This window comes from Allobosea sp. P1_B10 (genome assembly GCF_056406735.1).
The window spans coordinates 1-57,671 of sequence record NZ_JBFTZP010000005.1; the positions used below are offsets into that span (position 1 = coordinate 1).

Here is a 57,671-nt window from a genome sequence, read left to right on the forward strand (position 1 = left end):
CTTCACATATGATAGACAGCGCGCGGCGTTGGAGCGAAAGCTCCAGCGCCGCGTTGCCGTTCAAAGCCCGGCACAAAACCGGCGCCATATCGCGGGGTGGAGCAGCCCGGTAGCTCGTCAGGCTCATAACCTGAAGGTCGTCAGTTCAAATCTGGCCCCCGCAACCAAATCACAAAACACACACTCAAAACCCCCGCCCGGCGAAAGCCCGCGGGGGTTTTGTGCTAAAGGCGCCGTTATCGTCGATGGCCAGCCGCCAGAGTTCTCGCGAAAATCAGTCGCGTTTTCCTCCGTACACGCGGCTCCAAACATATGCCGTCGCAGCACGAGGCGTGCACGCTCGCCAAAGGCGACAATTGTTCGCCGGCGCGCCTGGCGTGGAGGCTGCGGCCTGAACTGAAGCGGACCGCGAGACAGCTATCCCGTTCAGCGTGAGCAAGCGCGCAGGTTCAACTGTACCCGGTTGAGCGGCAACAGGCCGGGGTGCCCCGTCGGCGTCATGTCCGCATGGCTCCCCGAGATCTCCTTCCAGGCATGCTCGCGCCCGGTGGATGGGCGCCGCCTGTAGCTATACTTATCGATGTGAGCGCATTGGCGCGCTCCTCGAAATCCGAAGCGTCGAATTCAGAATTCGCTGGACGATATCAGAGTATCGATCTGTGAATACGGTTGCCTAATCATGGTTGATACGCTTTATTCCGTTACGGCACGTAAGGCATGGAGCGGATCGGTGGCTGAGACCCCATTGACGGATGTGATCCGCTATCTTCGGACCAGCGGTGATAGCGAGGGATTTCAACCCGATCTCAACGCCTACAGGTTCGTCACATTCGACGCCGGGCCCATGAGCCCATCCGAGAAGGCGTTCGCGGAGCTCGCTTTCCTGATGTGGGGGGAGCTCATCGACCAGCCGATCGGCTTCACCTCGGCCGATAGCGCCAATATCACCCTGAACTTCGACACGTCGCTCCCGGAGGGCATCTCCGGCAGGATGCAGATGCGGCCCTGGACCGGCGATCTCCGAGCCGTCCTGGTCAACAGGAACACGTATGCGAGGACGGAGGCCACCGATCTGTTCGACGAGGGCCGCTTTGTCGTCTTCCTCCACGAGATCGGGCACGCTCTCGGGCTTACTCATCCGGGCGCCTATAACGGTGAGGTTGGAGACCCAGACGCGGTCAGCGTCTATCCCGAGGATACGCGCCAGTATTCGCTAATGTCATATCGTGCAGACGTGGAGGGGCTCAGGCAGGGCGATGGCGGGCCGTCGACGCCGCTTCTTCACGATATTGCGGCGATCCAATCGATCTACGGCAAGAATCAGGTCACGCGCCGCGGCGATACGACATACGGCTTCAATTCCAACAATGAGCACTATGTCCGCGGTCTTGTTCTCGATCCCTATGATTTTGCCGAACAGCCGGATGGTTTTTCCTTCGCGATCTATGACACCGGCGGCATCGACACGATCGATGCCAGCCAGTTCCGTGCGAGTACGGCAATCTTCGAGCAGGGCGGACGGTTCCCCCACCAGGTCATCGACCTGCGCGAAGGGCACTTCTCGAGCATCGGCATCAGGTCGGCGGACACGATCCCGATGCTGCTCACGAACAATGTCTCCATCGCCTATGGCGTAACGATCGAGAACGCGATCGGTGGCGGCGGAAACGACACCATCACCGGAAACGACGCCAAGAACCGCCTGGTCGGCAACGATGGCGAAGACTCGCTCTATGGTGGCCGTGGTGACGACGAATTGATCGGCGGGAATGACGACGACAATCTGCGTGGACAGGAGGGCGATGACATTCTCGACGGTGGGGATGGCAGCGACCTGATGATCGGGGGCGGCGGCAACGACATCTTCATCAGCGGGCGAGGCGAGCGCGACATCCTGATGGGGGGCGACGGCTTCGATACCGCGCGCTACCTGGACCCCAATGGGATCAACTACAGGCCAAGCCTGCAGAGCTTCTTCGGCAATTCAACCGGCGACGTCTTCATATCCATCGAGGCGTTCGACCTGACGGATGGGAGGGACACGTTCGAAGGCCGTGAGGAGCGGGATGTCATCTACGGCAATGGCGGCAACGACACCCTGTGGGGTTTTGGCGACGACGACCTGATCGAAGGCGGTTCGGGCGACGACACCATCGATGGCGGTGCGGGTGACGACAATCTCGGTGGAGGCAGCGGCAACGACACTCTGCTGGGTGGATCCGGCAACGACCAGTTGGTGGGCGGTTTCGGCGCGGACCTCATGGAAGGCGGCCAGGGCGGCGACTCGTACTGGGTCGACGATATCGGCGATATCGTTCGGGAGCCGGTCATCACATTCGGTAACTTCGAGCGTGACAGCGTCCTGGCGAGCATCGACTACACACTTCCATCAGGCATCGAGGATCTGGCACTGGCGGGCTTCGGATCGCTGCGTGCGACTGGAAATGCCCTCGGCAACGTATTGACCGGCAATCCGGCGGACAACGTCCTCGACGGTGGCGCCGGTGCCGACACGATGCGGGGCATGCGTGGCAACGACGTCTACATCGTCGACAATGTGGGAGATGTCGTCGACGAGAGCTTTGCTGGCGGTTTTGCGGATGTCGATACCGTTCAGTCCTCGCTCAGTTTCAGCCTCGCCAGCGCCACGGCTGTGCTGGGGGCTGTCGAGAACCTGACACTCACTGGCAGCGCTGCGATCACGGGTACCGGCAATGCACTCGACAACGTACTGACCGGCAACAGCGCCGCGAACACCCTGACCGGCGGGGATGGCGACGACACTCTCATCGGTGGCGGCGGCAATGACAGCCTCAATGGCGGCGCCGACAATGACACCTACGACTACCGGCTCGGAAAGCTGCTTTCAGCCAATCTGGGCAGCGACACGATCACGGATTCAGCGGGTTCGGATCAGTTGCGACTCGATTCGATGTCGCAAGTGCTTGGAGGCAGGCGCAGCGGCGATGACCTGATCCTGACGCTTCAGCAAGCCACGGTCACGATCAAGGGACACTTTAGCAAGGGACAGATCGAAACGCTTCGTGCGGATATCAAGCAGGTCGTGCTTGCGAACGGCCTGATTGGCGGCAACGCATCGGGGATCATTTCGGGCAGTGACGAATCCGAGACGATGGACGGACGCGGTGGCGATGACTTTCTCTATGGAGCCGCGGGGAACGACGTCCTGCTCGGCTCGGAAGGCAACGACCTTCTGCAGGGGGACCACGGCAATGACCTGCTGGCTGGCGGCAGCGGCACGGATACCGCCCGGTTCACGGGGCAGCGCGCCGACTACGACATCACCGTCTCCAACGGGCCGGTGTCGATCAAGGACAGGGTGGCCGACCGTGACGGCAGCGATCACCTGAGCGAAGTCGAGCGGCTCGCTTTCGAGGATGGGACGCTGGCCTTCGACTTCATGGGCGCCACAGGGCAAATCTACGCGCTCTACAAGGCGCTGCTCGGCCGGGATCCCGACGATTCCGGCCTTGGCTATTTCCTGCGTTATCTCGAGCGTGGCGGAACAACCGAGGCAGTCGCGAACGCCATGATCAATGCGAGCGAGATGGCCAAGACCTCGACCTCGAACGCCGAGTTCGTCACGAGGCTGTACCAGACCTGGCTGCACCGCGACCCTGAAAAGGAAGGGTTCGACCATTGGACCGGCCGCCTGGAGAACGCGCAGGGAGAGCGTGGGTCGACGGTGGCTGACTTCCTGGCGTCCCCATTCGTGCTGCAGCAAGCAACGCTGTTCGCGCCGGGCGACGGAATCTGGCTTGTCTGAGCCGTCCGGATCCCAACGGCTGTCTACGGACAGTGTTGGGGAACCGCCTGATGTCGCCGAACAAGCCCGCCTGGCCGCGACGCGCTAGGCCCTGAACTTGACTGCTCTCGCTTCAATCGCTCGATGTCGAGGTGCGGAACTTCATAGGGACAGGCTGAAGAAGGGCCCACTTGGAACCGGAGCTTCCTTTACGCAGCGAGGGGGATCGAAGCGCGCAGATCTCCGGGCCGTTGAAGACGTTGGGCTGCCGAAAACTGCTGAAAGAAAGAGTTGGTGCCCCTGGCCGGAATCGAACCAGCACTCCTTGCGGAACTCGATTTTGAGTCGAGCGCGTCTACCAATTCCGCCACAGGGGCCCCTTGCGGGCGGCCGGACTATAGCGAACCGCGATCCCGGGTCAATCGGGCAGCCGCAATGTTTCGGCGTTGAGCGCAACGTAACGCGAAAGCCGCTGCCGCCGGGAAAAATGCGAAGCCGTTCGCTCCCGCATGGACGGGCGAGGCGCGGCCGATTACAGCACCTGACATGATCAAGCGCCTCTATGAATGGACGATGTCCCTCGCCGCCCGGCCGCGGGCCGAACGCTGGCTCGCCATCGTCGCCTTCGTGGAGAGTTCGTTCTTCCTGATCCCGGCCGATGTGCTGTTCGTGCCGATGGCGCTGGCCCGGCCCGCGCGGGCCTATCGCTTCGCGCTGGTGGCGACCGTGTTCTCGACCCTTGGCGGCATCGCCGGCTATGCCATCGGCTACTATGCCTTCGAGGCACTGGCGCGTCCGGTGCTGGCCTTCTACGGCAAACTCGGTGCTTTCGAGACTTTGCGCGCCTGCGCCGGTCCCGATACGACGCTCATCCTGCTCACGACATCGGGCCTGGCCCATCTGCCGCCGATCAAGGTGGTCACGATCCTGGCCGGCGCCGTCCATATCGGGCTTGGCTTCTTCATCCTCTCCTGCGTGCTGGCGCGGGGCGCGCGCTTCTTTGCGCTCGCCTTCCTGCTGCGCCGCTATGGCGAGACGATCCGCCATTTCATCGAGCGTCGCCTGAAAGTGATCGCGGTCGTCGCGGCCGCTGCACTGATTCTGCTTTATTTCGGCCTCAAGCTGGTAGCAGGTTCCGGACAGATCCTGTCCTGCTGAGCGCTGAGCCATGACATCCTCGACACTCGATCCGGGCCCGCTTTCCGGCCGCACGGTGACATCGACCCGTCTGATCCTATGGATCGGGCTGGGCTGCCTCGCCTTGATCGCCGGAGCCTGGTTCTTCGAGCTGGTGTGGGGGCTGAGGCCGTGCAAGCTCTGCCTGGAGCAGCGCCTGCCGCATTATGCAGCCATCGGCCTTGCCGCGGCGGGGCTGGTCCTGGCGCGCTCGGTGCGGCTGCGATGGCTTGTCCTGCTGGGGCTGGCTGCGCTCATGGCCTGGAGCACCGGCCTCGGGATCTATCATTCTGGTGTCGAATGGGGCTGGTTTGCCGGGCCCAGCGACTGCGGTGGCCGTGCTGCGCCGGTGGCGGCGGGCGTGCAGGACTTCATGAAGCAGCTGGAGACGACGCGGGTCGTCTCGTGCACGGAGGCCGCCTGGCGCCTGCTGGGCCTGTCGCTCGCCGGCTGGAACGCGATCGCATCGCTCGGGCTGCTGATGCTCGCGCTGTTCGGGTTGACGCGCCGGGCTTGAGCCCGACGCCGTCGGAGCGTCGCACAAAGCCATCTGACTTGCGCAGTACGGCTTTCAGAACCTGACGAAGCCCTCGCGAAATGTCCACGTAACGGGATCGAGAGGGTGGACCGGACGGATCGCGCTGAAAGGCAGGTCCTGCGGCCTGAAGGCTGTCATGCCGGCGGTGTCGACCGTCACAGGCGTCGCCGATTTCGCGAAGGACAGCTTGTAGTGATTGGCGGAGCGCGCCACCACGGCCTTCTGCGATGAGACCGGCAGGCCCACAGCCTCGTAGAAGGCGGGGTCATGGACATTGGGAACGAGCGACGTGACCACGACACTCAGGGCCCCTGAGGCCAGTACGGCGTAGTCGCCGAAATCGGCCTCTACGCCAGCCATGTAGGGGCCCTCATTCACGAAGCGCGCGCGCCCGAGCCGCCTCACACGCCATTTTGCCTGCAGTGGCTGGAGCACTGTGTTGACGCTTGCGCCAATGGCGAGGTCCAGTTCGCTGCCGAGGCCTGCGGCTTGCGCGGCGGCCACGGCCTGGGGATCGTAGACTGCGGTCGCGACTGCAAGATCTGGGAAGCGCTCCAGCGCCACCCGCGCGATCTCGACGGAATCGCCGGGGCCGGCACCGAGCACACGGTCCCCCTGATCGCCGAGGACATAGGGGCGTTCGGCATTGCGGGCCGCCTCCAGCGTCTCGGCGACGCCCGGAAGGACCTCCGTAAAGCGATCGCGGGCGTCCCAGAGGGCCTCGGCCAGCGCCTGCGAGGCAGCCTCGCCGATGCCGCTGCCATCGTCATAGGCAAGAACCGCCTGCCCGGCACGGGGACCGTCGATGAAGGGGTGGATGTTGAAGATCGAGAGGTCGATGAGCCCAGGCCTGGCGCGCCATTCATCGGCCCGGGAGCAGAGCGTCCGCATAGGCTCGGCGGAAGTCTCGTCGCTGCCGCGCAGCAGGAAGGGGATGAAGGTGACCATGCCGCGAGGGGCAGGGCTGCCCTCCAGAAGCTTGTCCAGCAACGCCATCGCGCGCTCGCCGGTCTCGACCATGTCGGCATGGGGCTGGGTCCGGTAACCCGTGATGATCGTGGCGTTGCGGGCCATCCGCTCGGTGAAATAGGCGTGCAGGTCGAGCGCGACGCTGATCGGCATGGCGGGGCCGACGGCCTCCCTCAACCGCTCGAGCAGCTCCCCTTCGGTGTCGACGCAACGCTGAGCGATCGTCGCGCCGTGCAACTCCAGGCAGATGCCGCCGAAGCCGCCCTCGCGTGCCTTCGCCACGAATTCCGCGAGGATCTCCTCGAACAGCTCCTGTGCCACCGGTCCGCCGGGGCGCGCCCTTGCGCCGATGATCGGCAGGCATTCGTAGCCGAGCCTGTCGGCGGCCCTGACGATGCCGCTGAAGGCCGTCTGCGACTGACGGGCCTGGTCGAGAAGGTCCTGACCGCGCAGGAGTGAGAACTCTTCGCGATCGGTGATCATCGGGTTGAAGGAGTGGCCCTCGTGCCAGAGCTGGCCGACGAGAATGCGACGGTTGGATGTCATGGGCCCTCGATCTCGTTTGCGTGTCTCGCCCTGGAGGGTGTCGTACCCGGGGCCGAAGCCTTATCCTGCCGCCGCGATGTCCAGCGGCCGTACCGGCGTCCGGTGCCCGCTCTCCTCATGCTTGCTCCAGTAGGCCTGCTTCAGGCGCAGCGTCATCGGGCCCGGCCGGTCGTTGCCGAGGATGCGATGCCCGATCCGCGCCGCCGGTATGACCCCGCCCGCCGTCGATGCCAGGAAGACCTCGTCGGCCTCGTCGAGCGTCGCGCGGTGGATCGGTGCCACGGTCGCATCGATGCCGAGTTCGGCGCACAACTCCAGAACGGTCTGCCGCGTGATCCCGTGCAGGCTGCCGCGGTCGGGCGTGACGACCCGGCCATCCCTGACGACGAAGACGTTGAAGCCGGGGCCCTCGGTCAGGAAGCCCTCGGAATCACACAGCACCGCTGTGTCGAAGCCGGCGTCATGTGCTTCGAGCAGTCCCGAGGTCAGGTCGTTCCATTGGTAGTTTTTCACGGTCGGATCCACGGAGGCGTCAGGCACGCGCGGGTTCGAGGCGAGCCAGACATGCGCGCCGCGCTCCTGCACATCCCGGGGCACGATATCGACCCAGGGCACCGCGTAGGCGATGAGGTGGTTCTCGCAGTCGACCGGACGGCGGGAGCCCGCGATCTTCGGCTTTCCCCGCGAGGCGACCATCGCGACATAGGAATCCGCGAGGCCGGCCAGCGCAACGCAGCGGTGAAGGATGGATTCGATCGCGGCCCGGTCCTCCGGTGGCCTGATGCGACGCTTCGCCATCGAGGCCTCGAAGCGGTCGAGATGATCCCCGAGGCGAAAGAAGCTGCCATCGAAGACATGGACGACGTCGTACACGACATCCGAGCGCGTAAAACCCCAATCCGTGACTGGCAGCGTCGCCTGCGCGATCGGGACGAATTGGCCCCTCACATAAGCCGCACCGTCTGCATAGCTCGAGTTGCTCATCGCTGACCTCCGGAACAGGCCCTGCTCGGCGCAGGCCTATGACCGATCGATGGCAGGATAGGCGATCGATCCTCGCCTGGGCCATGCCGATCTTGCCGGCAGGGCATTCCGTCTACGCCCTAGGACCGTCCTCGCGAGCTTGCGACACATGGGGCGAGCCGAAGATCGTCGTGATCGGGCGAGGAGAGATCTGATGACGCAAGCATCGACCGTCGTGGCCATCGGCGAACCCGATACGGCTCTTGCAGTGCCCGCGCTTCAGGTGCTGTGGCCGCGATATTCGGCCGAGGAGATGTGCCGCTTCATCGATGGCACGCTTCGGCCCAACGGCTACCACCTCGTCGGCATCATTCCCCCTGGAAGCTCGCAGGCGGCGGCCGTCCTGGGTTATCGCCTGCAGCATTCGCTCTGGCTCGGGAGGTCGCTTTACATCGTGGATGTCGCGACCTTGCCTGAGTGGCGCGGCAAGGGGTTCGCCGACCAGCTTGCGGTGTGGAGCGAGGCCGAGGCGCTGAAGCTCGGCTGCGATGCCATCCACCTCGATTCAGGTGTCGGCGTCGAGCGCAGCGCGGCGCACCGTCTCTACATGCGGCATCACTACCGGATCGCGTGCCACCACTTCGCCAAGCAGCTCCGCTGAGGCGCTGGATCAGCCCGTCTTGCGCGTGAACTGAAACAGGCTGAAGCCGTAGGCCAGTGTCAGGACAAGGCCGCAGGCAAAGGCGTGGTCGGCGAACAGCCCGACGAGAAAGGTGCAGATCACTCCACTCGCCATCTGGCTGAAGCCGTATATGCCGGCGGCCGAGCCCGATTGCCTGCCGGCCTGGCCGAGCGCCCTAGCCATCGCCGTTGGGCTCAGTCCACCGGAACAGAACAGAACGATGCAGCTCATGGCGATGACGGCTGCCGGCGTCAGCAGGCCCGCCAGCGCGCCCGTCATGAAGACGAGCCCGGTCAGCGCCGCAACGCTGGCGAAGAAAACCAGAGACTTTCGAGCGTCTACCCGCCCCGCCAGCCGCCGTGCTGTGAGGGATCCGAATGCGGCCGCGACGAGCGTGGCGCTGACCCAGTATCCGACGACGCGGACATCCAGCCCCATATCCGTGTGCAGGATGAACGGCGCCGAGACGAAATAGGCGTAGCTGCCTGTCGAGCCGAACGAGCCGCCGAGTGTCGGTGTGAGAAACCGGCGGTTGCGGATCAGCGATGCAAAGTCGCCGGCAGCGGACCTGAGGCTCAGATTGCCGCTCGGACGGGACGTCTCGGGCAGGCCCTTGAGCGACAACAGGATTGCGACCGCCGCCATCCCCGCAAGCGCCGCGAAGATCGCCCGCCAGCCGAACCATTCCGAGATATTCGCACCGATCACAGGGGCGGCGCCTGGCCCGACCAGCATGATCAGGTTGAGAAGGGCGAGGCTCCGCGCCGCGCTCGCGCCGCGGGCGGTATCGGCCACGATCGCCCGCGTCAGCGCCAATCCGCCTGCGCCGCCCAGCGCCTGGATCAGCCGCGCGCCGATCAGCAACTGGATGTCGGGGGCGAAATGCGCCGCGACCGAGCCGACCAGGTAGATGGTGAGTGCGCCCAGGACTGTGGGGCGCCGCCCGATGGCGTCGGAAATCGGACCATAGATCAACTGCCCGATCGCCAGACCGAGAATGTAGACGGTGATGGTCAGCTGGATGGTCTGGCTGTCGGTGTGGAGGGCCGCCGCCGCTTGCGGAAGCGCTGGAACGAAGATGTGCATTGCCAGCGTGCCGCTGAAGGCAATCAGCACCAGCAGGCCCAAGGGCACATGCCTGGGCGGATCGACATCCGGGATTGCGGCTGGGTCGGACATAGTGCGTTGAAGGGTCGTCTCGGAGCGGGTCACGTTGCGGGTCGCCAGGCGAGGTGCTGCCGGTTGGAGACAGCACGCGGCGGATGAAGCCGGCTCAATCAGGAACCGGGAATCCGTTCAGCGATCTTCTTCAGGACGGCGCGTGCCGCAGCCAGCTCGGCTTCGGTGACCTCTGCCAGGAACTGGCGCTCGATCGCGATGCCCTTCTCGATGATGATGCGGGCCCATTTTTGGCCCTCCTCGGTGATCGAGATGCATTTCGTCCGCTTGTCCTCAGGGTCCTTGACCCAGTTGACCAGGCCGCGCTTGCGCAGGAGATCGAGCACACGCACCAGCGAGGAGGGATCCAGGCCGATCCTGGCTGCGAGGTCCTTCTGCCGCATCGGAGCCTTGTGCTCGAACAGCGCGATGATCGGCGTGCGGGTCGCGTCGGTGAAGCCGACAGCCTTGAACTCCTCGTCGACATAGCGTCGCCACTGCCGGAAGACGCTGCCGATCAGATGCCCGAAGCGCTCGGCGGGTGCCGCAGTTTCAGAGCCGTCCCGCGGCCGATCCGGCAAGATACATGACATGCAAAGTATCTAGCCACGGTCCCCAGGGATTGCAACGTTCTGCTGCGGGCGGCAGGTGCCCGAAACGAAAACGGCCCCGCATCACTGCGGGGCCGCCTTCCATCGGGAGCTGACTGAGAGCTCGACCGCAGGATGCCGCAAGTCTGACCAGGCAGGCCAGCGCGAGCAGCCCGATTGCCTTAGGCCATTGCGACCGCCGCGGCCAGTGCGGCGAGCAGGAGAGGTAGTCCGGCGCCCGAGCGCATGCGCGATTGCGCAGATATTCCTCAGAATAGTGGTCGCTCAGCCGCGACAGTAATCCAAACGCCCCGATGCCAGCGGTTGATGCCGCATCGCAATAAGCGTCTAATTAATGAGTGCCAAATGGCATGTAATTCTGGAGGTGCTTGAATTTACATATGTATTATATTCATATTTAAAATAGTTGGGTAAGTATCCTGATTTTGGTTTTTCTTGAGTGTCTCAAATTCGAATTCTCGTCCCAGATGATTGCCGACCTCGCATTGGTTGTGTGCCTTCAGTGGAAACAATGTGCCTATGTTCATCGATGCGCGCAGCCTCCCCAACGCAACCAACCTGGATGCCGATCTTTGCATCATCGGGGCCGGCGCCGCAGGTATAACCCTCGCGCTCCAGTTCATCGACCGGTCGACGAAGGTGGTCGTCCTCGAGGCCGGTGGCCTGAAGTCGGACGCGGTCACGCAGTCGCTCTATGCAGGGGAGGTGATCGGCCTGCCTTGCGTGCGGCCGGACCTGAGCCGAAGCCGTTTTTTCGGGGGCAGCACGAATTGCTGGGGTGGCTGGTGCAGGCCGCTCGATGAAATCGACATGCTGGAGAGGCCGTGGATTCCCAACAGCGGCTGGCCGATCACCCGCGAGGACCTCCAGCCCTATTACGAGAAGTCCCATTACCTCCTGAAACTCGGCGCTTTCAACTACGATCAATCGAGTTGGGTCGACGAACTCGCTTCAAGCCAGGTGACGTTCTTCCCCCTCACCGACAGTTCTATCGACAACACGGTCTGCCTGCTGAGCCCGCCGGCGCGCTTCGGGGTGCTCTATCGGGAGCGGCTCAAGAATGCCGCGAATATCCGCGTGATCCTGAACGCGAACGTCACCGAGCTTCACACGGACGAGGCCGCCTCGACCGTGACGAGCATCGACGTCGCCACGCTGTCGGGCAACCGCTTATCGATTTCGCCGCGCGCGACGGTGCTGTGCTCCGGCGGGATCGAGAACGCACGCCTGCTGCTGGCGTCGAACCGGGTGCAAAAGGCCGGGCTCGGCAATGGTCGTGACGTGGTCGGGCGCTATTTCATGGACCATCCGAGCACGCGCATGGGCGTCGCGCGCCTGCGCGACCAGAGGCACCACCGTCGCCTCTACGACAATTCCCTCGCGCTCACGCGCCGCCGCGTGAACCTGCCGCATATCCGGGTTGCCGCGCACCTTGCGCCGACGGAGGGCACGCAACGGCAATTGTCGCTTGCGAATTCGCGCACCTACCTGATGGCGCGATACTTCCATTCGGTCTCGCAGTCCTACCAGCGCCTGAAGGCGATCCGCCAGAGCATCCGGAACGGAGCGCGGTTCGGGCTCCAGATGAAGGAGGTCGTGGGACAGACGCTTGCTGCCCTGCCGGGCCTGCTGCTGGCCGCCCCGCAACTGGCCGTGGCGCTTCTGGACAACCGCTTCAATCCCGACTTCGTCACGCGCGACTTCCAGATCGAGACGATCATCGAGCCGATACCGAACCCCGACAGCCGGATCATGCTGTCAGACAGGCGCGACGAACTGGGTGTGCGCAAGGTTCGTGTCGACTGGCGGCTGACCGAGCAGGACAAGCGGAATTTCGAGGACACGCACGACCTGGTGGTGTCGGAACTCGAGAAACGCGGCGCGGTTCTGGTTGCCGACAAGGAGGCCCATGTCGCCGCCCGCTGGCCGGAGACCGTCGAGGGGTGCTGGCATCACATGGGCACGACCCGGATGCATCTCGACCCCGGCAAGGGCGTCGTCGATGCCCAATGCAAGGTCCATGGCGTCGACAATCTGTTCATCGCGGGAAGCTCGGTGTTTCCCACCGGCGGGAGCGATACGCCCACGATCACCATCGTCGCCCTGGCGCTGAGGCTGGCCGAGAGGCTGCAGGCAGAGCTCAGGTAGACTGCGCCCGGTGCCGCCCATGGATCAGCGGGCGGGAAAACCTCACGGCTCCAGCTCGGAGTCCCAGTAGAGATAGTCCAGCCAGCTCTCGTGCAGATAGTTCGGCGGGAACAGCTTTCCGTTGCGGTGGAGGTCGTTGACCGTCGGAGCGTAGGGCTTTTGCGCCGGGATCATGTCGACCGCAGCCGGCATCTTGTCGCCCTTGCGCAAATTGCAGGGCGAGCAGGCGGCGACGACGTTTTCCCAGGTCGTGAGGCCGCCCTTCGAGCGCGGGATGACATGGTCGAAGGTGAGGTCGTCGCGGGCGGTGCAGTACTGGCAGGCAAAGCGGTCGCGCAGGAAGACGTTGAACCGGGTGAAGGCCGGGGTCCGCGACGGCTTGATATAGGTCTTGAGCGAGACGACGGAGGGCAGCTTCATGTCGAAGCTCGGGCTGCGCACGACGGTGTCGTATTCCGATACGATGTTCACGCGGTCCATGAAGACCGCTTTGATCGTGTCCTGCCAGCTCCAGAGCGAAAGAGGATAATAGCTCAGCGGCCGGAAATCGGCATTGAGCACCAAGGCCGGACAACCGTCCGGCGACGCCATCGGATGCATTACATGCGCCGTCACGCCATCGCACCTCCGCTGATCGGAGCGGGACGAATCCCGCTACCCGATCAATGTAAGCGCGAGACGACAGGAATGTGAAGGGGACGCGGCATCATGGCAGCCGAAAGAGAGACGGCCAGCCAGGGGCCGACCATCTCTCGCAGAATGCGATGTCTGGGATTGCCCGGCAGGAGCCGGGCGCGACGTGCGATCAGCGCGTCGGGACGGGCTTTTCGCCGCGATAATCGTAGAAGCCGCGCTTGGTCTTGCGACCGAGCCAGCCGGCCTCGACATATTTCACAAGCAGCGGGCAAGGGCGGTATTTCGAATCCGCCAGGCCGTCATGGAGCACCTGCATCACCGAAAGGCAGGTATCGAGGCCGATGAAGTCCGCGAGCTGGAGCGGGCCCATCGGGTGATTGGCGCCGAGCTTCATCGCCGTGTCGATCGCGTCGACCGAGCCGACGCCCTCATAGAGCGTGTAGACGGCCTCGTTGATCATCGGCAGCAGGATGCGGTTGACGATGAAGGCGGGGAAATCCTCGGAGACCGAGACGGTCTTGTGGAGCTTTCCGACGAAATCCTTGGCGAGCTCGAATGTCTGGTCGTCGGTGGCGATGCCGCGGATCAGCTCGACGAGCTGCATCAACGGCACGGGGTTCATGAAATGGATGCCGATGAAGCGCTCGGGGCGATCGGTCGCCGCTGCGAGCCTCGTGATCGAGATCGACGAGGTGTTGGAGGCCAGGATCGCGTCGGGCTTGATGTGCTGGCAGGCGGCGGTGAAGATCTTGCGCTTGATCTCCTCGCTCTCGGTCGCGGCCTCGATCACGAGGTCGCACTCCTTGAGCCCGTCGAGGGTCGGGGCGGCGGTGATCAGGGCCATGGCGTTGCGGCGGATCTCGTCGCCGATCGCGCCCTTCGAGACCTGGCGGGCCATGTTGCCGTCGATGGTGGCGAGAGCCGCCTTGATCCGATCCTCGGCGAGGTCATGCAGCTTGACCTCGAACCCGGCCACGGCCGCGACATGGGCGATACCATTGCCCATTTGGCCTGCGCCGATGATGCCGATCGTCCTGATCGCCTGGTCCGACATAATTTGATCCATCCTTAGGGCGCACCGCTCGACTGTCAGAAGCGATGCGGGCCGCCCGAAAAGGCGGCCCGGTTGTCACGGGGTATCCGGTTTGGCCTACTTGCCGAGTTTGGCGAGTTCGGCGTCGAGTTCCGGCATGATGGTGAAGAGGTCGCCGACGAGGCCGTAATCCGCGATCTGGAAGATCGGGGCTTCCTCGTCCTTGTTGATGGCGACGATGACCTTCGAGTCCTTCATGCCGGCGAGATGCTGGATCGCGCCCGAGATGCCGACCGCGACGTAGAGATCAGGCGCCACGACCTTGCCGGTCTGGCCGACCTGCCAGTCGTTGGGGGCGTAGCCGGCATCGACCGCGGCGCGCGAGGCGCCCATGGCCGCGCCGAGACGGTCGGCGACGGGCTCGATGACCTTGGCGAAGTTCTCCGACGAGGCCAGCGCGCGGCCGCCCGAGACGATGATCTTGGCCGAGGCGAGCTCGGGACGGTCGGACTTGGCGACTTCCTCGCCCTTGAAGCTCGACAGCCCGGCATTGCCGGAGGCCGTAACGGCCTCGACCGGGGCCGAGGCGCTGCCGTCGCCGGCGGCGGCGAAGGAGGCGCCGCGAATGGTCAGGACCTTCTTGGCCTCGCCGCTCTGAACGGTCTGGATGGCGTTGCCGGCATAGATCGGACGCTCGAAGGTGTCGGCCGAGACGATCTTGGTGACTTCCGAGACCTGCATCACGTCGAGCATCGCGGCGACGCGCGGCATCACGTTCTTGCCGGTGGTGGTGCCGGGCGCGACGATCGCGTCATAGGGGCCAGCGAGCGCGACGATGAGGTCGGCGAGCGGCTCGGCCAGGCGGTGCTCATAGGCCGCATCGTCGGCGAGCAGCACCTTCTCCACGCCGTCGAGCTTGGCTGCGGCATCGGCCACGGCCTTGGCGTTGTGGCCGGCGACGAGGACGTGCACGGGGGCACCGAGCGCCTTGGCGGCGGTCAGGGCCTTGCGGGTGGCCTCGTTGAGCGAGACGTTGTCGTGTTTGGCGAGAAGCAGCGTCGTCATGATCAGAGAACTCCTGCTTCGTTCTTGAGCTTGGATACGAGTTCGGCAACCGAGCCGACCTTGACGCCGGCCGAGCGGCCTGCCGGTTCCGTCGTCTTCAAAACCTTCAGCCGCGGGCTGACATCGACACCCAGCGCTTCGGCGGTGGTCTCGTCGAGCTGCTTCTTCTTCGCCTTCATGATGTTGGGCAGCGAGGCATAGCGCGGCTCGTTCAGGCGCAGATCGGTGGTGACGATCGCCGGCAGCTTCAGGCCGACCGTCTGCAGGCCGCCATCGACCTCGCGGGTGACATCAATCGAACCGTCGCCGACCACGACCTTGGAAGCGAAGGTGCCCTGCGGCCAGCCCAGCAACGCCGCCAGCATCTGGCCGGTCTGGTTGCAATCATCGTCGATCGCCTGCTTGCCGAGAATGACCAGCTGCGGGCTCTCCTGCTCGACCAGCTTCTTGAGGAGCTTGGCAACAGCCAGCGGCTCGACGACGCCGTCGACCTTGACCAGGATGCCGCGATCGGCGCCCATGGCGAGACCCGTGCGGATCGTCTCGGCGGCCTGCTGCGGGCCGATCGAGACCACGACGACCTCGGTCGCCTTGCCGGCTTCCTTCAGGCGCAGAGCCTCTTCGACCGCGATCTCGTCAAAGGGGTTCATCGACATCTTGACGTTGGCGAGCTCGACGCCCGACCCATCCGCCTTCACCCGGATCTTCACATTGTAGTCCACAACCCGCTTGACGGGCACAAGGATCTTCATCGTCAATTTCACCGTTTACGGAAAGATATCAGCAAGGCCGCGCCGTGCTCATAGGCTGGAAGACGGCATCACGGCTCTCGGCTGGAATGCGGAGGGACCGTAACGACGCCCGTTTGCGCTTGTCAACGCCGTGAAAGTCGCGGGGCGCTTGGCAATCACCATCAGGCCACCCGTCCAAACAGCGTCACACCGCGATGGATGAAGATCGGGGTCAGGGCCGCACCGGCGGCAAGGCCGCCGAGATGGGCCCACCAGCCGACATGCCCAGCCGGATCCAGGAAGGCCGAGACGATCTGGAACAGGATCCACGCGCCCAGTGCATAAAGCACCGTGATGCGCAGCGGGATCCAGTTGAAGGCCAGGCCCCAGATCCTGACGCGGGGATAAAGCATCAGATAGGAGGCGATGACGCCCGACACCGCGCCCGACGCGCCGATCAGGGGCTGGTCGGAGGTCGGGTTCATCAGGGCATGTGCCATCGAGCCCGCCAGCCCGCAGAGGAAGAAAAACACCAGGAAGCGCGCATGGCCCATTGCGTCCTCGACGTTGTCCCCGAAGACCCAGAGGAACAGCATGTTGCCGACCAGATGCGCCAGCCCGGCATGAAGCAGAACGTTACTGAAAACCGTCAGCCAAGGCGGTAGCTGCATCAGCTCCTCGGGCAGGCGGGCGGTGCCGAACAGGACCGATGGAATCAGGCCGAAGCCGGCTGCGATCGCGATCTGCGCCTGTTCGGTCTCTCGCAGGGAGAGGACCAGGAAAATGCCGATGCACGTGCAAATCAGCGCATAGGTGACATAGGGCGCGCGCATGAAACGCAGCGGAACCCCATCATGCAGCGGCACGAACATTGGCGGATCTCGTCAGGGCAGGGTGGATCTCGACGCGTCGTAGCCCGGTTCTAGCGGTTTTGTCCCGGCACCCACAGCACATCCCCCCGCGCACTAGCATTGAGGTGGCGCGAGGCGACGAAAAGGAAGTCCGAGAGGCGGTTGATGTATTTCAGTGCGGGGGCAGAGACGATCTCTCCCGGCGTGGCGGCAAGCGCGACCATCAGGCGCTCGGCGCGGCGACTGACCGTGCGGGCCAGATGAAGATGCGTCGCTGCGGGCGTGCCGCCGGGCAGAACGAAGGAGCGCAGCGGCGGCAAGCTGGCGTTGAGCGTGTCGATGCCGGCCTCGATGCGGTCGACCTGGCTCTGGACGATGCGCAGCGGCTCGAAGGCCAGCGGCTGACCGTCATCGGGCGCCGAGAGGTCGGCGCCGAGGTCGAAGAGGTCGTTGCTGATCGCGCCAAGCATCGCGTCGAGCGCCGGGTCCTCGGTAGCGGCGTGGAGGCGGGCCAGGCCTATGCAGGCATTGGTCTCGTCGACCGTGCCATAGGCTTCGACCCGGAGATCGGATTTTGAGCGGCGGGGCCCCGAAGTCAGGCCCGTCGTGCCGTCGTCACCGGTGCGTGTGTAGATGCGGTTGAGCTTGACCATGCCGCTTTATAGCGCGGCGCAGCGCTAGCGAAAGCGTTTCGCGTGTGGCCGTGTCAGAAGCTGTAGCCGAGCTTCGCGCCGAAATTGGCGGGGCCGCGCGGCTTGTCGCGGTCGGAGCAGCCGAGCGGGCTGAAATGCTCGAGCGTCGCGACCAGGCTCCAGCGATCGTTCAGCCGGACGCCGAGCGCCGCAGCCTCGCGCGAACCGGTGTTGCAACCGACATTCAGGCGGTTCTCGGGGATCACGCCACCGGTCTTGCCGTCATTGAGCGCGGCGCCGAGGCTTGCCTCGACGAAGACGGCCTTGCTGAGATCGACGGTCCAAGTGGCGCCGGCATAGGCGTAGCGCGTGCCGTTGAAGTTGGCGCTGGCGCCGAGATGGAAGCGCGGCACGAAGGCAGCGCTGAAGCGGTTGTCCAGGGTCACGGCGCGAGGGCTGATCATCTCTCCGCTGAAATTCAGCAACCCGCTCTCGCGCCCGCCGGGGTTGGCTGCGGTGAGGCCGAGGCGCGCTTCCCAGGATGGAATCGGGGTGCTGGTCGCCGGTGCGTAGCTCGATACGCTTGCCGGGAGCTGTGGCGATTGCGCCCAGGCGGGCGACACGGCCAGCATTCCAGCAAGGATGAACAACGCGACGCGACCCATGGGCGACTTATCTTCTTGTCGGCGGAACCAGCGTTAGGAAAGCACATAGACCCGTGTCGGGAATATGGCAAAACCGCGGCAAATTGCCTGTATCGCGGGCGTTGGTTTCCGTAAAACCGTTGTGTATCAGTGGTTTGAACGGTGAGGGGTCGAGAGGTCGCATCCCTCCAGTCGGCTGTGGAGATCAGCCGTTGCGCCACCAGAGGACCAGCAGAATCACGATGATCGCGACGAACTGCAGGACCACGCGCAGGCGCATCAGGTTTTGCGAGGTGCTGGGGCTGCCGCCACGCAACATGTTGAACAGGCCCAGCAGCAGGACGATTGCAACGGCGCCGACCGCGATCGGAACGAGGGAACCAGAGAAGCTCATGGCACTGACTTAACGCGCGGTGCGGCGCTTGGCCAGTGAAACGGCGGCACGCCAAGGGTGGTGTTCAGCGATAGCGCCGCTGAACGATCAGATGCGCGGCCACCGTGAGCAGGATCGTCGCGGTCATCAGGATGAACGAGATCGCGCCGCCGAACGGCCAGTTGTTCTGCTGGGCGAACTGGCCATAGACCAGCGGCCCCATCATCTGGAATTTCGGGCCGCCCAGCAGCACCGGGGTGGCATAGGCGTTCATCGCCAGGATGAAGGTCAGGATCGTGCCGGCGAGGATGCCCGGCAGCGCCAGCGGCCAGAGCACGCGCCGGAACATCGCTGAGGGGCCCGCGCCGAGGCTGAAGGCGGCCTCCTCGACATTGCGCGGTATGCCCTCGATCACGCTCTGCAGCGTCAGCACCATGAAGGGCAGGTTGACCGCGACGATTCCGATCAGCACCGCGTTCTCGGTGAACATGATCTCAAACGGCTGGTCGATCAGCCCCAGCCCCATTAGGGAGGCGTTGAAGGCGCCCTTGTTGCCGAAGGCCGTCATCCAGCCCGCCGCGCGCACCGCATTGCCGACGAAGAGCGGCAGCACGACCAGCATGATCATCAGGTTCTTGAAGCGGCTTTCCATGCGGGCCAGCACATAGGCCAGCGGAAAGCCGAGGATCAGGCATGAAACCGTGCAGATCACCGCTACGCGGACGGTGCGCAGGAGCACGTTGAGATAATAGCTGTCGGTGAAGAACTTGACGTAGTTCTCGATCGTCAGCCCGTCGACCATGAACTGGCCGGGAATGAACTGGTTCAGCGAATAGCGGAACAGGATCGCGATCGGGCCGAGCAGCCCGATCGCGACGAAGATGGTCGCGGGCACGACGAGCGTACCGGCCAGGCCGGTGCGCGCGCCTGCAATCGCTTCGGGGGCGGCTGTGCTCAATGGCCTTCTCCGTCATGGCCGGGCTTGTCCCGGCCATCCACCTCCTGGACGCCTGCCGGGGCAGGGTCCGAGATCGAAACACAGCGAGCGCGGCGGAAGGCGGCCAAAAGCCCGCCATCCGCGCCGAAAGACACGGCTGGCCGGGGCAGATTCGGCCATGACGGCAGAGCCCGGATGTGCATGCCCATCGCGCCCGCTGCGACCGTCACGCCTTGAAGACCTTGTCCCACCACTCCTTCATTGCCGAGTCCTGCTTGGCGAGGAAGGCGTAGTCGAGGTCGCGGATGGTCTTTTCCTCGTCCGGGGTGAAGCCGATACGCTTCTGCAAAGCGGGATCGACGCTCAGGCCGGTGACGGTGCCGTTATAACCCATGTCGACGGCGAAGGCCTCCTGCGCCGACTTCTCGAGCATGGCGTTCATATAGGCGTAGGCATTTTCCTTGTTGGGCGCGTTCTTCTGGATCACGAAGCCCGAGACATAGGCCGGGATGCCCTCGACCGGCGAGACAGCCTCGCATGGGATGCCGGCGTTCTGCCACTGGACGACGCGCGCCTTCCAGATCGCGCTGATGCCGACCTCTTCGTTCTTCATCGCCGCGGCGAAGGCCTCGTTGGTCGGGTAGACGCGGGCGCCGGCCTTCTTGACCGCCATCAGCACCTCCTTGGCCTTGTCCATGTCGTTCATGTCCTTGCCGCCGGTCGCTGCCATGGAGGCGGCGATCATGATGGCCTGGTACTGAATGTCGATGAAGCCGATCTTGTTGCCGTGCTTGGGGTCGAGCCAGTCCTTGAAGCCCTTGGGCGCCGGATTGATGATCTTGGGATTATAGATCACCACGTTGCCGGAGTAGATGTGCCCGATGCCATACGGATATTTCATCGTCGGCAGCAGGTTCTTGGCATTGGGAATCTTCGAGTAGTCGAGCGTCTCGACCACGCCGGCCTCGTTCATCTCGAACATGTTCGAGGAGGACAGGCCCTGCACGTCGACGGTGCCGCGCGGCAGACGGCGCTCGGCCACCATCTTGGCGCGGCGCGGTGCGTCGCCGGCCTGGTCCTGCACGATCTCGAGGCCCTTGGGCTTCAGGATGGGCTCGTCGATGTTCTTGTTGAGCAGCCGGGCATAGTCGCCGCCCCAGGTGCCGATCACGACCTTGCCGCCCGATTGGGCGAAGGCCGGAAGGTTCAGGCCGGTCGCCAGTGCGGCAGCGCCGGCACCTTTGAGCAGGTCGCGCCTGTCGAATGTCGTCATCGTGGTAACTCCCCTTTTGGACGCCTGACGAGATTTGAGCTCATGATCCCGGCCGAAAAACGGATGGATTCGCTTGTCGGCCGCATGGCTCACGCCCCGCTGGGATAGACGAGCCCGGCGTCTTCGGCCCAACCTATGGTGATGGAGTCGCCGGGCCGGGGCTCGCTGACGCCCTGCCGGTTCGGAATCTGCAACAACATGCGGTCCTGTGCGGAGAGGCCGACATGGATCTCGAGCAGTGCGCCGAGATAGGAGGCGTGCTCGACCTTTGCCGCGAAATGGTTGGCCAGCCCCGCGGCGTCGCCGCCGACGGCGATCCGCTCGGGCCGCAAGGCCAGGGTCGCCTTGCCGGGGGCGGTCGCGGCCGCGCAGGCGATGTCGAGCCCGCCCAGCGTGCGGAAGCGGCCGGGCGAGGAGGTTTCGCCGTCGAGGAAGGCACTGCGCCCGATGAAGCCGGCGACGAAGCGGTCGGCCGGGTTCTCGTAGAGTTCGCGCTGGGTGCCGACCTGCCGGACCTTGCCCTTTTCCATGACGACCAGCCGGTCGGCCATGGTCAGGGCCTCCTCCTGGTCATGCGTGACCATGATCGTGGTCAGGCCGAGCTTGCGCTGGAGATCGCGGATCTCGACGCGCACCTCCTGACGGAGCTTCGCGTCGAGATTGGACAGCGGCTCGTCCAGAAGCAGCACGTCGGGTTCCATGGCGAGCGCACGGGCGAGCGCGACGCGCTGCTGTTGGCCGCCGGAGAGCTGGCGCGGGTAGCGCCCGTCAAAGCCGGTCAACTGGACAAGGCGCAGCGCCTCGGCGACGCGCGGGCCGCGCTCGGCCTGCGGCACCTTGCGCATCTCCAGCCCGAACGCGACGTTTTCGGCCACCGTCATATGCGGAAACAGCGCGTAGCTCTGGAAGACCAGGCCGCAATTGCGCTTCCACGGCGGCAGGTTGGTGACGTCGCGCTCGCCGATCACGAGTTTTCCGGCGCTCGGCGCGACGAAGCCTGCGACCATGCGCAAGGTCGTGGTCTTGCCGCAGCCGGAGGGGCCGAGCAGGACCAGGAACTCACCATCGGCGATATCGATATTGACGTCGTCGACGACGGTCAGATCGCCATAGGTCTTGCGAAGATGCCCGATCGAGAGCCGCGCCATATCTTAAACCACCCGACTCAGTTTGACGTAGCGATCGGTCACGACCATGGCCGCCGCGATCAGCACGATCTGGATCAGAGAAGCGGCGGCGACGGTCGGATCGATCTTCCATTCGAGATATTGCAGGATCGCGATCGGCAAGGTGGTGCGGCCGGGACCGACCAGGAACAGGCTCATCTCGAGATTGCCGAAGGAGGTCACGAAACCGAACAGTCCGGCGGCGACGATGCCGGGCCGGATGCTCGGCAGAGTCACCCGCCAGAAGGTCGTCACCGGGCCGGCGCCGAGATTCTGCGCGGCCTCTTCGATGGTGCGGTCGAAGCCGGCCAGGCTTGCCGTGACGAGCCGGACCACCCAGGGCACGACCACGAGCGTGTGCGCGGCGATCAGACCGCCGAGCGACCCCAGCACCGGCAGGCCGGTGGCGATCTCGGTCTCGATCTGGAAGACGTAGGTCGCGGTGCCGAGCACGATGCCCGGCATCACCAGCGGCAGCAGCAGCAAGGTATTGACCAACGGCCCGAGCGGGATGCGGTGGCGAACCAGCGCCAGACTCGCGGGCACGCCCAGAGCCAGCCCGATCAGCGTCGCCAGCACCCCGACCTCGAGGCTGAGGATAAAGCCGTCGATGAAGGATTTGTTGCTCGCCGCGGCGGCGAACCATTTCACGGAATAGCCTTCCGGCGGGAAGGACGGGATTTCCTGGCGGAAGAAGGCGAGCCACGTCACGAAGAACAGCGGCATCAGGATGAAGGCGAGCGACAGGCCTGCTGCGCTGTTGAGCGCAAGGCGGCCGGCGCCGGAGCGCGCTGCGGCGCTCAAGCCGCGCCTCCGCGCTGCGCTAGCGGCACCAGATGCCCAAAGGGCATCTGGTGCTTCGACTTCGTCCGCGGCCGCCTTTGGCGTGTCATCGCGAGCCTTCCCCTCAATTCGTCGGACCGCAAGCTGCGGTCTCACTTAAAAACAGTCAAGACTGTTCTTCTGTAGCGATCCGGGCTGTTGTCGGCCCGGGCCGGAGCGCTCCGGGGCGCTCCGGAACAGCAAGGTCACTGCAGCGTGTTCTTGTGGAACTTGCCACCCTTCATGATCATCGGCAGGCGCGCGCCCTGGCCCTGGAAGAGCTCAAGGTCCTTGAGCGGGTCGCCATCGACGAGGATCATGTCCGCAAAGGCCCCAGCACGGAGCGTGCCAAGCTTGCCTTCCATGCGCAGGAGCTGAGCGCCGACAGTGGTGGCCGAGCGGATGATCTCGATCGGAGACAGCACCTCGCGGCGCAGCAGGAACTCGCGCGACTGGTCGACCTGGAGTTGGCCGAGCAGGTCGGAGCCATAGGCCACGGGCACGCCGGCGCGCTTGCAGATCTCGAGCGAACGCAGGCCGCCATCGATGACGAGATCGTTCTTGGCCAGCATGTCGCCGGTCATGCCGAATTCCGCGGCGCGTTCCTTCATCGCGTAATAGGCGACGAGGTTGGCGGTGAGGAACATGTTGTTCTCGGCCATCAGCTTGGCCGAGGCGTCGTCGATCAGGTTGCCGTGCTCGATCGCGCGCACGCCGCATTGAGCGGCCCGCGTGATGGCCTCGGGCGTATAGGCATGGGCGCAGACATAGCGGCCGAAGGCTTTTGCCTCCTCCACCGCAGTGCGGATCTCGTCGAGGCTGAACTGCAGGGAGTCGAGCGGATCGTAAGGTGAGGCGACGCCGCCCGACATCATGATCTTGATGTGGTCGGCGCCGAGCCGCATCTGTTCGCGCACCGACTTGCGCACCGCCGAGACGCCGTCCGAGACGTTCATGGTGTAGGCCATGGCGTTGCAGCACTGGCAGCGCGTGCCGAAATCGGTGCGGCGGCGCGCGTCGCTGTGGCCGCCGGTCGGGCCGATCGCCTGGCCGGCGATGAACAGGCGCGGGGCTGCGACGTCGCCCTTGTCGACGGCCTCCTTGATGCCCCAGTCGGCGCCGCCGGTGTCGCGCACCGAGGTGAAGCCGCGGTCGATCATGCCGCGCATCAGGTTGATGGCGCGCGCCGTCATCAGCGTCAGCGGCATGCTCTCCATGCTGCGGATATAGACTTCGGTGAGGAAGACGTGGACGTGGCTGTCGATCAGGCCCGGCATCAGGGTGCGGCCGCCGCAGTCGACGACGTCGGCCTTGGCGGCCTTGATCGGCTTGTCGGAGAGTTCGCGGATGGTCTCGCCTTCGACCAGGAGCTCATAGCCCTGGCGCAGTTCGGCATGGTCCGGCTCGAGCAGGGCAAAGTTCTTGAAGTGCAGCGCAGTCATCGCAAATCTCCTCCCGGGCGCCGCACGAATGGCGGCCTTGTCCCCGACAACTGATATATTGCGAAGTTTGTGCCAGCTTGTCCATGCGGCACCGGGAGGAAACCGGCAGCCCCATGCGGACGTGACTTTCAGCCCCCGAGGGCGGTGTTCTGAGCCTGCATCCGGCTGCGAATCGGCGGGGCGAGATCGTCGGCCAGTGCGCGGCTGATGGCCGGGAGGCCGTCCAGGAGGCTCGGGACGAAGGCCTGCGAAGGCGGCATGCGCTTTGGCAGGGCGTGCAGGGCGGCCGCCATCACCAGTGGATCGCGCTCGCCCTCGCCATTCTGAGAGGGGTCGTGCAGCACGCTGACCAGGCCGAGATGCTCGGCGCGGTCGGCCCGGATCGCCTGTTCCAGCCGCGGCTTGACGCGCGGCACGATCAGCGCCGGTTTGTCGAAGGACAGGATCTCGCAGAAGGTGTTGTAGCCGCCCATCGCGACGACACAATGTGCCCTGTTCATGAGCAGTTCGAGGCGCGGCTCGAAGCCGAGGCTCTCCAGCTTGGACAGCCGCGCAATGCGCTCGGAGAACTCCTTGCGGCGCTCGCGCGACATGAAGGGTCCAAACACGATCAGCGCCGGCAAAGCGATGCTCGGATCGGCCTCATAGGCCGAAATCACCCAGTCGATCACGCCTGCGCCGTCGCCGCCGCCGCCCGGTGTCACCAGGATGAAGGGTCCCTTGGTGATGCGTGGATAGCCGTTGGGCGGCATCGGGCTCGGCACAGCGCGCTTGAGATAGCCGGTATAGCGGATCTTGTCGGCAAAGAGCTGCGGATCGGGCAGTCCGAGCAGAGGCTGGTACACGCCTTCGAGCCCATAGACGAAGATGTCGTCGTAGATCTGGTTGAGCGCGTCGAGAGCGCCGCTGTTGCGCCATTCGTCCCGGAGCTTCTCGGGCTCGTCGAGGACGTCGCGCAGGCCCAGCACGATGCGCGCGCCGCGCCGCTGGAGGATGTCGAGCGCCGGGATCAACTCGCCGCGCAGGCCGATCGGCTCCTTGTCGACGATGAAGACATCGGGATCGAACGAGATCGCCAGTTGCTTGATCAGGTCGGTGCGCAGCCGGATCGTGTCGTTGAGATCGAGATTGAGGTGGTGGGGGCCGTAACGGCCGTCGCTATGCTTCTCGACGCCCGGAATGCGGACATAGTCGACGCCGTCGCCGAACTGGAAGCTCGAGATCACCGAGGATCCGGAGACGATGATCACTGATATATGAGGGTAGCTAGCAACCAGCGAATTCGCGATCGCGCGGCAGCGGCGGATATGGCCGAGGCCGAAGGTGTCGTGGCTGTAGATCAGGACACGGGGCGCATGCGGGTGACGCGGCGCACGCTCGACGCTGGGGAGTTCGACGACATTGCGAGACATGGCGCGGCGTCCTCCGGTGTCAGGGCCAGACGACCGCGTGCAAAGGCCTACGCAACGGGCTAGTCTGACGGGATTATAGCGTGGCGCGCGGAGCGATCCAAGTCCGCACGCACGGCCGAGTCTGTGCGCTGCGTCATAGAGTTCAGGACGCCGGGGGCGAAGCTGAAAAAAGCGCCTTCGGGTCGGTCGGCACGACCGACGGATGGGGACAAAGCCGCGTCAGAATCGCGGCTAGCGCCGTCCAGGCCGTCTCGTCATGGTCGCGGTGGTGCAGCAGCAGGCCGAAGGTCGTGGATGTGCTGCCCGCTGCACGCCGCAGCGCCAGCTGCGAGCAGAATTCACTCACCAGCGCCTCGAGCGGACGTCCGACGCGGCCGCCATGCCAATCCATGACGTCGAGATCGGTGTTGACCAGTATCGGGCCGCCGGCCGCGCCGAGGGCAAAGCCGCGAAAGCAGGAGAGGCCGGAGAAGCCCAGTTCCGGCAGGAGCGCAGCCAACCTCGGGTCGATTCGGTTCCAGGGCGGCACGAAGACGGGCAGGGGGTTGGTGCCGAGCCGCTCGGCCAGCACGCGGCGGGCGAGGGCAATCTCCTCACGGATTGCCTCATTCGCGCGCTGCGGGCCGAATTCCGCCTTCTTGCCGCCGATGGGAGCATGGTTGCGATGCCAGCAGCCATGCTGGCAGGGCAGAAGCGACGGCGCGACTTCGAGGGCAGCGGCGAGAGAGGGCTCCACGAGCATCGGGATCACGGCGAGCAGGACCGGCAGGCCGAAACCTTCGCCGAGCTCTGCCAGCCGATCGAGCGCAGGGCTTGCCGCGATGGCATCGTCGTCGCGCAGCCACAGCCTGATGCCGCCGTCGCGCCAGTGCGCGAGTTCGGCGTCGAGGTTCTTCCAGATCGCGCTGTCGGTCATGTCAGGATTGCTTTTCGGCGCCGAAAGGCCTGTTCGGCGAGGGACAGCGCCTCTGCGAGACGTGCCGCGGCCGTGTCCATGTCGCGCTCGGACGCTATGAAGCGCGCAGCGGCCGCGCCCATGCGTGTCCGCAACGTCCGGTCATCCAGCAGCAGGCCCAACGCTTCCGCCAGCGCCGCCTCGTCGCGCTCGGGGGCGAGAAACGCGGTCTCCCCGGCCTGGAGAGTGTCGGGCACGCCGCCACTGGCGAAGGCGACAACGGGAAGACCAGCGGCCTGCGCCTCGAGATAGACGAGCCCATAGGCCTCGCCGAGGCCGGGCCAGACGAAGATGTCGTGCAGCGGCAGTTCGGCCGCGACCGCTTGATGCGCCAGCGCGCCGCGCCAGACGAGGCGGTCCGGCGGCAACGCTGCGAAGGCCATTGCGACCTCGCCGCGCAGCGGGCCGTCGCCGATGATCGTCAGGGTCCAGGGCCTGTCGAGAAGGGAACCGAGCGTACGGGCAAGCGCGAGATAGCTCTCATGCTTCACGCCGCTGCGCATCATCGCGACCGTGACGAGGCGTGGCGCGCCGCCATGACCCGGTGTCGCATGGGTGGCGGGCCTGGCGGCAATGAAAGGCGGCAGGGCGATAGCCACGGCGTCGGCGCCGAGCCAGGGCTCGATGCTGGCCCGGTCCTGCCCGGTGAAGCATAGATGGAGGTCGGCGGCAGCAAAGCTTGCGCGCGCTTGCGCCACGGCATCGGCCCATTCGCCGTCGGCGCGGCGTCGGGAATCGCTGGCCTCCGCAACGACATAGGGGATGCCGAGCGAGCCTGCGATCGCCGGACCCAGCAGATCGGGCGCCTTGTAGTAGCTGTGATAGGTGAACCAGAGCTGTGGCGCGTCATCCGCCTCGCGCCAGCGGGAGACCAGCGCCTCGACGCGTGCGGAGGCCTTTGCCTTCAGTGCTTCGAGGTCGGCGGGCGTCGTCATGTAGCTGCGGGCATCGAGCAAGGGCTCGACCTGATGGCCGAGTCGCGCGAGCCCGTCGGCAATCTGGCGGGCCATGCGGCGGTCGCCCGAGATGCGGCCATCGTCGAAGGGATTGAGCGGCGTATGGAAGGCGATGCGCAACGGCTGTCCGCTCGGGCCGGAGAGGGGTCTCGCTCAGCGATAGGGGTCTGCCGCGTCGCGCAGGCCGTCGCCGAGGAAGTTGAAGGCGAGGATGATCAGGATTACCGGCACGACCGGATAGAGCAACCAGGGGTACAGCACCACCACATTGATGTTCTGCGCCTCGTTGAGCATCACGCCCCAACTGGTGATCGGCGGGCGCAGGCCAAGCCCCAGGAAGCTCAGCGCCGTCTCGCCCAGAATCGTCTTCGGGATGGTTATCGTAGCCGAAGCGATGAGGTGGCTCATGAAGCCCGGCACGAGATGCAGCCCGATGATGCGGGCGGGCTTGGCACCCATCAACTGGGCCGCGACGACATAATCCTCCTCGCGCAGCGACAGCAGCTTCGATCGTACGGCGCGGGCGAGCCCGGTCCAGTCCATCAGCCCCAGGATCACTGTGATGCCGAGATAGACCAGGAGCGGGCTCCAGGAGGGGGGCATGATCGAGGCCAGCGCCAGCCAGAGCGGGATATGCGGCAGCGACTGAACGATCTCGATGACGCGCTGCACGACGAGGTCGATCTTGCCGCCATAATAGCCGGCAATGCCGCCGATGATGACGCCGAGCACGAAGGAGACGAGGACGCCGAGCAGGCCGATCGAAAGCGAGATGCGCCCGCCATAGAGGATGCGAGAGAGCATGTCGCGGCCGAGCCGGTCGGAGCCAAGCAGGAACAGCGTGCCGCCTTCGGCCGGGCAGACGAAATGCAGGTTGCCGGGGATCAGCCCCCAGAAATCATAGGTATCGCCGCGGCAGAAGAAGCGGATCTTCTGGGGCCTCGTGGTGTCGACGTCGTATTCTCGCTTCAGGTTCTCCATGTTGAGGCGCTGGGTATATGGATAGACGAAGGGGCCCAGGAAGCTGCCTTCGTGGAAGAGGTGGACCTCCTGCCGTGGCGCCCGGATGAAGTCGGTGTTGCGCGTGGTGTAGTGATAGGGCGCCAGAAATTCCGCGAAGATCGCCATGCCATAGATGATCAGGATGACTATCCCCGAGATCACGGCGAGCTTGTGCTTGCGGAACTTCCACCACATCAGCTGCCATTGCGAGGCGAGATAGACCCGCTCCTGCTCGGGCGTCATCGCCTCGACGGCGTGCGGCTCGAAGGGCGCTGTCGAGGCGGTATGGGGCAGCGCTGCGCCGTCCGGCGGCAGGCCGGGCTTCATCGACGAAGCCGATTTGCTGTCGAGGGTCATCGTCACTTGGTCGCCGTCCCTTGCAGCCGGATGCGCGGGTCGAGCATCGCCAGCGCGATGTCCGAGATCAGCACGCCGATCACGGTCAGGAAGGACAGGAACATCAGGAAGGAACCGGCGAGATACATGTCCTGGCTCTGCAGGGCGCGGATCAGCAGCGGTCCCGTGGTCTGGAGCGAAAGCACGATGGCGACGATCTCCGCGCCCGAGACGATCGAGGGCAGGATGTCGCCGATATCCGAGACGAAGAAGTTCAGCGACATGCGCAGAGGATATTTGCGCAGCGCCTTGCCCGGCGGCAGGCCCTTGGCGCGGGCGGTGACGAAGTACTGCTTCTGCAACTCGTCGAGGAGGTTGGCGCGCACCGCGCGGATCATGCCCGCCGTGCCTCCGGCGCCGATGATGATCACGGGGATCCAGAGATGCTCGGCGATCGAGCGAACCTTGGCCCAGCTCATCGGCTGGTTGAGATATTGCGGGTCGACGAGGCCGCCGATGGAGGTGCCGAACCAGACATTGGCGAAGTACATGAAGACAAGCGCGAGCAGGAAATGCGGCACGGCGAGCCCGATCAGCCCCATGAAGGTCAGGCCGTAATCGCCCCAGCTATACTGATGCGTGGCCGAGTAGATGCCGATCGGGAAGGCGACGATCCAGGTGAAGATGATGGTAACGAAGGAGACCACCATGGTCAGCATCAGCCGGTCGCCAACGATCTCGCGCACCGGGCGCTGGTACTCGAAGGAATAGCCCATGTCGCCCTGGAGCAACCCGGCGACCCACCAGAAATAGCGCTCCACCGGCGGCTTGTCGAAACCGTACTCCTTCTTCAGGAACTCGATGCGGGAGAGGTCGGCCTTCTCGCCCTGCGCCTGCATCTCGGCGGCCAGCGTCTCGAAATAATCGCCTTCAGGCAGGTTGATGACGGTGAAGATCAGCGCGCTGGTGACCAGCAGCGTCGGGATCATCACCAGGATGCGCTTGAGGATGTATTGCAGCAGCACGGTTCAGACTTTCGCCCGGGCCTGGTCGAACCAGAAGGTGTCGGGCATGTAGCGGCCAAAGAAGGCGCCGGGTTCGAAGCTGTAGAGCCCCTTTTCGGGGACGTTGCGGAGCGAGCGAGAGACCACGACCGGCTGCAGCGTGCCGTTGACGATTCCGATGGTGAAGAGTTGCTCGGCGTTGATCCTGAGCATCTCCTGCCAGATCAGCCGGCGCTGGGCATGGGTCGTGCTGGAACGCCATTCATTGTAGAGGCGCATCAACTGCTGGACCTCGGGCAGGTCGGGCTTCTCGCCCTCGCGGCCGCCGCTCTCGACATACTGGCCCCAGCGCGGCCAGTTGAACTGCGAGGCGGAGGTGGGGGCCAGCGCGTCGGGCTCCATGTCGGCTGCGACGAGTGCGTTGTCCATCCCCGACCAGGCCGACATGATGGTCTGGCCGGCGACGATACGGCGGCGGAAAACATCGCGCTGGGTCGAGCGCGGATAGATCTTGATGCCGACCGAGAACAGGTCCTGCTTGATGAGGTCGAGGATGTCGGTTTCTTCGGTGCTCTCGCCAGCGGTCTCGACGGTGAATTCCAGGCGGCGCCCGTCAGGCAGCAGGCGCACGCCCTCGCTGTCGCGCTTTGTCAGGCCGATCTCGTCGAGCAGGCGATTGGCGAGCGCCTTGTCCTGCTCCATCCACATCTGCGCGTTCTCGGCACTGTAGAGCGGGCTTTCCGGCAGCGCCGTGTTTCCGCTCTCCTTGGCCAGTCCGAAGAAGATGACCTTGTTGACGTCCCGGCGGTTGATCGCAACCGAAAGCGCACGGCGGTAGCGCAGGTCGCGGTTGAGATCGCGCCAGACCGGATCGATCGCGTTCAGGTTGGGCATCAGGGCAAAATAGGCGCCCTCGGCCCGCTTCCAGAGCCGGACGTCGAAATCCATCCGCTTCGAGGCGTCCTTCAGGAAAGTGTAGTTGTCGAACCGCAGATAGCGCGCCTGCAGATCGGCCTCGCCGGCGGCGGCCTTGGCGGGGATCAGCGAATTGGTGCCGATGGTCAGCAGGGTTTCGTCGATATAGGGCAGCTGTCGCCCGTTCTGGTCGATCCGGTGGAAGAAGGGGTTGCGCTGGAACGAGAACTGTTCGGCGGGCAACGGCGTCATGTTGCGCCAGGGGTCGAGCGTCGGCAGCTCCGGGTTTTCGGGCCGATAGCTGCGCGACATCCGCTCATGCAGCGAGCCCCAGTCCTTAACCCGCGCCAGCTTGACCCGTGAGGACAGCGTCAGCTTGTCGGCGTAGCGTTCGTGGAACTGCTTGAGATAGCCCGAGGGCATGCAGATCGTCGTCGCCTGCGCACCGGCCAGCGAGGGCAGGAACACGGGGTTAGGCTTCGGCCAACTGTAGCGCACCTCGGTTTGAGAGATCACTTCGAAAACCGGCGGCTCCCCGCCCGCGAGCATCGCCTGGGGTGGTCCGCCCGGCGAAAGCCGCTTGTTGTTCGCGATATCGTCCCACCAGTAGCGGAAGTCCTCCGTCGTGAAGGCCGAGCCGTCGGACCAGCGATGGCCCGGGCGCAGCCTGAGCGTGAAGATGCGGCCGTCGCGCTCCTCGAAACTCTCGAGCACATCGGCTGCCAGCTCGAAGTCTTCATCATAGGTGACGAGGCGGGTGTAGCCGTAGAGCGTCATCATGCGGATGTCGCGCTGGTCGCCCATCAGCATCCGCAGCGTGCCGCCATGCTTGCCGGGTTGCCTGCCCTCGCCGGCGACGGTGACGATCCGGGGCACGCTCGGCAGGCGCAGGCTGAGTTCGGGCAGCGTCCCGGCCTTCACCTGCGCAGCGAGGAAGGGGCTGTCGATGAACTGCGCCGGCGCCGGCTGCGCTCCGGCAGGGCGCGGCAGGCCGGTGGCGGCCAATGCGGCCGAGCCCAGCAAAAGGGCCCGGCGTCGGGTCAGGGTGTTGCGGTCATGCGCCATCAGGCCACCTCGCGGAGGGAAGCGCCGGCTTGCGCCAGGACGAAATGGCCGTCGCCGAGCGGCAGATGCTGAAGCGCCGGGCCATCGGGCTCCTGCCTGAAGGCTGCGTCCCAGTGCCGGGAATCGGAGGCGCCGCCGGGCGCTACCAGCTTGAAGTCGAGCTTGCGGTCGAGATCGGCGAAGGGCACGGATTTGAGCAGCGCCCGGGTGTAGGGATGCACAGGCCGGTTGAACAAAGCGTGGCGCGGCGCGATCTCGACGATGCGGCCATTGGCCATCACGGCGATGCGGTCTGCCATGTAATTCACGACTGCAAGGTTGTGCGAGATGAAGAGGAAGGTCAGGCCGCGCTCTGCCTGCAGATCCTTGAGCAGATTGAGGATCTGCGCCTGGACAGAGACGTCGAGCGCCGAGACCGGCTCATCGCAGATGATCAACTCCGGGTCGAGCGCGAGGGCCCGCGCGATGCCGATGCGCTGGCGCTGGCCCCCGGAGAAGGAATGCGGGTAGCGGTTGAGGAAGCGGGGATCGAGCCCGACATCCTCCATCAGCGCCTTGACGCGGTCCGTCTGAGCACCGCTTGCGCCACGTTCATGCACCACCAACGGCTCGCGCAGGATGTTCATCACGGTCATGCGCGGCGACAGGGACGAGACCGGGTCCTGGAAGATCATCTGCACGCGCGGGCGGAAGGCGCGCAACGCCTCGCCCTCGAGCCCGAGGATGTCGGTGCGGCACTTGCCGTCGTCGAAGATGATCTCGCCCTGCTCGGGCGTGACCGCGCGCATGATGATCTTGCTGACGGTGGTCTTGCCGCAGCCGCTTTCGCCGACGAGGCCGAGGCATTCGCCGCGCCTGATGTCGAAGGAGACGTCGTCGACCGCCACAAGGGTCGACAGGGTGCCCTTGCCGAAGAATTTGCGCGAGCCGGTGGTGTAGGTCTTGCGCAGGTGGCGCACGCTCAGCAGCGGGGCGGCGGCTTCGGGGGGCGCTGGCCGCACGGCGACAGCGGCGCGCGGCCGCGCCTCGCGAAGCGCGACCAGGCGTTCGCCTTCGTCCATGTCGAAATGCGGAGAGGCCTTGAGCAGGGCCTTGAGATAGGGATGCCGCGGCCTGCGGAAAATGTCCTCGACGGGGCCGCTTTCCATGATCTCGCCGTGATAGATCACGACGACCTCGTCGGCCATGTTGGCGACGACGCCGAGATCATGGGTGATGAGCAGGATCGCCATGCCCATCTCGGCCTGGAGATCGCGCATCAGGTCCAGCACCTGGGCCTGGATGGTGACATCGAGCGCGGTCGTGGGCTCGTCGGCGATCAGCAAGGCCGGCTGGCAGATCAGCGCCATGGCCAGCATGGCGCGCTGGCGCAGACCGCCCGAGAGCTCGAAGGGATAAAGCCCGTAGGCGCGGTGCGGATCCTTGAAGCCCACGCGCTTGAGCATGGTCTCGATGAGCGCGCGTGCCTCTGCCTTCGGCGTCGGCCGGTGCAGCTGCAGCGCCTCCTCGATCTGGTTGCCGATGGTGTGCACCGGCGAGAGCGAGGACATCGGTTCCTGGAAGATCATGCCGATGCGGCCGCCGCGCAGGTTGCGGATCTCGCGGCCTTCCGGCTCAAGGCCGGCGATGTCGATCGAACTGCCGGGCATCTCGGGGTCGCGGAACAGGATCTCGCCGCCGGTGACGCCGCCATTGCGCGGCAGCAACCCCATGATCGCCTGCGAGATCACCGATTTTCCCGAGCCGGATTCCCCGACCAGCGCGACCGTCTTGCCCTGCGGAACGCGCAGGTCGACGCTCTTCACGACCTCGCGGGACAGCCCGTGAACGGTGAAGCCGATGCGCAGGTCACTGATCCGCAGGATGTCCATGTTTCGCCAACGCCAACACAACCGCAAAAGTTGCCCGAAAGAACGGGCAATCTCATCCTATCGCGCTCAAACGACATGTAGGGAAGGTCTGAGCCTTCCGTTACCCCGAGCGCAGGCTACTAGACGTCGAAAGCGCAGTTTTGCCAATGGCCTCGGCTTGCCGTCATGGCGCTGGACATTGTCCGGCGCGGATGACGTCCGTGCAACGGGGGCCGCGCCGGAAATCATCATAGCTCACGCTCCACTCCTGGTGATGCGGGGCGCGGTAGGGGCCGAACTTGAAGTACTGGTTCTTGTCGAGTCCGGGGCCGACATGGCCGATATGGCCCTTCACGGTCGCGATCGCCATGCCATTGGCGATGATCTCGATATGGCCGTCGCCGCCCGGCCCCGGCTGCGCGCGGAAGACGAAGTCGAGCCAGCCCTGCTGCGCGGGGGGCAGGTCGGCGTGATGCGTCACGCTGATGCCGGGCGCGCAGGAATCGAAATAGTCGGGATAGTTGGCGGCGGTGGTGTTGGTTTCGATGGCGACGAGCGCGCGGGTCTGGCGGCCGTCGCCCGGCCGGCTCAGCACACGGGCCTCCCCGGGACGGCAGCCATCGGGGCGCTGTGGCCCGCCGATCGGAAAAGATTCGATCAGGTCGGTCTCGACGGTGATGCCGAGTTTGCCCTGATAGAGCCTGAGCGCGAGGAAGGGCGAGTAGTCGCCTTCGGCGCCGCTGATGATCTCGCGCTTCCACTGCGCCAGGACATAGCGCCCGTCATCCTGTGGAACCGGGTCCTCGAGATAAAGCGCAAAGCCGTACCAGAGCGGCTTGTCATAGGGCGCCAGAACCTCGGGCTTTTCCCAGACCTCCGCGCGCTCGCTGCAATTGGGCGCCTCAAGCTTGCAGGAGGGCTGGACCGACAGGGTCAGCGCGGCACGGCCGGAATGGACGTTGCCGGTCTGGAATGCGACCCGGCCGGAGCGCTGCTCGGCATTGTTCTTGTAGAACAGGCCACCTTTCGGGTCGAAGCGCCCGATCTCGAAATCGTCCCTCAGGACGAGATCGCCGGCATCGACCGGCTGGGAATTCGCGGGAGCCGCCAGGCAGGCGAAGACCAGCGCTGCCGGGATCAGCATATGCAACCGGTCCAGACCGCGAAACGACATCAAATCCTCCAGCCAGCCGGGATCGAACCATGCCGCTGCCGCTGGAGCAAGCCCGCCCCCCATCCGTCTCGCATTGCGCTGAGCCACAAGCTGACACACATATGCTGTCTTGCGAGAAGAAGACGGGCGCGCAGCCGGCGCGCCGGACAGGATTTCCGTTGGAGACCAACCTCTTCCGTTACATCTGGCTGAAGAGCCGCGGCGAGCAGCTCATCGTGCTCGCGATCATCCTTGTCTCGATCCCGTTCTACTGGGCGTCCTTCGACGTGCCCAAGCGCATCGTCAATGACGCCATCCAGGGAGGGGCGTTCAAGGACGGCAAGACCACGGCGACGCTGCTCGACTTCACTCTGCACCTGCCGAATTGGCTCGGTGGCGCCAGCTACAAAGTGTTCGAAGGCTTCCAGGTCAACCAGCTCGGGCTGCTCTTCGGCCTGAGCGGCTATTTTCTCGTGCTTGTGCTGATCAACGGCGCCTTCAAATACGTCATCAACCTGCGCAAGGGCATTCTGGGCGAGCGCATGCTGCGGCGCATGCGCTACGACCTGTTCAGCCAGCTCCTGCGCTTCCGGCCGGAGGACATCCGCGCGGTCAAGCCGGCGGAAGTCGCGAGCATGATCAAGGACGAGGTCGAGCCGATCGGCGGCTTCGTTGGCGATGCCTTCATCCAGCCGGTGTTCCTGCTCAGCCAGGCGCTGACGGCGCTGGTCTTCATCATGGCGCAGAGCGTCTGGCTGGGCTCGATCGCGCTGGTGATCGTGCTGATCCAGGCGATCGTCATTCCGATCCTGCGCAAGGAGCAGCTGCGGCTGGGCCGCGAGCGCCAGATCGCCTCGCGCCAGCTTGCCGGGCGCATCGGCGAGATCGTCGATGCCGGGCCGACCATCCAGGGCCATGGCGCGACGACCTATGTTCAGGCGGACATCGCAGCCCGCCTCGGCAACCTCTTCAACATCCGCTACGCGCTCTACAAGCGCAAATTCGCGGTCAAGTTCCTGAACAACCTCCTCGCCCAGATCACCCCGTTCTTCTTCTACGCGGTGGGCGGTTTCTTCGCGGTGCAGGGTCGGCTCGACATCGGCCAGCTCGTCGCGGTGATCGCCGCCTATCGCGACCTGCCGCCGCCTATCAAGGAGCTGATCGACTGGGACCAGCAGCGCAACGACGTCACGATCAAATACGAGCAGGTGATCGCGCAGTTCAATACCGACGAGGCGGTGGTGCTCGACGAGGCGGATGGCGTGAAGCGCCTTCCCGAGCAGGGCGATATGCGGCTTGACGCCGTGCAGATGCTCGACAATCGCGGGCAGCCCCTGCTGACGCCGCTGAGCCTGCGGCTGCATCGCCCGGGCGCCGTCGCCGTGATCGGCCCGGCCGGTGGCGCCCGCGAGATGCTGGGTCGCATCATCGGGCGCCAGGCGATGTCCTATTCCGGCCGCGTTCTGATCGACACCTGCATCCTGGCCCGCCTCTCGGTGGAGCGCGCCAGCCACATGATCGGCTATGCGGGCACCGACACGGAGATCATCGCGGGCACGCTGCGCGACAATATCCTGCTGCCGCTGAAGCGACGCCGGCCGGACGCAAAGCCCGCCGGCAAGGTGCCGCAGGAGGAGCATCTGCGCTTCATCGAGGCGATCCGCTCGGGGAATACGCCGTTCGCTTTCACAGCGGACTGGACGGATTACGAGGGGGCGGGCCTGAGCGATGCGACCTCGCTCGATGCCCATATCCGCGAGGTCCTCGACGTGCTGGGCTGCGCCGAGGATGTCTATGAACTCGGCCTCGACGGCAAGGTGGTGGCTTCGCTCGGCTCCGAGGCCAAGGACCAGGTCGTGCTGGCGCGCCACGCCGTGGCCGACGAGCTCAGTCGCAGCAAGCTGTCGGGGCTGATCGAGACCTTCGATCCCGAGCGCTACAATGCCAATGCGTCGATCGCCGAGAACCTGATTTTCGGTGCCCGCATGGGCCCGCGCTTCGCCAACGAGACGCTGCTGTTCGAGCCCTATGCGCATGCGATCCTGACCGCCGAGGCCCTTGTCGAGCCGCTCGTCGATGTCGGGTCGCGCATCGTCGCGACTGTCGTCGAAATCTTCGCGGGCCTGCCGCAGGGCCATGCCCTGTTCGAGCGCTACTCCTTCGGCTCCGGCTTCGACATGGAGAGGCTGCGCGACCTGTCGGCGACGCTGAGCAAGCATGACATGCGCGCGCCGCTCGATTCCGAGACCGAGCGCGACGTGGTCGCCCTCGCGCTCGGCTATATCGAGCCCAAGCATCGGCTCAACCTGCTCGACGAGCCCCTGCAAAGGCGGCTCCTGCGGGCCCGGGCGAGCTTCAAGGCCCATCTGCCGGCCGATGCCGGTGGCGACGTCGCCTTCTACGATCCCGACAAGGTGATGGTCGGCGCCAGCCTGCGCGACAACCTGATGTTCGGACGGACCGGCTATGGCGTCGCCGATGCGGGCAAGAAGGTCGCCGGCATCGTGAGAGCCGCGCTGAAGCGAGCGGGGCTGGACGGCGAGCTCTATCGAATTGGACTCAACACCGATTGCGGCATTCGCGGGCGCTATCTGCCCGCCAGATTGAGGCTGGCGGTGCCGCTGGCGCAGGCTCTGATCAAGGTGCCGCAGGTGGCGGTGCTGGACGTCACGGGCCTGGCCGCCACGACGAAGGATCCCACGGCCCTGATCGAGCGCCTGCGCAAGCATTGCGCGGGGATGACACTGTTCCTTCTTCTGGGGGATGCTACTCTTGCGACGGGCATTTCGCCGCGGGTCGTTTTCAACGGGCCGTCCGGCGTGATCGAGGATGACGACCGGAGCGACGACGAGGCGGCGGCGGGTACGGCTCCGCCGCGTCCCGTCGCAGAACGGATGGAGGCGAGACCATGACGCTCGAGACGGATGTCGGCTGCCTGAGGCGGTTGCCGCTTTTCCATTCCCTCCCGGCGCCGCGGCTCAAGCTCGTCGCGCTGATGGGCGAGAAGCTGCGCTACTCCGCCGGCACGCGTATCGTGGGCGAAGGCGAGGAGCCTGAAGGCGTCTATGTCGTGCTGGAGGGCGAGGTCGAGATCGCACACAAGCGCAGCGAGGGACGCGGCAAGAGCTTCCTGCTGGCGACGGGCAGCATCATCGGCGACGTGCCGATCCTGGCGGGCCAGGGCTATCTCGGCGAGGTGACCGCCAAGAGCGACGTCACCACGTTGAGACTTCCGAGGGACCTGTTCTTCGAGCTGCTCGAGACGATCCCCGATTTCAGCCTGGCGCTGGCGCGCGACCTGGCGGCAAGGCTCTACCGCCTCGCCGACCATGTGCTGCAAGACGAGAAGGTCCATTGATGGGGCGCATCTCCGCATGAGCCTGTCCCCGACGACTGGCGGCAAGAGGCAGGGATTGGGCGGGGGGATCGATCAGGTCTCGTCGTTGAGCCGCGATATCCGCTTTGCCTCTGGCATCGTCCTGCTGCTGTTTGCGACGACGCATTTCCTCAACCATGCGGTCGGCATTGCCGGCGTGCACGCGATGGAGACCGTGCAGGGCTGGCGCTACTGGCTCTGGCATTCCTGGCCGGGAACCGTGCTGCTCTACGGCGCGCTGGTCGTGCATCCGTTCTTTGCGCTGTTGCGCGTGGCGCAGCGGCGCACCTTCCGCATGCCGGTGCGCGAGATGCTGCAGATCGCGCTCGGGCTGGCGATCCCGCTCTTCCTCGTGGACCATATCGTCGGGACGCGGGTGATGGGGCGCTTCTTCGAACTCGACGAGAGCTATCATGCCGTGCTGCGCCGGCTCTGGCCAAGCCTGGCGACGACGCAGAGCCTGCTTCTGCTGCTGGTCTGGGTGCACGGCATCATCGGCCTGCATTTCTCGCTGCGCTCGCGCGACAGCTACCAGCGCTGGCGCGACCCGTTCATGCTCGCCGCCATCCTGATACCAGTCCTGGCGCTGATCGGATTTGCGGTCGCTGGCCGCGAGGCGGCGCTGATGCAGATGCCGCCCGAGGTCTACACGGATTCGGCGGTGACGATGTTCAACCAGAACGTCACCTGGGGCAAAGGCATCTTCTACGGGCTGGTGGGTTGCTTCGTCAGCTTCGTGGCGATCCGCGAGATCCGGGTGCGGACCTCGCGCAGCATCACGGTGCGCTTCGTCGGCCACGGCGTGCGCAAGATGACACCGGGCCTGACGGTGCTCGAGATGTTCCGGCGCTTCGGCATTCCACATGCGGCTCTGTGCGGCGGCCGCGCCCGCTGCGGCACCTGCCGCGTGCTGGTGCTGGACGGTGCCGAGGCGCTGGGTCCCGCCGGCCCCAACGAAGCAAGGCTGCTGCGTCGGATCGCGGCGCCCGACGGCGTCAGGCTCGCCTGCCAGATCAGGCCGCGCCAGGACGTCCAGGTCCAGATCCTGCTGGCCTCGCGGCTCGGCAGCGCGACGCGTGCCAACGAGCCGGAAGCCAATGCCGGCAAGCGCGGCCTGACGGTCGTCGTCGCGGACCTGCGGGCCTTTTCGGCGCTCTCGGAGCGGCAATTGCCGCAGGAACTGATCGGCCTGCTGAACCGCTTCTTCGACGAGATGGCGCAGGCGATCACGGCTCATGGCGGGCGCATCGACGCCTTCTACGGCGACGGCTTCATGGCCGTGTTCGGCCTGGAGGGAACGCCCGCAAACGCGGCGCAGGCAGCGATCGTCGCGGCAGGGGACATTCTGCGCGCCGTCGAGGCGTTGAACCGCGAATTCGGCGCCGCCCTGCCGCTCCCACTGCGGATCGGCATCGGCATCCACACCGGACAGGCGATCACCGGCGCGATCCAGAACGGCAGCATCGGGCGGCAGGAGATCACGGTCGGCGCGACCGTGATGATCGCAAGCCAGCTGGAATCGGCGACGCGGCGGGTCCTGGCCGATCTCGTCGTCTCGGAGGACACGGTTCGCACGGCCGGACGCAGCTATAGCGGCACCACGCTGCTGAAGATCGGCATCAAGGGCCGCGAAAAGCCGCTGACAGCCTATGGTTTTGCCAGCGCGGCCGATCTGGTCGAGCGCGACGACAGGGACGAGGCCATCGCCACTCCGGTTCTAGAGCCGGTGGCGGCAGGCGGCGGCGAGGCTGCCGTGGAGGACGCGGCCGTCTCCGTTCCGGCGAGTTCAGCCGTCGGGATCGCGGAGACCTTTGCCGAGGATGGCGAGCAGCCGACGCAGCCTCCGACCCCGCGGGCGCGTCGCCCGCGCGCGAAGCGCGCGCCGAAGGCTACGGCACCGGACAAGGCGGGCGGCGAGGACGTCTAAGGGCTCGCCCGTGCCGGCCGTCACGCATTGGCGCGGGCGACGCCTCGCAACCATGTGAACCAGGCGTCGGCTCGCTGGCCTTCGCGTGCCTGCTTGCCTATGGTCCGCCGCCCTAACCCCACGCGCCAGCGATGCCATGACCAGTCAGACGCCCCCCGATGCCTTCTTCGACATCCTGCGCGGGGTTGCGGCCCTGACAGGCAACAGGGTCGTCGGCGACCTCGCAAAGCTCGTCGGGACGGAGATGCCACCCGAGCTGTGGATCGCCTTCAATCACAAGCAGATCGCTTCGAAACGCTGGCTGGTCGATGCGATGGCGCAGGCGCTGCCCAAGCCTGCCGGGCCGGTCTGGGTGCTTGGCGCTTGGTACGGCGTGCTCGGCGCGATGCTGCTCGACGACGAGAGGCTCGCCATCCCCGAGATCGTCAGCCTGGACATCGATCCCGGCTGCGCGCCCGTCGCTGAAAAACTGAACCGGCGTCATGTCAGGGAGAACCGCTTCCGTGCGGTGACCCGCGATATGATGGCGCTGGATTTCGCAGCCGAGGCAGTCCGGCCCGGCCTCGTCATCAACACCAGTTGCGAGCATCTCGACGACGTGCCGGGCTGGCTGTCCAGCCTGCCGGCCGGCCTGCCGCTGCTGCTGCAGTCCAACGACTATGTTCGTGAGCCCGACCATCGCAGCTGCGTGCCATCTCTCGACGCTTTCCGGGAGCAGGCCGGGCTGTCCGAGGTCTGGTTCGCGGGCGAACTGCCGAGCAAGAACTACACGCGCTTCATGCTGATCGGCGCGCGATGAGCGTTCCGGAGCCGCGCGTCGCGATTGCGATGAAAGGCTATCCGCGCCTGTCGGAGACCTTCATCGCGCAGGAACTGCTGGGCTTGCAGCAGCGCGGCCTGGATTTCGCGATCTGGTCGCTGCGCCGGCCGACCGATGTCGACCGCCATCTGATGCACCGGCAGATCACCGCGCCTGTGAGCTATCTCCCGGAATACCTGCATGAGGAGCCGGCCCGTGTCTGGCGCGGAGCCGTCAGCGCCCTGCGCCGGCCGGCGCTGCCGCGGCTCGCCTTCGTGTTCCTGCGCGATCTCGTCCGCGACCCCACGCGCAACCGCCTGCGCCGGCTCGGCCAGGCGCTGGTGATGGCGCGCGAACTGCCGGCGGGCATCGCGCACCTGCATGTGCACTATTTGCACACGCCGGCCTCAGTGATCCGCTATGCCGCGCTGCTGCGTGGGTTGAGCTGGTCGTTTTCGGCCCATGCCAAGGACATCTGGACCACGCCCGATTGGGAGAAGCGTGAAAAGATCGCCGCCGCTCAATGGGGCGTCACCTGCACACAGGATGGGCATGCCGAGCTGCAACGGCTCTCCGATGCGACCGACAAGGTTGCACTGCTCTATCACGGGCTCGAGCTCTCTCGCTTTCCGGACCCGCCTGCGCGGGTCTTACGCGATGGCGCCGACGCCGCCGACCCCGTGCGTTTCGTCACGGTCGGCCGCGCCGTCGAGAAGAAGGGCTTCGATGATCTGCTGGCGGCCCTGGCGCAGCTTCCCGCCGGGCTCAACTGGCGGCTGACGCATATCGGGGGCGGCGAAAAGCTCGCGGCGCTGAAGCAGCAGGCGGTTTCGCTTGGCATCTCGGAGCGCGTCACCTGGGCTGGCGCCAAGGCGCAAGGCGACGTCATCGCCGCGCTGCGGGAGGCGGATCTGTTCGTGCTGCCCTCGAAACAGGCGGGTGACGGCGATCGCGACGGCCTGCCCAATGTAGTGATGGAGGCGGCAAGCCAGGCGCTGCCGATCGTGGCGACCGATTTTGCCGGCATTCCTGAATTTATTGGCGACGACCGTGAGGGTGTTCTTGTAGCGCCGGGCGATGTCTCGGCGCTGGCCCGAAAGCTTGGCGAGCTCGCAGGCGATCCCGAGCGTCGCGCCAGATTGGGCGCTGCCGCTCATCTGCGCCTGACCAGCGCCTTTTCGGCGGCAGCGGGACTCGACCGGGTCCATGCACGACTTGCCGACTCGGCCGGGAGGGGTTGATGGCGCGGATCCTGATTGCCGTCACGCATCTGCTCGGCAGCGGCCATCTGGTGCGCGCAAGCCATCTGGCGCGGGCGCTGGCGGCGGCCGGGCATCAGGTCTCGCTGGCCAGTGGCGGGATGCCATTGCGGGGCGGGGCAGGGGAGAGTTTTGGCTTCGTCCAACTGCCGCCGGTCAAAGTCGAGGGCGTGGATTTCCGCAATCTGCTCGACGAGGCCGGCCAGCCCATCGACGCCGACAGGCGCGTGGCACGGCTCGACGCACTGACAGGACTGGCGACCGGCCTCAAGCCCGATGTCGTGATAACCGAGCATTTCCCCTTCGGGCGCCGGCAGCTGGCGGATGAATTCCTGGGACTGATCGCGGCGGCGAGGGCGGCCAATCCGGACGTGCTGGTGCTAGCCTCGATCCGCGATGTGCTGGTCGCGCCCCGCGCCGACCGGGTCGCGGAGGCCGAGCGGCGGCTGGCAGCGCATTTCGACGGCGTTCTGGTGCATGGCGACGATCGCTTCTTGGCGCTGGAGGCCTCCTGGCCGGTCTCGCCTGACCTTGCGGGGCGGCTGCTTTACACGGGTTACCTGACGTCCCCCCACAGGCCTCCTCAGGATGAGGGTCGCGGCACGGAGACCAGGGACATTCTCGTCTCCGGTGGAGGTTCTGGGGCGGCTTTGCCGCTGTTCAACCTCTGCATCGAGGCCGCGCGGCTGCTCGGGCCGTCCCGGCCCTGGCGCATCCTTGTCGGGCGCGGTACGGCGCCAGAAGCGTATGAGAGCTTGCGCAGCGCGGCTCCCGATCACGTCACGGTAGAATGGGCGCGGCCCGATTTCCCGGCGCTGCTCGCGGCTTGCGCGCTGTCGATCAGCCAGGCCGGCTACAATACGGTGCTCGATCTCGTCGCGGCGCGGCGGCCCGCGATCGTCGTGCCCTTCGATGCCGGCAACGAGACCGAGCAGGCGATCCGGGCCGATGCAATGGCAAAGGCCGGGCTCGCGATGTGCCTGCGCCTGGCGGGGGCGGAGCCGCTGACGCCCAAAGTGCTGGCCGGTTCCGTCTCGGCCGCATTGGCCTCTGGGCTGCCGGGCGCCCCGGCGATCGAACGCGACGGCGCGGCGCGGACGGTCGCGCTGATCGAAGATCGTCTGTCCGGCCGCGCCGGAAATCGATCCTGATCTGCCGCGTTGCTCGTGGCATGTGGCTTGCGAGACTGCTGCCGGAGCTGGGTCCGGCATGCCTGCCGCGAATTGCCGCCTGACAGCTTTGCGAATTGCCGCTCCCGCGCTTTCGCTCTAACTAGGGATCGATACGCCTCCCTTTTCGGTCGGCTCTGGGACAACCGGACCTCTCCCCGGCCTTGCCCCATGCCTGGAGACAGACAATGACGACGACGAACGCACCGGCCCTGCCCGACATGAAGCTGTCGGTGCGCCAGACCTTCGGGATCGATTCGGACCTGGAAGTGCCGGCCTATTCCAAGACCGAGGCCCATGTACCGGACCTCGATCCCGATTATCGCTTCGACCGCGACACCACGATCGCGATCCTCGCCGGCTTCGCGCATAACCGCCGCGTGATGATCTCGGGCTATCACGGCACCGGCAAGTCGACCCATATCGAGCAGGTCGCGGCCCGCCTCAACTGGCCCTGCGTGCGCGTCAACCTCGATAGCCATGTCTCCCGCCTCGATCTCGTCGGCAAGGACGCGATCGTGCTGAAGGAAGGCAAGCAGATCACCGAATTCCAGGACGGCATCCTGCCCTGGGCGCTGCAGAACAACATCGCGCTCGTCTTCGACGAGTACGATGCCGGCCGCCCCGACGTGATGTTCGTGATCCAGCGCGTGCTCGAGCAGTCGGGCAAGCTGACGCTGCTCGACCAGAAGCGCGTCATCCGTCCTCACCCGTGCTTCCGGCTGTTCGCCACCGCCAACACGGTCGGCCTCGGCGACACGTCGGGCCTCTATCACGGCACGCAGCAGATCAACCAGGGCCAGATGGACCGCTGGTCGATCGTGACCACGCTGAACTACCTGCCCCATGACAACGAAGTCGCGATCGTTCTCGCCAAGTCCAAGCACTTCCAGGGCACGCCCGAGGGCCGGGCGACCATCGACAAGATGGTGCGCGTGGCGGACCTGACCCGCAACGCCTTCATGAATGGCGATCTCTCGACCGTGATGAGCCCGCGTACGGTCATCACCTGGGCCGAGAACGCCGCGATCTTCGGCGATATTGGCTTCGCCTTCCGGGTGACCTTCCTGAATAAGTGCGACGAGATGGAGCGCACGCTGGTGGCCGAGTTCTATCAGCGCTCCTTCGGCAAGGAATTGCCGGAGAGCGCCGTGAACGTGGTCCTCAGCTGAGGGGAAGCGCAGGGACATGGCGAGCGCGCGCTATCAGGGTGGCTGCCATTGCGGGCGGGTCGGCTTCACGGTCGAGGCCGATCTCGACCGCACCGTCGCCTGCAACTGCTCGTACTGCCAGATGCGCGGCTTCATGCTGACCTTCGCGCCCGCGACGTCCTTCAGCCTCGACAAGGGTGAGGATGCGCTGACCGAGTACCGGTTCAACTCGCGCAAGCTCCAGCATCTGTTCTGCGAGACCTGCGGGATCCAGTCGTTCTCGCGGGGCGCGATGCCCGACGGCACGCCGACGGTCGCCGTCAATGTGCGCTGCCTGGCGGGTGTCGAGCCGAGCGAGATGAGCCCGACCGTCTACGACGGCCGCTCGCGCTAGGAGTTGTGATGGCCGCGATCACCGTCGAAGCCAGTCAGGACGAGACGCGCGAGGCGGTCCTTCGCGGCTTGACGGCGCATAACCAGGCGCGTGTCGGGCCACGCAATCCCAGGCCGGTGGCGATCAGCCTGCGCGACGATACCGGCACGATCGTCGGGGGCCTCGTCGGCGAACTGAAGTGGGAATGGCTCTATGTCGACCTGCTCTGGATCGACGAGGCGCATCGCGGCGCCGGGCATGGCGAGGCGCTGCTGGCGCTGGCCGAACAGGAAGCTCGGGAGTACGGCGCCAAGGGCGTCTTTCTCGGGACGATGAGCATTCAGGCGCCGGATTTCTACCCGCGCATGGGGTATCGCGAATATGGCCGGATGGCGGATTATCCGGTGGCCGGTCACACGCTGCATCATTTCACGAAGGCGCTATGAGCATCTCCAACCGCAAGCCCGGTCAGACCAAGGAAGCGCCAGCGGAGCCGCTGAAGCGCGCCATTTCTGGCGCGATGAAGGCGATCGCGCGCCGCCCGGAGATGGAAATCGTCTTCGCTGCCGACAAGCCCTCGCTGGTGGGCGAGCGCGCCCGCCTGCCCGAACCGCCGCGCAAGCTGACCGCCGAGGATGTCGCGATCCTGCGCGGACATTCGGATTCGATGGCCTTGCGGCTGGCCTGCCATGACGCCGCCGTGCACCGTCGTGCCGCCCCCGAGGGGGACGCCGCGCGAGCCGTCTACGATGCCGTCGAGCAGGCCCGGGTCGAGAGCCTCGGCTCGCGTCGCATGACCGGCATGGCCGGCAACATCACGGCGATGCTCGACGACCGCTATCATCGCGGCGGCCGCTATGAGGAGATCACCGACCGCGCCGACGCGCCGCTCGAGGACGCGCTCGCCCTGATGGTGCGAGAGCGCCTGACCGGACTGAAGCCGCCAAAGGCTGCCGAAAAGCTCGTCGATCTCTGGCGCGACGTGATCGAGACCAAGGCCGGGGGCGACCTCGACCGGCTCGCCAAATCCGTCGAGGACCAGCGCGCCTTCTCGCGCACGGTGCGCGACATGCTGGCCTCGCTCGACATGGCCGAGCAGACCAGCGAAGGCCAGGACGACGAGGAGGACGACGAGAACCAGGACCAGTCGTCCGAGGAACAGCAGCAGCAGGACGGCGAAGCCGAGCAGGAGAGCCAGGGCGACCGGTCGGAGACCGAGGTCAGCGAGGACGCGACCGAGGAACTGCAGGAGGGCGCCTCCGAGGCGACCGACGCTCCCGCGGGCGACTGGGAAGACGAGGACGAATCGTCTGAGTCCGAGGAGGCCGGCGAGGCGCCGCGTCCGCGAGAGGGCAAGCAGAACGACCGTCCGCAGACCGACTACAAGGCCTTTACGGTGAAGTTCGACGAGGTCGTCACCGCCGAGGAACTCTGCGACGCCGAGGAACTGACGCGGCTGCGCGCCTATCTCGACAAGCAGCTGGCACATCTGCAGGGCGTCGTCGCGCGCCTCGCCAACCGGCTCCAGCGCCGCCTGATGGCGCAGCAAAACCGCTCCTGGCAGTTCGACCTGGAGGAGGGCGCGCTCGACCCCGCGCGCCTGCCGCGCATCATCATCGACCCCTACCAGCCGCTCTCCTTCCGACAGGAATCGGACGTCAACTTCCGCGACACCGTGGTGACGCTGCTGATCGACAATTCCGGCTCGATGCGCGGGAGGCCGATCACGGTCGCCGCGACCTGCGCCGACATTCTCGCCCGCACGCTGGAGCGCTGCGGCGTCAAGACGGAGCTTCTGGGCTTCACGACGCGCGCCTGGAAGGGCGGGCTTTCGCGCGAGAGCTGGCTGCAATCGGGCAAGACGCCCAATCCCGGCCGCCTCAACGACCTCCGTCACATCATCTACAAGGCGGCGGATGCACCGTGGCGCCGGGCGCGCAAGAACCTTGGGCTGATGATGCGCGAGGGCCTGCTGAAGGAAAACATCGACGGCGAGGCGCTGGACTGGGCGCATAAGCGCATCCTGGCGCGGCCCGAGCAGCGCAAGATCCTGATGGTGATTTCGGACGGCGCGCCGGTCGACGATTCCACGCTCTCGGTCAATGCCGGCAATTATCTCGAGCGGCATCTGCGCCATATCATCGCCGAGATCGAGACCCGCTCGCCGGTCGAACTGATCGCGATCGGTATCGGCCATGACGTCACGCGCTACTACCGCCGCGCGGTCACCATCGTCGACGCCGAGGAACTCGGTGGCGTGATGACCGAGAAGCTGGCCGAGCTCTTCGAGGACGATGCCGGGCTCCCGTCGAAATCGCGTGGGTCGCGCCGCCTGCAATGAGATTGACGCGGCGCGGTGTCCTGGCCGGGCTTGCCGCGGCCCCGTTCGGCGCGGCCGGCGCATGGGCGCAGGCGCCCGAGCAGCCGCTGATCCCGGTCGTCATCTCGACGCGAGCGGTCAGAAGCTTCGAGCCGCGCAATCCCGAGAAGACGCGTTTCGGCGCGCTGACTTTCCGAGGCGGCCTGGTACTCACCGGCAACCATCCGCGCTTCGGCGGATTCTCGGGGCTGTGGCGCTCGGAGAACGGCTCGGACCTCGTCGCGGTCACCGATAACGGCTTCTGGCTGACAGCGAAGGCCCGCAGCGAGGGCGGCCGCATCGTCGGGCTCGACGAGGCACAGCTGGCGCCGATCCTGGGCGCGTCGGGGCGCCCTTTGCACCGCTCGCGCTACTTCGACACCGAGAGCCTCGCGATAGCCGACGGCGTCGCCTATCTCGGCGTCGAGCGCACGCATGACGTCCTGCGCTTCGATTTCGGACGCGAGGGCGTCGCCGCACGCGCCCGCATCGTCGCCGTGCCTCGCGAGGTCAAGCGGCTGCCCAATAATCGCGGACTGGAGGCGATTGCCGTCGTGCCGGCCGGCCACCCGCTCGCCGGCGCAGTCGTTGCGATTTCAGAGCGCTCGGACGCCGAGGACGAGGCGACTTTGGGCGTGATTCTGGGCGGACGCCAGCCCGGCCTGTTCAAGGTCGCGCGCCATGACGGTTACGACATCACCGACATGGCTTTCCTGCCGGGCGGCGACATTGTGCTGCTGGAACGCTGGTATCGTCCGCTGCGCGGCGTCGGCATGCGCATCCGCAGGATCGCGGGCGCGAGCCTGAAGCCCGGCGCGTTGCTCGACGGGCCCTATCTGATCGAGGCCGATCTGGGCCAGGAAATCGACAACATGGAAGGTCTCTGCGTCCACCGGGACGGAGCGAAGACCGTTCTGACGCTGATCTCCGACGACAATTTCTCGTTCATCCAGCGCACTGTCCTGCTGGAATTCGAGCTGGCCTCAGCCTGACCCGTCATTGCGAGCGAAGCGAAGCAATCCAGGGGCGGCAGCGCACTTCGGTCTCGATTGCTTCGCTGCGCTCGCAATGACGAGAGCTATAGGACAAACGAAAAAAGCGGCCTTGCGGCCGCTTCGTTCAGTCACGAGGTCGAAACCCGCTCAGACGGCGGCGAGCTTCTTCTCGATGTCGCGCTTCAGGGTCAAGGCGCCCGTCGAGAGGTCGCCGGCCGGAGCCTTGACCAGGAAGGCGTCGAGACCACCGCGATGGTCGACGGTGCGCAGCGCGTTGGCCGAGATGCGCAGGCGCACAGAGCGGCCAAGCGAATCGGACTGCAGCGTGACGTTCACGAGGTTCGGACGGAAGACGGTCTTCGTCTTACGGTTCGAGTGACTCACAAGGTGACCGGTCTGGGTGGCTTTCCCGGTCAGTTCGCAACGGCGGGACATGGCATCGTTCCTTACATCCAACCGGCTGGTTCAAACAAAAATGCCGACACGTGACGTGCCGGACATGAATACCGGAGGTCAAATTCAAGTTGCGGTTCCATAGCCAAGCCCGAACGCGGCGTCAAGACGAACCCGGCCAATGACGCCAGACTGGCCGAGAAAAAATCGGAGCGCCCCGCGATGGCGCAAACGTGTAGCCGTCGCTTTAACGTTCGAGCAAGGTCCGTGGCCAAATGTCGTGCCAAGTCACGATTCGGACCGATTCGCAGTGCATGCGGATCAGGACGCTTTTCAGCCAGGAGGATTTGGATGAAACCCGCCATTGCGCCGTCCATGGCGGGTTTGGTTCTGGCTGCGATGCTGGCAGGCGGATATGTGCCCGCGCAGGCCGCCTCGCTCGCCGCCAAATATGAGGTTTCCCTGCTCGGCCTGACGCTGGGTACCGCAAATCTCGCCGGCGGCATCGACGGTTCCGGCTACAAGCTCGACGTGGTGGCCAAGCTGACCGGGCTGGTCGGCGGCTTCACAGGCGGGCGCGGCTCAGGCATCGCCACCGGAAACCTCAATGGCGGCAAGCCTGTCGCCACCAGCTTCGCGATCAACTCCGCCAATTCGAGCGAGAGCCGCACCGTGCGCATGGCGCTCGACGGCGGCAGCGTCGCAGGCGTCGAGATCGAGCCGCCGATCGATTCCAAGCCCGATCGCGTGCCGCTGACCGAGAGCCACAAGCGCAACGTCATCGACCCCTTGAGCGCCTTCCTGATGCCGGTCGAGGGCAAGAGCGGCGGCGCCAGCGCCTGCAACCGCACCTTGCCGATCTTCGACGGTGCGGCACGCTACGACATCAAGCTGAGCTATGCCGGCACGCGCGAGGTCAAGATGGAGGGCTATAGCGGTTCCGTCGCGATCTGCCAGGCGCGCTATGTCCCGATCGCCGGACACAGGGCGCTTCGGCCCAGCACCAAGTTCATGGCCGAGAACAAGGAAATCTCGACCTGGCTCGCCCCCGTCGCGGGCACGAATGTGATGGTGCCGGTGCGGATCTCGGTGAAGACGATGATCGGGACCGCGGTGATCGAGGCCTCGAGCTTCAAGGTCGACCCCGGCTTGACGGCAAGCACGACCAAGGGCAACTGAACGTGGCCGCGACGGCCTGAGCGCTCTCCTGTCGTCGCAACCTGGCGCTCGCGCTGGGGTTGCAGCTGTGGAGAAGCGTTTCGGGACTGGTGCCATGTGCCGGCGACGGATTGCGGCTCCTGCCGACGCAGCGTTACCCTGCGCCGACGCCAGCATCCGGAGCCGTTATGTCCAGTGACTTTGCCACGCCTCCAGGCTTGCGCCATCGCCAGATCGCGGTGCGCGACACCATGCTGCATGTTGCGGAGATTGGCGCGGGCGGGACGCCGGTCCTGCTGCTGCATGGCTGGCCTGAGTTCTGGATGACATGGCTGCCGCTGATCAACCGGCTGCATCCCGATTTCCACCTGATCGCGCCGGATCTGCGCGGTTTCGGCGACAGCGCCAAGTCCGCGGACCCGCGCAGCGATGTCGGCGCCAACAGTCATGCCGACGACATGGCGGCCCTGCTGGCGATGCTGGATTTGGGCCCGGTCGGTGTCGCCAGCCACGATGTCGGCTCCTATGCCGCGCAGGCCCTGGCGCGCCGGCATCCCTCCCTCGTCGACCGTTTGCTGTTCTTCAACTGCGCGACCTCCAATGTCGGCGCGCGCTGGGTCCATGACGGGCATGTCAACGAGGTCTGGTACCAGTCCTTCCAGCAGCTCGGCATGGCCGAGGCACTTGTCGGGCTCAGCCGCGAGAGCTGCGCCTTGTATATTGGCTACTTCCTGCAGCACTGGTGCCATCGCAAGGACGCCTTCACGCCGGCCTTCGAGCTCTGGATCGACAATTTCATGAAGCCGGGCAACCTGCGCGGTGGCTTCGACTGGTATCGCAGCCAGAACGCCCTGCGGCTCGCGGCCATTGACGGGCACCCCACCCCCTCGGTGCGGATCCATCATCCGACGCGGGTGCATTGGGGCCGCCACGACCCGATCCTGAAATCGGAATGGGCGGCCTTCGTGCCGGAGCATTTCGACAAGGTCGAGGTCAGCTTCTGCGAAAGCGCCGGGCATTTCGTCCATGTCGAGGCGCCAGACGAGGCGGCGCAGGTGTTTTCCGAGTTCTTCGCCTGAGGCGCGTCGGCTCCGGCCTGTAAACGCTGTCCGACCCCTCGTTTCGCCGCGAGCCATGACTAAGTAAGCGCTTGCGCGATGGGCCTCGCCCTCGCGAGGAGAACAGAACCCGATTCTGCCGGAGTCAGCGATTCGGGCCTGCTTCGTTCGGGACTCGTTCCTGAATCTGATATAGAGGCCGCACCCTGCCTGGGCGAGCCGTCACGATTGGTCGCGTCTTGATTTCACCTCGCTCCCTGCCTCGTTCCGTCCGGGCCAATGGCGTCACCGCCGTCCTCGGACCCACCAACACCGGCAAGACGCATCTCGCGATCGAGCGCATGGTGGCCCATCCCACCGGCATGATCGGCCTGCCGCTGCGCCTGCTGGCGCGCGAGGTCTACCAGCGCGTGGTCGACAAGGTCGGGGCCGATGCGGTCGCGCTCGTCACGGGCGAGGAGAAGATCAAGCCGGAGCGGCCGCGCTTCTGGGTCTGCACGGTCGAGGCGATGCCGCGCGATCTCGCGGTTGATTTCGTCGCGGTCGACGAGATCCAGCTCGCGGCCGATCTCGACCGTGGCCATGTCTTCACCGATCGCCTGCTCAACCGTCGCGGCCGAGCCGAGACCATGCTGATCGGCGCCGGCACGATGCGCCCGCTGATCGAGCAGCTGATGCCCGGCGTCAACGTGGTGACGCGCCCGCGCCTCTCGCAATTGCTGTTCGCCGGGGACCGCAAGATCACCCGCCTGCCGCCGCGCTCGGCGATCGTCGCCTTCTCGGTCGAGGAGGTCTATGCGATCGCGGAGCTGATCCGGCGCCAGAAGGGCGGAGCCGCCGTGGTGCTGGGCGCCCTGTCGCCGCGCACGCGGAATGCCCAGGTCGAAATCTACCAGTCTGGCGATGTCGATTACCTCGTCGCCACCGACGCGATCGGCATGGGGCTCAATCTCGATGTCGATCACATCGCCTTCGCGGCCGACAAGAAGTTTGACGGCCATCATTTCCGCAAGCTCAACCCGGCCGAGTTCGGCCAGATCGCGGGGCGCGCCGGCCGACATCTGCGCGACGGCACCTTCGGCACCAGCGGTCGCTGCCCGCCCTTCGATGCCGAACTCGTCGACGCGATCGAGAATCACCGCTTCGAGCCGGTGCGGCAGCTGCAATGGCGCAACACCGATCTGGACCTGCGCTCGGTCGCGGGGCTTCTCGACAGCCTCAATGTACAGCCGACGGAGCAGGGCCTGACTCGCGCGCTGATCGCCGAGGACATGACCACGCTCGAAATTCTGGCGCGCGACCCTGACATAAAACCACTGGCGCAGGGGCGCGCGGCAGTCGAGCGACTCTGGGAAGTTTGCGGCCTGCCCGACTATCGCAAGATAGCGCCCATGCAGCATGCGGACCTCGCGACCACGCTTTATCTGAGGCTGATGCGCCATGGCAGGCTCGATATCGACTGGTATCGGGCCCAATTGGCCGCTCTGGACCGCACGGATGGCGAGATCGACACGCTTTCGGCGCGCATCAGTCAGGTGCGGACCTGGACCTTCGTCGCCAACAGACCTGACTGGTTGCCTGAGCCAGAGCATTGGCAGGGGGTTGCGCGTCTTGTAGAGGACAAACTGTCGGACGCTTTGCACGAGAGGCTTGCCAGCCGTTTTGTGGATCGGCGCACGAGTGTGCTGATGCGTCGTTTGCGGGAGAATGCAATGTTGGAGGCTGAGGTCACCACGGCGGGCGATGTGCTCGTCGAGGGCCAGCACGTCGGGATGCTGCAGGGGTTTCGCTTCACAGCGGACCCGAAAGCCGGCGGGCCGGAGGCGAAAGCCCTGAACCTGGCGGCTATGAAGGCGCTTGGGGCCGAGATCGAGGCGCGCGCGGCGCGTGTCGTGCTCGCCGGCGATGACGCTTTCGTGCTCTCCCATGACGGGTTGCTGCGCTGGGTCGGTGAACCCGTGGCGCGGCTCGTCGCGGGCGACAAGGCGATCGCGCCGCGCCTGCGTCTTCTCGTCGAGGAGAATTTCACGGGTCAGGCCCGTGAACAGGTCGAGGCCAGGCTCTCGCTCTGGCTGAAGAATCACATCACCCGCCTGCTCGGGCCGCTGCAATTGCTGGAGGACGCCACGGCGCTCACCGGGATCGCGCGCGGCATCGCCTATCAGGCGGCGGAATCGCTGGGCGTGCTCGAGCGCGCCAAGGTCGGCGAGGAGATGAAGGCGCTGGACCAGGAGGGCCGCTCGGCCTTGCGCCAGCTCGGCATCCGCTTCGGTGCCTTCCATCTCTATGTGCCGGCGCTGCTGAAGCCGGCGCCGCGCGCGCTTGCCGCCCAGCTCTGGACGCTGAAGCATGGCGCCCCTGAACTGACCGGGCTCGACGACATCGCCCATCTCGCGGCGTCGGGACGGACCTCGTTCCCGGTCGACAAGGCCATCCCCAAGGGGCTCTATCGCGCCGCCGGCTACCGCGTCTGCGGTGAGCGTGCCGTACGCGTCGACATCCTCGAGCGCCTGGCCGACCTGATCCGCCCGGCGATCGCCTATCGGCCTGGCCTGACCCAGGGCGTGCCCCCGACCGGCACGGCCGATCAGGACGGTTTCGTCGCGACCGGCGCGATGACCTCGCTCGTCGGCTGTGCCGGCGAGGACTTTGCCTCGATCCTGCGCTCGCTCGGCTATGTCTCGGTGAAGCGCCCGGGCCCTGCGATCACCGTGGCGCTGGCTGTGCCGCCCGAGCCCAAGGCAGAAGCCGCCAAGCCCGAGGATGCCGTTGCCGCGTCCGAGGCGGCAGCTCCGGCCGATACCGCGGAGATGTTGAACGAGGACGCCCCGGCACCTGCCGAAACCGATGAGCCTGCTGCCGACGAGACCGTCGCAGCCGAGGCCACGCGGTCTGACGCGCCTGCCGAGGTTGCGGCCGAGACGGCCGATGCGCCGATCCTGACCGAAACCGAACTGGCTGCGGCCGAGCCGGTGCCTGCCGACATGATGTCGGCGCTTCCGGTTGCCGATGCCGAGCCCGCCGCGCAGTCCGAAGCCGTCGAGGGCGAGGTTTCCGAGACCGCCGAGGCCGCTGCTCCGGCAGCTCCAGCCGAGCCGGAGCTGATCGAGGTCTGGCGGCCGCATCGCCACCAGGGCGGACGTCGCCCCGAACAGGCCGGTCGCGGTTCGCGCGACGGCGCTCCCGGCGAGCGTCAGCCCGGTGGCCGCCGTGGCGATCGTCCCAATCGTGGCGGCCGTCCCGACGACCGTCGTCGCGAAAGCGTCCCGGGCCAGCCGGCTCCGGTCGAGGGTGCCGTCGCTGCCGAGGGTGCTGCCGCTCCGCGGCCCGATCGTGGGCCCCGGCGCGACGACAGACCGCGCCAGGGCGGGCAGCCGCGTGGCGATGGTGCTCCGCGTGGTCGTGGCGAAGGCCGTCCGGACCAGGGACGTCCCGAGCAGGGTCGCGGACCCCGGCCGGACTTCAAGCGCGATGGCCGTCCCGGCGGCCCACGTCGCGAAGAGCGTGGCGGCGAGCGGTTCCAGCAGCCGGCGCGGCCACGGCCTGCCGATCGCGAGCCCGATCCGGATTCGCCGTTCGCCAAGCTTGCGGCTCTCAAGGCCCAACTCGAGAAGAAGTAGGCGGCAGCCGGCCCGGCGCCGGCTGCGCGAACGGAAAGGCGGCTCTTGCGCGTTGATCGTCAGCGCCTCGACAAATGGCTCTGGTTCGCGCGCTTCGCCAAGACACGCGCGACAGCCGTGCGTCTGGTGGAGGACGGGCATGTGCGGGTCGAGGGGCGCCGGGTCGAGGCCGCGTCCCATGGTCTCAAGCTCGGCGACGTCCTGACACTCGCTCTGCCGCACGCCACTATCGTGGTCAGGCTGCTGATGCTGGGTGAGCGGCGTGGGCCCTATGAGGAGGCCCGCCTGCTCTATGAGAGGCTGGACGAGGGCGAACGCGGCGATCCGTCGCTTGCGGGGCAGGAGCCGGACGCGTAAGTCCCGCAGGCGTTCAGGTCGACCCGATCGCGGGCGAACCATCTACGCAGCAGCGTTTCCGGAGGACTTCCAGCTCCGAAGCGCGGTCAATTCAGCCTTGAAACCCGCACGCGTCGGGGCTTTATGAGGCTGTCGAGCCGATGAAGAAGGACTGGCGACTATGACCTATGTGGTCACCGAGAACTGCATCAAGTGCAAGTACATGGACTGCGTCGAGGTCTGCCCGGTCGACTGCTTCTACGAGGGCGAGAACATGCTCGTCATCCATCCCGACGAATGCATCGATTGCGGCGTCTGCGAGCCCGAATGTCCGGCGGAAGCGATCAAGCCCGATACCGAGCCGGGGCTGGAAAGCTGGCTCCAGCTCAACTCGAAATATGCGTCGAGCTGGCCCAACATCACGCAGAAGAAGGACGCGCCGCCCGACGCCAAGGCGTTCGATGGGGTCGCCGGCAAGCTCGAACAGTTCTCGGCGGAGCCGGGCGAAGGCGACTGATATCTGACGCTGCGTCAGGATTTGCGAGCGGTACCAATCAGGCCTTGCAGCGGACGCTGTCGCGGGCTAGCGGCGTTTACCTTTGATTCGGCGTGTTTTTTATGCTATGCATATAAACAGTCGATTTCGTTCCGCATGCCCCTGCGAGGTCCAACAAACGGGGCGCTCCCTTTGTTACGAACGAGGCCAGCGTCCGGCGCGTTGCCGGTGCTCAGTCGTTCGTTGTCGCCGGGTGCACGCATGAAACGACCGACTAGGGAAGCGTGAGGCGTGGCACCGGGCCCTAACCGGTTTTCAGGCATCAGGCAGAGTGTTTCCGGCCATCCGGCTGGGAACGGACAATCGCGAGCCCGCGTTTAGCGGTCCGGTCAGGAGTCGTAACGGCATGTCCACGGTGATGAAGAAAGCTGTTGTGCGCCAGGGTTTCAAGACGGGCGAATTCGTCGTCTACCCTTCGCATGGCGTCGGCCAGATCACGGCCATCGAGGAACAGGAAGTCGCCGGTTTCAAGCTTGAACTCTTCGTCGTGAGCTTCTCCAAGGACAAGATGACGCTGCGGGTGCCAACCGCCAAGGCTGCCAGTGTCGGCCTGCGCAAGCTCGCCGACGCCGAGAGCGTCGCCAAGGCCCTGACCACCTTGACCGGTCGCGCCCGCATCAAGCGCACCATGTGGTCGCGCCGGGCCCAGGAATACGAGGCCAAGATCAATTCGGGCGATCTCGTTGCCATCGCCGAGGTCGTGCGCGATCTGTATCGCTCCGAGGCCCAGCCCGAGCAGTCTTATTCCGAGCGCCAGCTCTATGAGGCCGCTGTCGATCGCATGACCCGCGAGATCGCCGTTGTCGACGATGTGACCGAGACCGAGGCGCTCAAGAAGATCGAGGGTCAGCTCGCCAAGTCGCCGCGCCGCCCGGCCAAGGGCGAAGTCGCCGAAGTCGCCGAAGGCGAGGCCGACAGCGACAATGACGACATCCAGGAAGAGGCCGCCTGATCAGGCTCCTCTGACCGAGAATTCCAGAACCCGGCGGGCAACCGCCGGGTTTTTTGTCGCTTTGGCATGAGCGCAGCGAGCAAGCGATGGATGCAACGCCCATGGGCGCCACCTGGATCGCTTCGCTCCGTTCGCCAAGATGGCGCGACGAGGGGCTACTCTGCCACGACCTTGTAGCGCTGACCGGGTACGAGCGCCTGGTTGCGGTCGAGCCCGTTGAGGACCTGGAACAGCTCGAGCGCCCGGTCCTGGCCCTGCATGCGCTGGGCCAGGCTGGCAGTGGTATCACCGGCCCCAGCTGTGACGATGCGGATCTGCAGCGGGCGGGCTGCCTGCGCCTCTCCGGGGGTGAGCGCATGGAAGCTGGAGATCAGCGCCTGCATCGGGCGCGCGGGGTCGCTGCCGCCGCGCGCCGCGAGAATAAAGCGATAGACCCGGTCGCCGGCCTGGATCGCTGCGAGCCCGAAGACCCAATCCGTACCCTTGCCGGTCGCGACCGCCGCCGGCAGGCCCGCGATCTCGCGGGTCTCCACGGGGCCCGTCTGCACGCCGTCGATCCAGCCCGACGAGACATAGGATGCCAGCGTCTGGTCGGGCTTCAGCGTCACGGAATCGAAGCGCAGGGCCTGGCTGCCATTGCTCCCGATGCCGATGACCATGTCACGGGCGGATTCGAGCGAAAAACCTTCGGGCGCCGTGAAGCTGATGCGCAGGGCGCTGTTGAGATAGCGCCGCCCCCGCACCACGCCGTCGCGCGGATCGTCGCCGAAGGCAAGGCCGTCGATCGCGGTGAGCCATTGCCGGGGATCACTCTCGCCGATGCCGGGTGCGCCGATCTGGCGGGCGGCTGCAGTGACCGCGGCGACGCGCTCGGGCGTCGAAGGGTGGCTGGACAGGATGTCGAGGCGCTTGTCCTCGGCGCTCTGGCCCTGTCCCGCATTGCGGAAGGCGGTATTGCGGCCCAGCGCCGCCAGGAAGCGGCTGGCGCCATAGGGGTCGTAGCCGGCACGCGCGATGTTGCGAACGCTGATCTGGTCGGCGGTCAGTTCCTGCTGCCGCGAAAAGCGCGCCAGAGAGAGCCGCGAGCCCGCCTGGACTGCGGCGCCCGCCGTCGGGTCCTTCAGGACCTGCGACACGACCTGACTGACCAGGGCCGATTCCGCCTCCTTCTCGGCTCTCTCGACGGCATGCTGGGCCGTGACATGGGCGATCTCATGGGCCAGCACAGAGGCGATCTCGGCGGTGTCGCTGGCAAGCGCCAGCAGGCCACGCGTGACATAGAGGCGGCCGTTGGGAAGGGCGAACGCGTTGACCACCGGCGAATTCAGGATGGTGATCTCGTAGGCTCCGATCTGGCCGTCGCTCGCCTTGGCAAGCCGC

At 65.8% G+C, this 57,671-nt stretch carries 49 protein-coding genes and 2 tRNA genes (1 of these 51 running past the window's edge); 23 read left to right on the top strand and 28 right to left on the bottom strand.

What is annotated here, in order from left to right; translation table 11 throughout:
- The first annotated feature begins 90 nt into the window (after positions 1–90).
- Positions 91–167 (top strand) — tRNA-Met (locus AC1D2L_RS12905).
- 512 nt (positions 168–679) lie between these two features.
- Entirely contained in the window at positions 680–3,787 is a 3,108-nt protein-coding gene (locus AC1D2L_RS12910; protein ID WP_476846283.1) for a DUF4214 domain-containing protein, read from the top strand.
- 271 nt (positions 3,788–4,058) lie between these two features.
- Here the strand turns inward: AC1D2L_RS12910 and AC1D2L_RS12915 are convergent.
- Positions 4,059–4,143 (bottom strand) — tRNA-Leu (locus AC1D2L_RS12915).
- Positions 4,144–4,312: 169 nt separating this feature from the next.
- Between AC1D2L_RS12915 and AC1D2L_RS12920 the strand changes: the two genes are divergently transcribed.
- Both AC1D2L_RS12920 and AC1D2L_RS12925 read left to right on the top strand, forming a co-directional pair.
- Positions 4,313–4,924, top strand: a complete 612-nt coding sequence (locus AC1D2L_RS12920; protein ID WP_476846284.1) for a YqaA family protein — start codon at positions 4,313–4,315, stop codon at positions 4,922–4,924.
- A 10-nt stretch (positions 4,925–4,934) separates the two neighbouring features.
- Complete coding sequence (locus AC1D2L_RS12925; protein WP_476846285.1) at positions 4,935–5,459, top strand: disulfide bond formation protein B; 525 nt, start codon at positions 4,935–4,937, stop codon at positions 5,457–5,459.
- A 54-nt stretch (positions 5,460–5,513) separates the two neighbouring features.
- Here AC1D2L_RS12925 and AC1D2L_RS12930 read toward each other — a convergent pair whose 3' ends face one another.
- Both AC1D2L_RS12930 and AC1D2L_RS12935 read right to left on the bottom strand, forming a co-directional pair.
- Positions 5,514–6,995 carry a M81 family metallopeptidase gene (locus tag AC1D2L_RS12930; RefSeq protein WP_476846286.1) on the bottom strand — a complete coding sequence of 494 codons (1,482 nt, stop codon included), beginning with the start codon at positions 6,993–6,995 and terminating at the stop codon, positions 5,514–5,516.
- A 60-nt stretch (positions 6,996–7,055) separates the two neighbouring features.
- Positions 7,056–7,979 (bottom strand): aminotransferase class IV, encoded by a 924-nt coding sequence (locus tag AC1D2L_RS12935; protein WP_476846287.1) that lies wholly within the window; start codon positions 7,977–7,979, stop codon positions 7,056–7,058.
- Between the two features lie 193 nt (positions 7,980–8,172).
- Between AC1D2L_RS12935 and AC1D2L_RS12940 the strand changes: the two genes are divergently transcribed.
- Positions 8,173–8,619, top strand: coding sequence for a GNAT family N-acetyltransferase (locus tag AC1D2L_RS12940; RefSeq protein ID WP_476846288.1), 447 nt, complete (start codon positions 8,173–8,175; stop codon positions 8,617–8,619).
- 9 nt (positions 8,620–8,628) lie between these two features.
- On the opposite strand, the gene AC1D2L_RS12945 is transcribed toward AC1D2L_RS12940, so the two are convergent.
- Both AC1D2L_RS12945 and AC1D2L_RS12950 read right to left on the bottom strand, forming a co-directional pair.
- Positions 8,629–9,852 (bottom strand): Bcr/CflA family efflux MFS transporter, encoded by a 1,224-nt coding sequence (locus tag AC1D2L_RS12945; protein ID WP_476846289.1) that lies wholly within the window; start codon positions 9,850–9,852, stop codon positions 8,629–8,631.
- Between the two features lie 65 nt (positions 9,853–9,917).
- Entirely contained in the window at positions 9,918–10,391 is a 474-nt protein-coding gene (locus tag AC1D2L_RS12950; RefSeq protein ID WP_476846290.1) for a MarR family winged helix-turn-helix transcriptional regulator, read from the bottom strand.
- A 537-nt stretch (positions 10,392–10,928) separates the two neighbouring features.
- On the opposite strand from AC1D2L_RS12950, the gene AC1D2L_RS12955 reads away from it, so the two are divergent.
- Complete coding sequence (locus AC1D2L_RS12955; protein ID WP_476846573.1) at positions 10,929–12,557, top strand: GMC oxidoreductase; 1,629 nt, start codon at positions 10,929–10,931, stop codon at positions 12,555–12,557.
- Positions 12,558–12,599: 42 nt separating this feature from the next.
- Here AC1D2L_RS12955 and AC1D2L_RS12960 read toward each other — a convergent pair whose 3' ends face one another.
- The 21 genes from AC1D2L_RS12960 to AC1D2L_RS13060 all read right to left on the bottom strand — a co-directional run bounded on the left by AC1D2L_RS12960 (position 12,600) and on the right by AC1D2L_RS13060 (position 34,831).
- Positions 12,600–13,157 carry an HNH endonuclease gene (locus tag AC1D2L_RS12960; RefSeq protein ID WP_476846574.1) on the bottom strand — a complete coding sequence of 186 codons (558 nt, stop codon included), beginning with the start codon at positions 13,155–13,157 and terminating at the stop codon, positions 12,600–12,602.
- A 205-nt stretch (positions 13,158–13,362) separates the two neighbouring features.
- Complete coding sequence (locus tag AC1D2L_RS12965; protein ID WP_476846291.1) at positions 13,363–14,247, bottom strand: 3-hydroxybutyryl-CoA dehydrogenase; 885 nt, start codon at positions 14,245–14,247, stop codon at positions 13,363–13,365.
- A 96-nt stretch (positions 14,248–14,343) separates the two neighbouring features.
- On the bottom strand, positions 14,344–15,291 hold the full coding sequence (locus tag AC1D2L_RS12970) for an electron transfer flavoprotein subunit alpha/FixB family protein (protein ID WP_476846292.1): 948 nt from the start codon (positions 15,289–15,291) through the stop codon (positions 14,344–14,346).
- Positions 15,292–15,293: 2 nt separating this feature from the next.
- Positions 15,294–16,043 carry an electron transfer flavoprotein subunit beta/FixA family protein gene (locus AC1D2L_RS12975; protein WP_476846293.1) on the bottom strand — a complete coding sequence of 250 codons (750 nt, stop codon included), beginning with the start codon at positions 16,041–16,043 and terminating at the stop codon, positions 15,294–15,296.
- Positions 16,044–16,204: 161 nt separating this feature from the next.
- Positions 16,205–16,894 carry a rhomboid family intramembrane serine protease gene (locus AC1D2L_RS12980; RefSeq protein WP_476846294.1) on the bottom strand — a complete coding sequence of 230 codons (690 nt, stop codon included), beginning with the start codon at positions 16,892–16,894 and terminating at the stop codon, positions 16,205–16,207.
- A gap of 50 nt (positions 16,895–16,944) precedes the next feature.
- A complete protein-coding gene (locus AC1D2L_RS12985) occupies positions 16,945–17,526 on the bottom strand; it encodes a cob(I)yrinic acid a,c-diamide adenosyltransferase (RefSeq protein ID WP_476846295.1) in 582 nt (193 codons plus the stop codon).
- Positions 17,527–17,579: 53 nt separating this feature from the next.
- Complete coding sequence (locus AC1D2L_RS12990) at positions 17,580–18,170, bottom strand: acyloxyacyl hydrolase (RefSeq protein WP_476846296.1); 591 nt, start codon at positions 18,168–18,170, stop codon at positions 17,580–17,582.
- Positions 18,171–18,354: 184 nt separating this feature from the next.
- Positions 18,355–18,543: a twin transmembrane helix small protein gene (locus AC1D2L_RS12995; RefSeq protein WP_476846297.1), complete on the bottom strand. Its 189-nt coding sequence runs from the start codon at positions 18,541–18,543 to the stop codon at positions 18,355–18,357.
- Between the two features lie 64 nt (positions 18,544–18,607).
- Positions 18,608–19,480 (bottom strand): ABC transporter permease, encoded by an 873-nt coding sequence (locus tag AC1D2L_RS13000; protein WP_476846298.1) that lies wholly within the window; start codon positions 19,478–19,480, stop codon positions 18,608–18,610.
- A gap of 205 nt (positions 19,481–19,685) precedes the next feature.
- A complete protein-coding gene (locus AC1D2L_RS13005) occupies positions 19,686–20,732 on the bottom strand; it encodes an ABC transporter substrate-binding protein (RefSeq protein WP_476846299.1) in 1,047 nt (348 codons plus the stop codon).
- An 89-nt stretch (positions 20,733–20,821) separates the two neighbouring features.
- Entirely contained in the window at positions 20,822–21,880 is a 1,059-nt protein-coding gene (locus AC1D2L_RS13010) for an ABC transporter ATP-binding protein (protein WP_476846300.1), read from the bottom strand.
- 3 nt (positions 21,881–21,883) lie between these two features.
- The gene (locus tag AC1D2L_RS13015) at positions 21,884–22,702 is read right to left on the bottom strand and encodes an ABC transporter permease (RefSeq protein WP_476846301.1); all 819 of its coding nucleotides are present in this window, start codon (positions 22,700–22,702) and stop codon (positions 21,884–21,886) included.
- 224 nt (positions 22,703–22,926) lie between these two features.
- Positions 22,927–24,162: a metal-dependent hydrolase family protein gene (locus AC1D2L_RS13020; RefSeq protein ID WP_476846302.1), complete on the bottom strand. Its 1,236-nt coding sequence runs from the start codon at positions 24,160–24,162 to the stop codon at positions 22,927–22,929.
- A 128-nt stretch (positions 24,163–24,290) separates the two neighbouring features.
- A complete protein-coding gene (locus tag AC1D2L_RS13025) occupies positions 24,291–25,574 on the bottom strand; it encodes a glycosyltransferase family protein (RefSeq protein ID WP_476846303.1) in 1,284 nt (427 codons plus the stop codon).
- Positions 25,575–25,716: 142 nt separating this feature from the next.
- On the bottom strand, positions 25,717–26,490 hold the full coding sequence (locus AC1D2L_RS13030) for a polysaccharide deacetylase family protein (RefSeq protein WP_476846304.1): 774 nt from the start codon (positions 26,488–26,490) through the stop codon (positions 25,717–25,719).
- Positions 26,487–27,605 carry a glycosyltransferase family 4 protein gene (locus AC1D2L_RS13035; RefSeq protein ID WP_476846305.1) on the bottom strand — a complete coding sequence of 373 codons (1,119 nt, stop codon included), beginning with the start codon at positions 27,603–27,605 and terminating at the stop codon, positions 26,487–26,489. The genes AC1D2L_RS13030 and AC1D2L_RS13035 overlap by 4 nt, the downstream gene beginning before the upstream one ends.
- Before the next feature lie 33 nt (positions 27,606–27,638).
- Positions 27,639–28,814, bottom strand: a complete 1,176-nt coding sequence (locus tag AC1D2L_RS13040) for an ABC transporter permease (protein ID WP_476846575.1) — start codon at positions 28,812–28,814, stop codon at positions 27,639–27,641.
- Between the two features lie 32 nt (positions 28,815–28,846).
- Positions 28,847–29,845, bottom strand: coding sequence for an ABC transporter permease (locus AC1D2L_RS13045; RefSeq protein ID WP_476846576.1), 999 nt, complete (start codon positions 29,843–29,845; stop codon positions 28,847–28,849).
- Positions 29,846–29,851: 6 nt separating this feature from the next.
- The gene (locus AC1D2L_RS13050) at positions 29,852–31,807 is read right to left on the bottom strand and encodes an ABC transporter substrate-binding protein (protein WP_476846306.1); all 1,956 of its coding nucleotides are present in this window, start codon (positions 31,805–31,807) and stop codon (positions 29,852–29,854) included.
- Complete coding sequence (locus AC1D2L_RS13055; protein WP_476846307.1) at positions 31,807–33,678, bottom strand: ABC transporter ATP-binding protein; 1,872 nt, start codon at positions 33,676–33,678, stop codon at positions 31,807–31,809. The genes AC1D2L_RS13050 and AC1D2L_RS13055 overlap by 1 nt, the downstream gene beginning before the upstream one ends.
- A gap of 163 nt (positions 33,679–33,841) precedes the next feature.
- The gene (locus AC1D2L_RS13060; RefSeq protein ID WP_476846308.1) at positions 33,842–34,831 is read right to left on the bottom strand and encodes a polysaccharide lyase family 20 protein; all 990 of its coding nucleotides are present in this window, start codon (positions 34,829–34,831) and stop codon (positions 33,842–33,844) included.
- Positions 34,832–34,989: 158 nt separating this feature from the next.
- Here AC1D2L_RS13060 and AC1D2L_RS13065 point away from each other — a divergent pair, with 158 nt between their 5' ends.
- The 11 genes from AC1D2L_RS13065 to AC1D2L_RS13115 all read left to right on the top strand — a co-directional run bounded on the left by AC1D2L_RS13065 (position 34,990) and on the right by AC1D2L_RS13115 (position 48,215).
- Positions 34,990–37,722 (top strand): ABC transporter transmembrane domain-containing protein, encoded by a 2,733-nt coding sequence (locus tag AC1D2L_RS13065; protein ID WP_476846309.1) that lies wholly within the window; start codon positions 34,990–34,992, stop codon positions 37,720–37,722.
- On the top strand, positions 37,719–38,168 hold the full coding sequence (locus tag AC1D2L_RS13070) for a Crp/Fnr family transcriptional regulator (protein ID WP_476846310.1): 450 nt from the start codon (positions 37,719–37,721) through the stop codon (positions 38,166–38,168). Before AC1D2L_RS13065 ends, AC1D2L_RS13070 begins: the two co-directional genes overlap by 4 nt.
- 16 nt (positions 38,169–38,184) lie before the next feature.
- Positions 38,185–40,113, top strand: a complete 1,929-nt coding sequence (locus tag AC1D2L_RS13075; RefSeq protein ID WP_476846311.1) for an adenylate/guanylate cyclase domain-containing protein — start codon at positions 38,185–38,187, stop codon at positions 40,111–40,113.
- A gap of 136 nt (positions 40,114–40,249) precedes the next feature.
- Positions 40,250–40,912: a class I SAM-dependent methyltransferase gene (locus AC1D2L_RS13080; RefSeq protein WP_476846312.1), complete on the top strand. Its 663-nt coding sequence runs from the start codon at positions 40,250–40,252 to the stop codon at positions 40,910–40,912.
- The gene (locus tag AC1D2L_RS13085; protein WP_476846313.1) at positions 40,909–42,153 is read left to right on the top strand and encodes a glycosyltransferase family 4 protein; all 1,245 of its coding nucleotides are present in this window, start codon (positions 40,909–40,911) and stop codon (positions 42,151–42,153) included. The genes AC1D2L_RS13080 and AC1D2L_RS13085 overlap by 4 nt, the downstream gene beginning before the upstream one ends.
- Positions 42,153–43,322: a glycosyltransferase family protein gene (locus AC1D2L_RS13090; protein ID WP_476846314.1), complete on the top strand. Its 1,170-nt coding sequence runs from the start codon at positions 42,153–42,155 to the stop codon at positions 43,320–43,322. The genes AC1D2L_RS13085 and AC1D2L_RS13090 overlap by 1 nt, the downstream gene beginning before the upstream one ends.
- A 206-nt stretch (positions 43,323–43,528) precedes the next feature.
- Positions 43,529–44,512: a cobaltochelatase subunit CobS gene (cobS, locus tag AC1D2L_RS13095; RefSeq protein ID WP_476846315.1), complete on the top strand. Its 984-nt coding sequence runs from the start codon at positions 43,529–43,531 to the stop codon at positions 44,510–44,512.
- A gap of 16 nt (positions 44,513–44,528) precedes the next feature.
- On the top strand, positions 44,529–44,885 hold the full coding sequence (locus AC1D2L_RS13100; protein ID WP_476846316.1) for a GFA family protein: 357 nt from the start codon (positions 44,529–44,531) through the stop codon (positions 44,883–44,885).
- 8 nt (positions 44,886–44,893) lie between these two features.
- Positions 44,894–45,310, top strand: coding sequence for a GNAT family N-acetyltransferase (locus AC1D2L_RS13105; RefSeq protein WP_476846317.1), 417 nt, complete (start codon positions 44,894–44,896; stop codon positions 45,308–45,310).
- Positions 45,307–47,205, top strand: a complete 1,899-nt coding sequence (gene cobT / locus AC1D2L_RS13110; protein WP_476846318.1) for a cobaltochelatase subunit CobT — start codon at positions 45,307–45,309, stop codon at positions 47,203–47,205. The genes AC1D2L_RS13105 and cobT overlap by 4 nt, the downstream gene beginning before the upstream one ends.
- On the top strand, positions 47,202–48,215 hold the full coding sequence (locus AC1D2L_RS13115) for an esterase-like activity of phytase family protein (protein WP_476846319.1): 1,014 nt from the start codon (positions 47,202–47,204) through the stop codon (positions 48,213–48,215). The genes cobT and AC1D2L_RS13115 overlap by 4 nt, the downstream gene beginning before the upstream one ends.
- A gap of 150 nt (positions 48,216–48,365) precedes the next feature.
- Here AC1D2L_RS13115 and rpmB read toward each other — a convergent pair whose 3' ends face one another.
- On the bottom strand, positions 48,366–48,653 hold the full coding sequence (rpmB, locus tag AC1D2L_RS13120; protein WP_476846320.1) for a 50S ribosomal protein L28: 288 nt from the start codon (positions 48,651–48,653) through the stop codon (positions 48,366–48,368).
- A 309-nt stretch (positions 48,654–48,962) separates the two neighbouring features.
- Between rpmB and AC1D2L_RS13125 the strand changes: the two genes are divergently transcribed.
- The 6 genes from AC1D2L_RS13125 to AC1D2L_RS13150 all read left to right on the top strand — a co-directional run bounded on the left by AC1D2L_RS13125 (position 48,963) and on the right by AC1D2L_RS13150 (position 56,291).
- Positions 48,963–49,790, top strand: coding sequence for a DUF3108 domain-containing protein (locus AC1D2L_RS13125; RefSeq protein WP_476846321.1), 828 nt, complete (start codon positions 48,963–48,965; stop codon positions 49,788–49,790).
- Positions 49,791–49,957: 167 nt separating this feature from the next.
- A complete protein-coding gene (locus AC1D2L_RS13130) occupies positions 49,958–50,848 on the top strand; it encodes an alpha/beta fold hydrolase (RefSeq protein ID WP_476846322.1) in 891 nt (296 codons plus the stop codon).
- A 221-nt stretch (positions 50,849–51,069) separates the two neighbouring features.
- Positions 51,070–54,447 (top strand): helicase-related protein, encoded by a 3,378-nt coding sequence (locus AC1D2L_RS13135; RefSeq protein ID WP_476846577.1) that lies wholly within the window; start codon positions 51,070–51,072, stop codon positions 54,445–54,447.
- A gap of 45 nt (positions 54,448–54,492) precedes the next feature.
- A complete protein-coding gene (locus tag AC1D2L_RS13140) occupies positions 54,493–54,804 on the top strand; it encodes an RNA-binding S4 domain-containing protein (protein WP_476846323.1) in 312 nt (103 codons plus the stop codon).
- A 160-nt stretch (positions 54,805–54,964) separates the two neighbouring features.
- Positions 54,965–55,300, top strand: a complete 336-nt coding sequence (fdxA, locus tag AC1D2L_RS13145; protein ID WP_476846324.1) for a ferredoxin FdxA — start codon at positions 54,965–54,967, stop codon at positions 55,298–55,300.
- A 385-nt stretch (positions 55,301–55,685) separates the two neighbouring features.
- Positions 55,686–56,291 carry a CarD family transcriptional regulator gene (locus AC1D2L_RS13150; protein WP_476846325.1) on the top strand — a complete coding sequence of 202 codons (606 nt, stop codon included), beginning with the start codon at positions 55,686–55,688 and terminating at the stop codon, positions 56,289–56,291.
- A gap of 155 nt (positions 56,292–56,446) precedes the next feature.
- Here the strand turns inward: AC1D2L_RS13150 and AC1D2L_RS13155 are convergent, their stop codons facing one another.
- Positions 56,447–57,671, bottom strand: the 3' portion of a protein-coding gene (locus AC1D2L_RS13155) for a M48 family metalloprotease (RefSeq protein WP_476846326.1). It continues 257 nt past the right edge of the window; only the last 1,225 of its 1,482 coding nucleotides appear in the window; its start codon lies off the right edge, out of view; the stop codon is at positions 56,447–56,449.

Coding starts and splice junctions, on each gene's coding strand:
- AC1D2L_RS12950 (WP_476846290.1), bottom strand. CDS start 10,391: ATGTCATGTATCTTGCCGGATCGGCCGCGGGACGGCTCTGAAACTGCG.
- AC1D2L_RS12965 (WP_476846291.1), bottom strand. CDS start 14,247: ATGTCGGACCAGGCGATCAGGACGATCGGCATCATCGGCGCAGGCCAA.
- AC1D2L_RS13030 (WP_476846304.1), bottom strand. CDS start 26,490: ATGACCGACAGCGCGATCTGGAAGAACCTCGACGCCGAACTCGCGCAC.
- AC1D2L_RS12955 (WP_476846573.1), top strand. CDS start 10,929: ATGTTCATCGATGCGCGCAGCCTCCCCAACGCAACCAACCTGGATGCC.
- cobT (WP_476846318.1), top strand. CDS start 45,307: ATGAGCATCTCCAACCGCAAGCCCGGTCAGACCAAGGAAGCGCCAGCG.
- AC1D2L_RS13115 (WP_476846319.1), top strand. CDS start 47,202: ATGAGATTGACGCGGCGCGGTGTCCTGGCCGGGCTTGCCGCGGCCCCG.
- AC1D2L_RS13090 (WP_476846314.1), top strand. CDS start 42,153: ATGGCGCGGATCCTGATTGCCGTCACGCATCTGCTCGGCAGCGGCCAT.
- AC1D2L_RS12940 (WP_476846288.1), top strand. CDS start 8,173: ATGACGCAAGCATCGACCGTCGTGGCCATCGGCGAACCCGATACGGCT.
- AC1D2L_RS12930 (WP_476846286.1), bottom strand. CDS start 6,995: ATGACATCCAACCGTCGCATTCTCGTCGGCCAGCTCTGGCACGAGGGC.
- AC1D2L_RS12925 (WP_476846285.1), top strand. CDS start 4,935: ATGACATCCTCGACACTCGATCCGGGCCCGCTTTCCGGCCGCACGGTG.
- AC1D2L_RS13085 (WP_476846313.1), top strand. CDS start 40,909: ATGAGCGTTCCGGAGCCGCGCGTCGCGATTGCGATGAAAGGCTATCCG.
- AC1D2L_RS13055 (WP_476846307.1), bottom strand. CDS start 33,678: ATGGACATCCTGCGGATCAGTGACCTGCGCATCGGCTTCACCGTTCAC.
- AC1D2L_RS13100 (WP_476846316.1), top strand. CDS start 44,529: ATGGCGAGCGCGCGCTATCAGGGTGGCTGCCATTGCGGGCGGGTCGGC.
- AC1D2L_RS12995 (WP_476846297.1), bottom strand. CDS start 18,543: ATGAGCTTCTCTGGTTCCCTCGTTCCGATCGCGGTCGGCGCCGTTGCA.
- AC1D2L_RS13040 (WP_476846575.1), bottom strand. CDS start 28,814: ATGAAGCCCGGCCTGCCGCCGGACGGCGCAGCGCTGCCCCATACCGCC.
- AC1D2L_RS13060 (WP_476846308.1), bottom strand. CDS start 34,831: ATGTCGTTTCGCGGTCTGGACCGGTTGCATATGCTGATCCCGGCAGCG.
- AC1D2L_RS12990 (WP_476846296.1), bottom strand. CDS start 18,170: ATGGGTCGCGTCGCGTTGTTCATCCTTGCTGGAATGCTGGCCGTGTCG.
- AC1D2L_RS12980 (WP_476846294.1), bottom strand. CDS start 16,894: ATGTTCGTGCCGCTGCATGATGGGGTTCCGCTGCGTTTCATGCGCGCG.
- AC1D2L_RS13010 (WP_476846300.1), bottom strand. CDS start 21,880: ATGGCGCGGCTCTCGATCGGGCATCTTCGCAAGACCTATGGCGATCTG.
- AC1D2L_RS12935 (WP_476846287.1), bottom strand. CDS start 7,979: ATGAGCAACTCGAGCTATGCAGACGGTGCGGCTTATGTGAGGGGCCAA.
- cobS (WP_476846315.1), top strand. CDS start 43,529: ATGACGACGACGAACGCACCGGCCCTGCCCGACATGAAGCTGTCGGTG.
- AC1D2L_RS12960 (WP_476846574.1), bottom strand. CDS start 13,157: ATGCATCCGATGGCGTCGCCGGACGGTTGTCCGGCCTTGGTGCTCAAT.
- AC1D2L_RS13070 (WP_476846310.1), top strand. CDS start 37,719: ATGACGCTCGAGACGGATGTCGGCTGCCTGAGGCGGTTGCCGCTTTTC.
- AC1D2L_RS13105 (WP_476846317.1), top strand. CDS start 44,894: ATGGCCGCGATCACCGTCGAAGCCAGTCAGGACGAGACGCGCGAGGCG.
- AC1D2L_RS13020 (WP_476846302.1), bottom strand. CDS start 24,162: ATGACTGCGCTGCACTTCAAGAACTTTGCCCTGCTCGAGCCGGACCAT.
- fdxA (WP_476846324.1), top strand. CDS start 54,965: ATGACCTATGTGGTCACCGAGAACTGCATCAAGTGCAAGTACATGGAC.
- AC1D2L_RS12985 (WP_476846295.1), bottom strand. CDS start 17,526: ATGGTCAAGCTCAACCGCATCTACACACGCACCGGTGACGACGGCACG.
- AC1D2L_RS12910 (WP_476846283.1), top strand. CDS start 680: ATGGTTGATACGCTTTATTCCGTTACGGCACGTAAGGCATGGAGCGGA.
- AC1D2L_RS13075 (WP_476846311.1), top strand. CDS start 38,185: ATGAGCCTGTCCCCGACGACTGGCGGCAAGAGGCAGGGATTGGGCGGG.
- AC1D2L_RS13050 (WP_476846306.1), bottom strand. CDS start 31,807: ATGGCGCATGACCGCAACACCCTGACCCGACGCCGGGCCCTTTTGCTG.
- AC1D2L_RS13025 (WP_476846303.1), bottom strand. CDS start 25,574: ATGTCTCGCAATGTCGTCGAACTCCCCAGCGTCGAGCGTGCGCCGCGT.
- AC1D2L_RS13125 (WP_476846321.1), top strand. CDS start 48,963: ATGAAACCCGCCATTGCGCCGTCCATGGCGGGTTTGGTTCTGGCTGCG.
- AC1D2L_RS13005 (WP_476846299.1), bottom strand. CDS start 20,732: ATGACGACATTCGACAGGCGCGACCTGCTCAAAGGTGCCGGCGCTGCC.
- AC1D2L_RS13130 (WP_476846322.1), top strand. CDS start 49,958: ATGTCCAGTGACTTTGCCACGCCTCCAGGCTTGCGCCATCGCCAGATC.
- rpmB (WP_476846320.1), bottom strand. CDS start 48,653: ATGTCCCGCCGTTGCGAACTGACCGGGAAAGCCACCCAGACCGGTCAC.
- AC1D2L_RS12970 (WP_476846292.1), bottom strand. CDS start 15,291: ATGACGACGCTGCTTCTCGCCAAACACGACAACGTCTCGCTCAACGAG.
- AC1D2L_RS13080 (WP_476846312.1), top strand. CDS start 40,250: ATGACCAGTCAGACGCCCCCCGATGCCTTCTTCGACATCCTGCGCGGG.
- AC1D2L_RS12975 (WP_476846293.1), bottom strand. CDS start 16,043: ATGAAGATCCTTGTGCCCGTCAAGCGGGTTGTGGACTACAATGTGAAG.
- AC1D2L_RS12920 (WP_476846284.1), top strand. CDS start 4,313: ATGATCAAGCGCCTCTATGAATGGACGATGTCCCTCGCCGCCCGGCCG.
- AC1D2L_RS13150 (WP_476846325.1), top strand. CDS start 55,686: ATGTCCACGGTGATGAAGAAAGCTGTTGTGCGCCAGGGTTTCAAGACG.